Origin of the sequence: Flavobacterium chungangensis (assembly GCF_042654045.1) — a bacterium.
Lineage (GTDB): Bacteria > Bacteroidota > Bacteroidia > Flavobacteriales > Flavobacteriaceae > Flavobacterium > Flavobacterium chungangensis.
Window position 1 is genome coordinate 57672 of record NZ_JBHSFY010000017.1, and the last position, 57671, is coordinate 115342.

54 protein-coding genes and 1 tRNA gene (1 of these 55 only partly in view) are annotated in these 57671 nt (G+C 34.4%); 30 read left to right on the plus strand and 25 right to left on the minus strand.

Annotated elements, in window-relative coordinates; all coding sequences use genetic code 11:
- Window positions 1-512: the 3' portion of a glycosyltransferase gene (locus tag ACFO3N_RS21805; RefSeq protein WP_379800974.1), read on the plus strand. It extends 508 nt beyond the left edge of the window; the window shows 512 of its 1020 coding nt (coding positions 509-1020); its start codon lies off the left edge, out of view; it ends in the stop codon at window positions 510-512.
- A gap of 32 nt (window positions 513-544) precedes the next feature.
- The gene (locus tag ACFO3N_RS21810; protein WP_095929259.1) at window positions 545-1378 is read left to right on the plus strand and encodes an OmpA/MotB family protein; all 834 of its coding nucleotides are present in this window, start codon (window positions 545-547) and stop codon (window positions 1376-1378) included.
- A 187-nt stretch (window positions 1379-1565) separates the two neighbouring features.
- On the opposite strand, the gene ACFO3N_RS21815 is transcribed toward ACFO3N_RS21810, so the two are convergent.
- The 4 genes from ACFO3N_RS21815 to ACFO3N_RS21830 form a co-directional block, all read right to left on the minus strand.
- Window positions 1566-2186 (minus strand): L-threonylcarbamoyladenylate synthase, encoded by a 621-nt coding sequence (locus ACFO3N_RS21815; RefSeq protein ID WP_379800975.1) that lies wholly within the window; start codon window positions 2184-2186, stop codon window positions 1566-1568.
- Between the two features lie 110 nt (window positions 2187-2296).
- Complete coding sequence (locus tag ACFO3N_RS21820; RefSeq protein ID WP_095929257.1) at window positions 2297-4633, minus strand: ATP-dependent helicase; 2337 nt, start codon at window positions 4631-4633, stop codon at window positions 2297-2299.
- Window positions 4634-4879: 246 nt separating this feature from the next.
- Window positions 4880-5038 (minus strand): hypothetical protein, encoded by a 159-nt coding sequence (locus ACFO3N_RS21825; protein WP_250836072.1) that lies wholly within the window; start codon window positions 5036-5038, stop codon window positions 4880-4882.
- A gap of 147 nt (window positions 5039-5185) precedes the next feature.
- Complete coding sequence (locus ACFO3N_RS21830; RefSeq protein WP_379800977.1) at window positions 5186-5953, minus strand: sulfite exporter TauE/SafE family protein; 768 nt, start codon at window positions 5951-5953, stop codon at window positions 5186-5188.
- Window positions 5954-6077: 124 nt separating this feature from the next.
- Here ACFO3N_RS21830 and ACFO3N_RS21835 point away from each other — a divergent pair, with 124 nt between their 5' ends.
- Window positions 6078-6602 (plus strand): DUF7935 family protein, encoded by a 525-nt coding sequence (locus ACFO3N_RS21835; protein WP_379800978.1) that lies wholly within the window; start codon window positions 6078-6080, stop codon window positions 6600-6602.
- A gap of 77 nt (window positions 6603-6679) precedes the next feature.
- Here ACFO3N_RS21835 and ACFO3N_RS21840 read toward each other — a convergent pair whose 3' ends face one another.
- The 3 genes from ACFO3N_RS21840 to ACFO3N_RS21850 form a co-directional block, all read right to left on the minus strand.
- Window positions 6680-7588 carry a patatin-like phospholipase family protein gene (locus ACFO3N_RS21840; protein WP_379800979.1) on the minus strand — a complete coding sequence of 303 codons (909 nt, stop codon included), beginning with the start codon at window positions 7586-7588 and terminating at the stop codon, window positions 6680-6682.
- 144 nt (window positions 7589-7732) lie between these two features.
- Window positions 7733-9796, minus strand: a complete 2064-nt coding sequence (locus tag ACFO3N_RS21845) for a M1 family metallopeptidase (RefSeq protein ID WP_379800980.1) — start codon at window positions 9794-9796, stop codon at window positions 7733-7735.
- 8 nt (window positions 9797-9804) lie between these two features.
- Entirely contained in the window at window positions 9805-10767 is a 963-nt protein-coding gene (locus ACFO3N_RS21850) for a hypothetical protein (protein ID WP_379800981.1), read from the minus strand.
- Window positions 10768-10858: 91 nt separating this feature from the next.
- Here ACFO3N_RS21850 and ACFO3N_RS21855 point away from each other — a divergent pair, with 91 nt between their 5' ends.
- Genes ACFO3N_RS21855 through ACFO3N_RS21865 form a run of 3 tightly spaced genes read left to right on the plus strand, consistent with a single transcriptional unit; the run spans window position 10859 to window position 12482 of the window.
- A complete protein-coding gene (locus tag ACFO3N_RS21855; protein WP_379801023.1) occupies window positions 10859-11596 on the plus strand; it encodes a Dph6-related ATP pyrophosphatase in 738 nt (245 codons plus the stop codon).
- Entirely contained in the window at window positions 11597-11977 is a 381-nt protein-coding gene (locus ACFO3N_RS21860; RefSeq protein WP_379800982.1) for a hypothetical protein, read from the plus strand. It abuts the gene before it with no gap.
- Window position 11978: 1 nt separating this feature from the next.
- Window positions 11979-12482 carry a hypothetical protein gene (locus ACFO3N_RS21865; RefSeq protein WP_379800983.1) on the plus strand — a complete coding sequence of 168 codons (504 nt, stop codon included), beginning with the start codon at window positions 11979-11981 and terminating at the stop codon, window positions 12480-12482.
- A 2-nt stretch (window positions 12483-12484) separates the two neighbouring features.
- Here ACFO3N_RS21865 and ACFO3N_RS21870 read toward each other — a convergent pair whose 3' ends face one another.
- The 4 genes from ACFO3N_RS21870 to ACFO3N_RS21885 form a co-directional block, all read right to left on the minus strand.
- Window positions 12485-12886, minus strand: a complete 402-nt coding sequence (locus tag ACFO3N_RS21870) for a DUF4348 domain-containing protein (protein WP_379800984.1) — start codon at window positions 12884-12886, stop codon at window positions 12485-12487.
- Entirely contained in the window at window positions 12886-13425 is a 540-nt protein-coding gene (locus ACFO3N_RS21875) for a DUF1697 domain-containing protein (RefSeq protein WP_379800985.1), read from the minus strand. Before ACFO3N_RS21875 ends, ACFO3N_RS21870 begins: the two co-directional genes overlap by 1 nt.
- Window positions 13426-13454: 29 nt before the next feature.
- Entirely contained in the window at window positions 13455-15230 is a 1776-nt protein-coding gene (locus ACFO3N_RS21880; RefSeq protein ID WP_379800986.1) for a hypothetical protein, read from the minus strand.
- Window positions 15231-15360: 130 nt separating this feature from the next.
- The gene (locus tag ACFO3N_RS21885) at window positions 15361-15786 is read right to left on the minus strand and encodes a hypothetical protein (RefSeq protein WP_379800987.1); all 426 of its coding nucleotides are present in this window, start codon (window positions 15784-15786) and stop codon (window positions 15361-15363) included.
- A gap of 241 nt (window positions 15787-16027) precedes the next feature.
- Here ACFO3N_RS21885 and recG point away from each other — a divergent pair, with 241 nt between their 5' ends.
- Window positions 16028-18136, plus strand: a complete 2109-nt coding sequence (gene recG / locus ACFO3N_RS21890) for an ATP-dependent DNA helicase RecG (RefSeq protein ID WP_379800988.1) — start codon at window positions 16028-16030, stop codon at window positions 18134-18136.
- Window positions 18137-18452: 316 nt separating this feature from the next.
- On the opposite strand, the gene ACFO3N_RS21895 is transcribed toward recG, so the two are convergent.
- From ACFO3N_RS21895 to ACFO3N_RS21910, 4 genes are all read right to left on the minus strand, one after another.
- On the minus strand, window positions 18453-19055 hold the full coding sequence (locus ACFO3N_RS21895; protein WP_379800989.1) for a PAS domain-containing protein: 603 nt from the start codon (window positions 19053-19055) through the stop codon (window positions 18453-18455).
- Window positions 19056-19112: 57 nt separating this feature from the next.
- Entirely contained in the window at window positions 19113-19457 is a 345-nt protein-coding gene (locus ACFO3N_RS21900; protein WP_095929243.1) for a hypothetical protein, read from the minus strand.
- A 67-nt stretch (window positions 19458-19524) separates the two neighbouring features.
- The gene (locus ACFO3N_RS21905; RefSeq protein ID WP_379800990.1) at window positions 19525-20379 is read right to left on the minus strand and encodes a histidine kinase; all 855 of its coding nucleotides are present in this window, start codon (window positions 20377-20379) and stop codon (window positions 19525-19527) included.
- A gap of 28 nt (window positions 20380-20407) precedes the next feature.
- Window positions 20408-21007, minus strand: coding sequence for a peroxiredoxin family protein (locus ACFO3N_RS21910; protein ID WP_320493604.1), 600 nt, complete (start codon window positions 21005-21007; stop codon window positions 20408-20410).
- 478 nt (window positions 21008-21485) lie between these two features.
- Between ACFO3N_RS21910 and ACFO3N_RS21915 the strand changes: the two genes are divergently transcribed.
- The 5 genes from ACFO3N_RS21915 to ACFO3N_RS21935 all read left to right on the plus strand — a co-directional run bounded on the left by ACFO3N_RS21915 (window position 21486) and on the right by ACFO3N_RS21935 (window position 29151).
- Window positions 21486-22544: an efflux RND transporter periplasmic adaptor subunit gene (locus tag ACFO3N_RS21915; protein WP_379800991.1), complete on the plus strand. Its 1059-nt coding sequence runs from the start codon at window positions 21486-21488 to the stop codon at window positions 22542-22544.
- A 90-nt stretch (window positions 22545-22634) separates the two neighbouring features.
- Window positions 22635-25733 (plus strand): efflux RND transporter permease subunit, encoded by a 3099-nt coding sequence (locus ACFO3N_RS21920; protein WP_379800993.1) that lies wholly within the window; start codon window positions 22635-22637, stop codon window positions 25731-25733.
- A gap of 37 nt (window positions 25734-25770) precedes the next feature.
- Window positions 25771-27081 carry a TolC family protein gene (locus ACFO3N_RS21925; protein WP_379800994.1) on the plus strand — a complete coding sequence of 437 codons (1311 nt, stop codon included), beginning with the start codon at window positions 25771-25773 and terminating at the stop codon, window positions 27079-27081.
- A 211-nt stretch (window positions 27082-27292) separates the two neighbouring features.
- On the plus strand, window positions 27293-28156 hold the full coding sequence (locus ACFO3N_RS21930) for a bestrophin family protein (protein WP_379800995.1): 864 nt from the start codon (window positions 27293-27295) through the stop codon (window positions 28154-28156).
- A gap of 71 nt (window positions 28157-28227) precedes the next feature.
- Window positions 28228-29151, plus strand: coding sequence for an AraC family transcriptional regulator (locus ACFO3N_RS21935; RefSeq protein ID WP_379800996.1), 924 nt, complete (start codon window positions 28228-28230; stop codon window positions 29149-29151).
- Between the two features lie 71 nt (window positions 29152-29222).
- On the opposite strand, the gene ACFO3N_RS21940 is transcribed toward ACFO3N_RS21935, so the two are convergent.
- Together ACFO3N_RS21940 and ACFO3N_RS21945 are read right to left on the minus strand one after the other, a co-directional pair.
- A complete protein-coding gene (locus ACFO3N_RS21940) occupies window positions 29223-29597 on the minus strand; it encodes a DUF779 domain-containing protein (protein ID WP_379800997.1) in 375 nt (124 codons plus the stop codon).
- A gap of 234 nt (window positions 29598-29831) precedes the next feature.
- Window positions 29832-31337, minus strand: a complete 1506-nt coding sequence (locus ACFO3N_RS21945; protein WP_379800998.1) for an aldehyde dehydrogenase family protein — start codon at window positions 31335-31337, stop codon at window positions 29832-29834.
- A gap of 274 nt (window positions 31338-31611) precedes the next feature.
- Between ACFO3N_RS21945 and pheT the strand changes: the two genes are divergently transcribed.
- Window positions 31612-34032, plus strand: coding sequence for a phenylalanine--tRNA ligase subunit beta (gene pheT, locus ACFO3N_RS21950; RefSeq protein ID WP_379800999.1), 2421 nt, complete (start codon window positions 31612-31614; stop codon window positions 34030-34032).
- A gap of 252 nt (window positions 34033-34284) precedes the next feature.
- Here the strand turns inward: pheT and ACFO3N_RS21955 are convergent, their stop codons facing one another.
- The gene (locus ACFO3N_RS21955) at window positions 34285-34797 is read right to left on the minus strand and encodes an adenine phosphoribosyltransferase (RefSeq protein WP_379801000.1); all 513 of its coding nucleotides are present in this window, start codon (window positions 34795-34797) and stop codon (window positions 34285-34287) included.
- 114 nt (window positions 34798-34911) lie between these two features.
- Between ACFO3N_RS21955 and ACFO3N_RS21960 the strand changes: the two genes are divergently transcribed.
- Together ACFO3N_RS21960 and ACFO3N_RS21965 are read left to right on the plus strand one after the other, a co-directional pair.
- A tRNA-Arg gene (locus tag ACFO3N_RS21960) sits at window positions 34912-34985 on the plus strand.
- A 213-nt stretch (window positions 34986-35198) separates the two neighbouring features.
- The gene (locus tag ACFO3N_RS21965) at window positions 35199-35387 is read left to right on the plus strand and encodes a hypothetical protein (RefSeq protein WP_379801001.1); all 189 of its coding nucleotides are present in this window, start codon (window positions 35199-35201) and stop codon (window positions 35385-35387) included.
- Between the two features lie 527 nt (window positions 35388-35914).
- Here the strand turns inward: ACFO3N_RS21965 and ACFO3N_RS21970 are convergent.
- Window positions 35915-36769: a hypothetical protein gene (locus tag ACFO3N_RS21970; protein ID WP_379801002.1), complete on the minus strand. Its 855-nt coding sequence runs from the start codon at window positions 36767-36769 to the stop codon at window positions 35915-35917.
- A gap of 504 nt (window positions 36770-37273) precedes the next feature.
- Here ACFO3N_RS21970 and ACFO3N_RS21975 point away from each other — a divergent pair.
- From ACFO3N_RS21975 to ACFO3N_RS21985, 3 genes are all read left to right on the plus strand, one after another.
- Window positions 37274-38113: a Hachiman antiphage defense system protein HamA gene (locus ACFO3N_RS21975; protein ID WP_379801003.1), complete on the plus strand. Its 840-nt coding sequence runs from the start codon at window positions 37274-37276 to the stop codon at window positions 38111-38113.
- Complete coding sequence (locus ACFO3N_RS21980) at window positions 38110-41487, plus strand: DEAD/DEAH box helicase (RefSeq protein ID WP_379801004.1); 3378 nt, start codon at window positions 38110-38112, stop codon at window positions 41485-41487. Before ACFO3N_RS21975 ends, ACFO3N_RS21980 begins: the two co-directional genes overlap by 4 nt.
- Before the next feature lie 937 nt (window positions 41488-42424).
- Window positions 42425-42610, plus strand: a complete 186-nt coding sequence (locus ACFO3N_RS21985; protein ID WP_111378119.1) for a hypothetical protein — start codon at window positions 42425-42427, stop codon at window positions 42608-42610.
- A gap of 145 nt (window positions 42611-42755) precedes the next feature.
- Here the strand turns inward: ACFO3N_RS21985 and ACFO3N_RS21990 are convergent, their stop codons facing one another.
- Window positions 42756-43691: a hypothetical protein gene (locus ACFO3N_RS21990; protein ID WP_111378120.1), complete on the minus strand. Its 936-nt coding sequence runs from the start codon at window positions 43689-43691 to the stop codon at window positions 42756-42758.
- Between the two features lie 278 nt (window positions 43692-43969).
- On the opposite strand from ACFO3N_RS21990, the gene ACFO3N_RS21995 reads away from it, so the two are divergent.
- From ACFO3N_RS21995 to ACFO3N_RS22050, 12 genes are all read left to right on the plus strand, one after another.
- Window positions 43970-44302, plus strand: coding sequence for an ArsR/SmtB family transcription factor (locus ACFO3N_RS21995; protein ID WP_111378121.1), 333 nt, complete (start codon window positions 43970-43972; stop codon window positions 44300-44302).
- Entirely contained in the window at window positions 44293-44799 is a 507-nt protein-coding gene (locus ACFO3N_RS22000; RefSeq protein WP_111378122.1) for a GNAT family N-acetyltransferase, read from the plus strand. The genes ACFO3N_RS21995 and ACFO3N_RS22000 overlap by 10 nt, the downstream gene beginning before the upstream one ends.
- Window positions 44800-44831: 32 nt before the next feature.
- A complete protein-coding gene (locus tag ACFO3N_RS22005; RefSeq protein ID WP_379801005.1) occupies window positions 44832-45305 on the plus strand; it encodes a DUF6428 family protein in 474 nt (157 codons plus the stop codon).
- A 42-nt stretch (window positions 45306-45347) separates the two neighbouring features.
- Complete coding sequence (locus ACFO3N_RS22010) at window positions 45348-45962, plus strand: arsenate-mycothiol transferase ArsC (RefSeq protein WP_379801006.1); 615 nt, start codon at window positions 45348-45350, stop codon at window positions 45960-45962.
- A 1-nt stretch (window position 45963) separates the two neighbouring features.
- The gene (gene arsB, locus ACFO3N_RS22015; protein WP_111378125.1) at window positions 45964-47043 is read left to right on the plus strand and encodes an ACR3 family arsenite efflux transporter; all 1080 of its coding nucleotides are present in this window, start codon (window positions 45964-45966) and stop codon (window positions 47041-47043) included.
- A gap of 23 nt (window positions 47044-47066) precedes the next feature.
- Complete coding sequence (locus ACFO3N_RS22020) at window positions 47067-47642, plus strand: Crp/Fnr family transcriptional regulator (protein ID WP_111378126.1); 576 nt, start codon at window positions 47067-47069, stop codon at window positions 47640-47642.
- A gap of 68 nt (window positions 47643-47710) precedes the next feature.
- Entirely contained in the window at window positions 47711-48274 is a 564-nt protein-coding gene (locus tag ACFO3N_RS22025; protein ID WP_111378127.1) for a hypothetical protein, read from the plus strand.
- Between the two features lie 33 nt (window positions 48275-48307).
- Window positions 48308-48871, plus strand: a complete 564-nt coding sequence (gene sigZ / locus ACFO3N_RS22030) for an RNA polymerase sigma factor SigZ (protein WP_379801007.1) — start codon at window positions 48308-48310, stop codon at window positions 48869-48871.
- Between the two features lie 127 nt (window positions 48872-48998).
- The gene (locus tag ACFO3N_RS22035) at window positions 48999-49172 is read left to right on the plus strand and encodes a hypothetical protein (RefSeq protein WP_162615489.1); all 174 of its coding nucleotides are present in this window, start codon (window positions 48999-49001) and stop codon (window positions 49170-49172) included.
- 133 nt (window positions 49173-49305) lie between these two features.
- A complete protein-coding gene (locus tag ACFO3N_RS22040; protein ID WP_379801008.1) occupies window positions 49306-49662 on the plus strand; it encodes an ArsR/SmtB family transcription factor in 357 nt (118 codons plus the stop codon).
- Entirely contained in the window at window positions 49659-50258 is a 600-nt protein-coding gene (gene merTP, locus ACFO3N_RS22045) for a mercuric transport protein MerTP (RefSeq protein WP_111378129.1), read from the plus strand. The genes ACFO3N_RS22040 and merTP overlap by 4 nt, the downstream gene beginning before the upstream one ends.
- Window positions 50255-50461: a GDCCVxC domain-containing (seleno)protein gene (locus ACFO3N_RS22050; protein WP_379801009.1), complete on the plus strand. Its 207-nt coding sequence runs from the start codon at window positions 50255-50257 to the stop codon at window positions 50459-50461. Before merTP ends, ACFO3N_RS22050 begins: the two co-directional genes overlap by 4 nt.
- Before the next feature lie 853 nt (window positions 50462-51314).
- Here ACFO3N_RS22050 and ACFO3N_RS22055 read toward each other — a convergent pair.
- The 5 genes from ACFO3N_RS22055 to ACFO3N_RS22075 all read right to left on the minus strand — a co-directional run bounded on the left by ACFO3N_RS22055 (window position 51315) and on the right by ACFO3N_RS22075 (window position 57490).
- Window positions 51315-52412, minus strand: a complete 1098-nt coding sequence (locus tag ACFO3N_RS22055; protein WP_132991104.1) for a TlpA family protein disulfide reductase — start codon at window positions 52410-52412, stop codon at window positions 51315-51317.
- A 71-nt stretch (window positions 52413-52483) separates the two neighbouring features.
- Window positions 52484-53776: a leucine-rich repeat domain-containing protein gene (locus ACFO3N_RS22060; protein WP_379801010.1), complete on the minus strand. Its 1293-nt coding sequence runs from the start codon at window positions 53774-53776 to the stop codon at window positions 52484-52486.
- Window positions 53777-53815: 39 nt separating this feature from the next.
- Entirely contained in the window at window positions 53816-54262 is a 447-nt protein-coding gene (locus ACFO3N_RS22065) for a hypothetical protein (RefSeq protein ID WP_132991106.1), read from the minus strand.
- Between the two features lie 493 nt (window positions 54263-54755).
- On the minus strand, window positions 54756-56249 hold the full coding sequence (locus ACFO3N_RS22070) for a DUF1254 domain-containing protein (protein ID WP_379801011.1): 1494 nt from the start codon (window positions 56247-56249) through the stop codon (window positions 54756-54758).
- 575 nt (window positions 56250-56824) lie between these two features.
- Window positions 56825-57490, minus strand: coding sequence for an IS6 family transposase (locus ACFO3N_RS22075; RefSeq protein WP_278021729.1), 666 nt, complete (start codon window positions 57488-57490; stop codon window positions 56825-56827).
- Window positions 57491-57671 lie beyond the last annotated feature (181 nt).

A 57671-nucleotide genomic window follows, 5' to 3' on the forward strand; every position in this document is an offset into this window, starting at 1 on the left:
CTTGTTTCTTTATTAGAAAGAAGGTTTTTCATGAATTGGGAGGTTTTGATGAAAGCTTCTTTGCGCATCAGGAAGAAATTGATTTATGCTGGCGAGCTGCAAATGAAGGGCATATTATAAAATACAATTACCAATCTGTTGTTTATCATGTTGGTGGTGCAACTTTACAACAAGGAAATCCTAAAAAAACGTATTTGAATTTTAGAAATTCATTACTAATGCTGGTTAAAAATCTGCCTTCAAAAGGATTGTTTTTTGTGATTTTTTTCAGAATGGTATTAGATGGTATTGCCGGTATCCGTTTTCTTACACAAGGTAAATTCGGGAACACTTTTGCTATTTTAAAGGCCCATTTTTCTTTTTATTGCTTATCTTTAAAATATCTTAAAAAACGAAAAGATTTTCAAATACAGCAATACTATTCGGTGAAAAGCATCGTTTTCCTTTATTATATCAAGAAATTGACCTTATTTAAAGAAATCTTTAACAGTATTCAAAATATTAAAAACTAAATTTGTAATCAAGTCTAATTAAAATTAAATTTATGAGAAAAATAGTTATCGCACTATCAGTATTAATGGCCCTAACATCTTGTGTTTCTAAAAAGAAATATGCAGAGTTAGAAGCTAAAAACAAAGAGACTCAAGATTTGTTAAACTCTTGTACTGTAAAATTAAACACGTGCTTAGAAGAAAAAGCTGGATTAGCTGCTACAGCTGAAAGCTACAAACAACATAATCAAGATTTAATCAACAGCTCTAAAGATTTAACTATCTTAACTACTAAAGGTGCTGAAAACCTTGAAAAATCTCTTGAAAGTTTAAAAGAAAAAGATTTGAAAATCTCTAGACTTCAAGACGCTTTAACTAAAAAAGACAGTGTTACTTTAGCATTAGTTACAAGCTTGAAAGGTGCAGTTGGAATCAATGATCCAGACATCGAAATCAATGTTGAAAAAGGAGTTGTATTTATCTCTATCGCTGATAAATTATTATTCAAAAGCGGAAGCTACGACGTAAGTGATAAAGCTAAATCTGTTTTGGCTAAAGTTGCTAAAGTTGTAAACGACAAACCAGATTTCGAATGTATGGTTGAAGGACACACTGATGACGTTCCTTACAAAAGCAACGGAATTATCTTAGACAACTGGGATTTAAGTGTTAAACGTTCTACTTCAATTGTACGTGTATTAACAAACGATCTTGGTGTGAACCCAGCTAAATTAATTGCTGCAGGTAGAAGTTCTTATGTACCATTAGTTGCAAATGATTCTGCTGAGAACAAAGCTCGTAACAGAAGAACTCGTATTGTTGTTATGCCAAAAATCGATCAATTCTATGATATGATTGAAAAAGAAATGAAGAAACAACAAAAATAATTAGAGTTTCACATACTTTATAATACAGAAAAAGCAGGTCATTAGACCTGCTTTTATGTATCCTTAATTTTTTTAATAACCAATTAAATATAAATCAAGAATAGCATTATTTTTAAGTAACTAACTAAATTTTAACATAATAAAGTTACTCATAATTTCTCTACTTTTATACTTTTAGTGTATTTTTTTACAAAATATCAATATCTCCCTTACCTTCCCTTACGATAACTGGCTCATGTTCAGAAAGATCAATAATTGTAGAACCTACGTTATCTCCATAGCCACCATCGATTACCATATCTACAAGATGCTGCCATTTTTCGAAAATTAATTCTGGATCGGTAGTATATTCTATTACATCATCTTCATCTCGAATCGAAGTTGAAACAACCGGATTTCCTAACTGGCGAACAATCTCTAATATAATATTATTATCAGGTACACGAATACCAACTGTAGTTTTCTTTTTAAACTCTTTTGGCAAACTATTATTTCCAGGTAAAATAAAAGTATATGGTCCTGGCAAAGCTCTCTTTAAAATCTTAAAAGTTGAAGTATCAATCTGTCTTACATAATCTGACAAATTACTCAAATCGTGACAAATAAATGAAAAGTTCGCCTTCTCTAATTTTACGCCTTTTATTCTAGCAATTTTTTCTAACGCTCTCGAATTGGTAATATCACAGCCTAAACCATAAACAGTATCAGTTGGATAAATTACCAAACCACCATTCTGAAGCACTTTTACCACTTTTGCAATAGCCGCTTCACTAGGTTTATCTGGGTATATTTTTATAAATTCGGCCATTTTTCTTTTTTGTTAGTTTTTGTTTCAGGTTTAAAGTTTCAAGTTATGCAGTTATTCTCAAATTCAAGCAACCTGAAACTTGAAACTTTAAACCTGAAACAAAAATATTATTATCCTACGACATCTAATTTAGCAAATCTTAACAACAATTTCTTAATTCCTCCTACTTCAAATTTAATTTCTGCTTTTCTATCTGGCCCAACACCTTCTAGATTCATCACTTCTCCTTTTCCAAAACGTTCGTGCATTACCACATTTCCAACAGTTAGTTTACTGTCAAATAAATTCGAATTTCCGTTACTTGGCGCATTTCCTGAAACCGGTTTTAGTTTTCTAATATTCAAATCAGGCTTCGGATTGTTGTCTGTAATATGTTTTGGTGGAGTTCCTCCTACCGGTTTTGCCAATCGCAATTTTGATTTATCTACATCTCCAAAAATATCGCCATCAATTGGAGACTTATAACGATAATTTGTTTCGGCTGGAGTTAAATATTCCAAAAACTGACCGTCAATTTCTTCAATAAAACGAGAAGGTTCACTATCCGTTAGTTTTCCCCAACGGTAACGAGACTGAGCATAAGTCAAATACGCTTGATGTTCTGCACGGGTTAACGCTACGTAGAACAATCGGCGCTCTTCCTCCAATTCACTTCTTGTACTCATACTCATAGCACTTGGAAACAAATCTTCTTCCATACCCACCACAAATACATGCGGAAACTCCAGTCCTTTTGCTAAGTGAATCGTCATCAAAGCAACACGATCATCATCGTTTGTATCTTTATCCAAATCGGTTGCCAAAGCTACATCTTCCATAAACTCAGAAAGCGCACCTCTTGCTCCGTCAATTTCTCTTTGTCCTTCCGTAAAATCTTTAATACCGTTTAAAAGTTCTTCGATATTCTGAATTTTAGCCATCCCTTCAGGAGTAGCATCTTTCTTCAATTCCTGAACCAATCCGGTTTTCTTTGCAACGTGGTCTGTAATATAAAAAGCATCTTGATTCTGATCGATAACCTGAAAACTCTGAATCATAGTAACAAAATCCTTCAATTTGTTCTTTGTACCAGCATTCAATTTCAAATCGATTTTATCAATGTTTACCATTACTTCCCAAATCGAACGTTTGTAATGATTGGCCGCAATAGTTAATTTTTCGACTGTTGTATCTCCAATTCCACGTGCTGGATAATTGATTACACGAACCAAAGCTTCTTCGTCTTTCGGATTTAGAACCAGACGCAAATAACATAAAACGTCTTTAATCTCTTTACGTTGGTAGAAAGACAAACCTCCATAAATTCTATACGGAATATCACGTTTTCTCAAAGCATCCTCCATTGCACGCGACTGAGCGTTGGTACGATACAAAATTGCAAAAGCACCATTATGCAATTGATTTTGCATTTTCTGTTCGAAAATCGTACTTGCAACAAAACGACCTTCTTCTGCATCAGTCAAACTTCTGTGAACTTTAATTTTTGGTCCAAATTCGTTTGCTGTCCAAACTACTTTATCTAATTTGGTTTTATTGTGTTCCATCACGGTATTTGCCGCTTCTACAATGTTTCTTGTTGAACGGTAATTCTGCTCTAAACGAAACATAATTACACCTTCGTAATCTTTTTGGAAATTCAGAATGTTATTGATATTCGCACCACGGAAAGCATAAATACTTTGAGCATCATCTCCAACCACACAAATATTCTGAAATCTGTCTGATAAAGCCCTAACAATCAAATATTGAGAGTGATTCGTATCTTGGTACTCATCAACCAAAATATAACGAAAACGATCTTGGTATTTAGCTAAAACTTCAGGAAAACGAGTCAATAATTCATTGGTTTTCAACAACAAATCATCAAAATCCATTGCACCAGCCTTAAAACAGCGATCAACATACTGCTGATAAATCTCTCCCAATCTTGGTCTTTTGGCCATTGCATCTGCTTCAACCAGTTCTGGATTGTTAAAATAAGCTTTAACCGTAATTAAACTATTTTTATAATTAGATATACGTCCTAAAACCTGTTTTGGTTTGTAAACATCACGATCTAGCTGCATTTCTTTAATAATAGAAGAAATCAATCTAGCCGAATCCTGAGAGTCATAAATGGTAAAGTTTGAAGGATACCCCAAGTGATCCGATTCGGCACGCAAAATACGAGCAAAAATAGAGTGGAAAGTTCCCATCCAAAGGTTTTTTGCTTCGCTCGCTCCCACGATATCCGAGATCCTGTGTTTCATCTCGCGGGCTGCTTTATTGGTAAAAGTAAGCGACAAAATATTGAAGGCATCAATACCTTGAGCCATCAAATACGCAATTCTAATTGTTAAAACACGTGTTTTTCCCGAACCTGCACCAGCAATAATAATCATTGGCCCGTCTTTCTTTAAAACAGGCGCTCTCTGCGCTTCGTTGAGCTGGTCAATATATTTCTGCATGTAATTTTCTCCTTTTATGCAAAAATAAGAATTAAAAAAGAAAGTTCCTAAGATGCTTTTGGAAGGTTCTAAGTTGCTAAGTTTCTAAGATGATAAGTTTTTTTTGAAGCCAAACAAAAGGCATTTTATTAGACATGGTTTCCCGCTTTCGGCTATATCTCTCCGCTCCGCTACGAGGATACCGCCTCAATCGGGGCTAGAAAACAGACAATTGGTTTTCTTTAAATATTTTGAGAAAACTTGGAATTAGATATTATATTTATTTTTTAATTTTTCTTTAAAATCAGAAAAAGAAATAACTCTTCCAGCTTTAATATCATCCATACTTTTTTGAAGTTCTTTATTTAAATCTTCATCGGGAACATCGTTAAAAAAAACTTCGGCATCTTCTATAATTTCATCCATTTTCTTATGTTTTCTAATTTTTAATTGCCTCCAATTATTATGCCATACAGTTTTGAATAGCCGTTGGTTAAAACCAACGGCTATTCAAAAAAAAAAACTCAGTATCTCAGATTCTTAGAATCTTAGCAACTTAGAATCTTAGAATCCTTATTTAAAAAACACATCATAAGCAAATCGGATCAAAGTACCTACAACCACAATCAAAAAGAAAATTCTAATAAATCCGTTGCCTTTGTTAATGGCTAGTTTTGCTCCGAGCCAACCTCCAAGTCCATTGCTAATTGCCATTGGAATTGCAATTGCCCAAATGATTTTTCCTTTAATCATAAATAGGCAAATCGAACCGAAATTGGTTGCTAAATTTACCATTTTAGCATTCGCAGAAGCGTGAAGAAAGTCGAATCCTAAAAGCGCAATAAAGGCTACAACAAAGAAACTTCCTGTTCCTGGCCCAATGAATCCGTCGTAAAATCCAACAATTATACTAATAACAACAGCATAAAATATTTGGGTTGTTGCCGAATGGTCTTTAGCAACATGCTGCCCGAAATTTTTCTTGGCGTAAGTATATACAAATAACAACGATAAAACCACTAACAAAAGCGGTTTCATAAAATCATTGCTGACCAATGTTAAAATTGTAGAGCCTAAAAATGCTGACGGAACCGCCAAACACATCATAATAATTAAAAGTTTCCACTGAATGACTACTTTCTTCAAATATTGAAAAGCCGCAAAAGCAGTTCCGCTAAATGCTGGAATTTTCAAGGTTCCAACTACAGTCGAAACAGGAAGATTTGGTAATAAAACTAATCCCATTGGGGTTTGGATTAATCCGCCGCCGCCTACAATTGCATCAATAAATCCTGCAGCAAACGCCGCCAAACAAAGAAAAAGTATTAAGTATGAATCCATTAAAAATATATTTTGGTCTCAATAAAAAACAAGTTGCAAAAGTACATCTTCCTTTTTGTTTATTACCATAAATTTAAAGTTGATTTTTGATCAAAAAGTATATTTTTGCTTAAAAATTATTCAAATGGATTACAACAAAATAATAGAACTTGCGAGTTATACTTTACCAGCCTTAGTTACAGGAGTTGTAGCTTATCGTTTTTTTGAGTTACATATTAAAAACAATGACAGAAAACGTGCTTTTTTATTAAATAAACAAGCACACAAAGAATCATTACCCTTACGTTTACAAGCTTACGAGCGTATGACTTTGTTTTTGGAACGTATTAACTTGACAAAATTGTTAATCAGAATTTCTCCTATTTCTCAAAACAAACATGATTACGAAAATTATGTAATTGACCAAATCGAACAGGAATTTGAGCACAATTTAACACAACAGATTTATATGTCAGAAGAATGTTGGACAATCATTATAACTGCAAAAAATGCAACAATCCAAATTATTCGTAAAGCTGCAATGAGCGATAAAGTTGAAAATGCTGATAAACTTCGTGAAGTAATCTTAAATGATTTATTAGAAAAACAATCTCCAAGTAATGCCGCTTTGAGTTTCATTAAAAGTGAAGTTGCAGACCTTTGGTACTAAAAATATTTTAGATTGTAGATTATAGATTTTAGATTGATTTTTCTAAATCTGAACTCTTAAATCTACAATCTTAAATCTTAAATAAATATCTTATTGTCGCTCATAACCTCAGACTTATTCTGAGCATATTCGTAGCCTTGCTCCCACCATTCTTTCATTACCTCTTTATTAAAAATCAAGGCATTATCTGTTAATTTTATGGGAGTGTAATATAAATTTAGCTTTACATTCTTATTGTTTGCCATAAGTTTTCCTATAGCAATATCATGTTTTTCCACTTGATCTAAAGCAATTCGGAACAAATCGATCATTAATGAAAACGGATTTTTACCTATTACTGTTTTCGTTGTATTTACTTCTGTTTCAAGCACAATTACATCTATTTCTGTAGCTCCTCTGTTAATTGCTTCACGTATTGGAACTAAGCTCGAAAATCCGCCATCCCCATATTCACAGTTGTTTTTTTCAACCAAACTCATAAAAGGAACATAATTGCTCGATATCCAAGACCACTCACAAAATTCTTCATAAGTACAGTCTTTTACCGATTTATACTCTGATTCGTTTTTAGTAAAATTGGTTACCGTAACAATAACGTCGGTTTTTAGTTTTTTAAGTTTATTGAAATCTGAAAGAGAAAAATTATTCTGAATATACTTTTTCAACCCTTTACTTTCTCCAAAAGTTCTTTTTCCTTTAAAAAACTGACGTAGTACATTAAAGTGATTAATTGTTACAATGTCAACGCCATCTTTATTTTTTACCACAAACGGACAAATATTAAAAATGCTTGACATGGTAACATTAGTGTATACAGAATGTATTTTTTTGATATGTCCGAGAGCTAAATGCGGAATCAATAAACTTCCGGTAGAAGTTCCTATAAACAAATCGTATTCATGTCTTTTTTCTTCTATTAAATACTGGGCAACACCGCCGGCAAAAGCGCCTTTACTACCACCACCTGAAATAACCAATGCTCTCATAAATTGTAATGTAGGTTTTGTTTTTGGATTTTATTTAAGCTGAAAGAATATAGAATATAGAACAAAGAAAAAAGACTTCTACTCAATCTATTTTTCTATTCTCTATTCTCTATTCTCTATTCTCTATTCTCTATTCTCTATTCTCTAAAGCTCTTTCAACAAACGATTCAATTGGAATTGCTCATCGGGTGTCAAATTAGGTAAAATTCTATTAAATGAAGCACGCATTTCAGGATTTTTTAACAGAAGTCTAATTGTGTCTCTTCCAAATTTCGAAAATTGCCACATATGGTGTGTAGTAGCGCCAACTAAATTACTCAAAACCTGATCGTTAATAATTTTAAAAGCGATTAGTTTTTCTAAAGCATTTTGTCTTGTTGTTGCTTCATATTTTGTTGATGAAAACGCAATCAACTCATTTACCAAAGAATCTGGATCATTACTGTAGTTTGGTGTTGACAAAGCAAGAGAAAGCCACAAAGTCCTAAGATTATAATCATTAAAACCAATCCAATTTTTAGATTTATCCAAATATTCTATTCTATGATTGGGAAAATTTCTCCACAGCCAATAAAGTGCTATTTCTTGTGTCTGATAGGATTTATCATCTAAAAGTGTTTCGTAATTTGCTCTAAAATCTCCTGGAATTTTGGTTAAAGATCCAGCCAGATTTTGACGGACTTTAATATTATTGGTTTGCATTGCTAAAAGCAAAAGTGACTTTTTATCTTCGTATTTTTCATTTTCCAACTGATCAACAACCGCTTCTTTTACAGATTGGTAAACATCTGATTCCAAAACGTTTTTCAAGATATCTGTTTTCTCTCCTAAAGGCGCTTTTTTTAATTTATCGATTTCTAATCTTTTTTGAATTGCTTTGTTTTTACTTAATAAAGCATTTGCAGTTGGCGTATCAAAAGCAGTTGATTTCAGCCAAGTTTTTTGAAATTTATCCAAATCGAAATCAGATACTTTTTTTATCTCGTCGAAAAAATTCTGTGTGTTTACAGTTTGATAAGCGTACTTATTTAAATAACTTTTGATTGCTTTTTTAAAAGCTTTATCTCCAATAGATTCATGCAAAACGAATAGCGCCCAAGCTCCTTTTTCGTAAAATGTCAGCGAACTTGCTTTTGGATTTAAAACTGGAATAGTATCGGTGCGAGAAGCAAATTTTATCTGCTGTGCGGTATCGTATAACTTAGAATAAAAGTAATCTTCTCCATAAATATCTTTTTCAGCAAGCAAGGCAAAGTATGTCGCAAATCCTTCTTGAAGCCAATGGTGTGTGCTGCTTTCGGCTGTAATTAAATCTCCAAACCAATGATGTGCCAATTCATGCGCATCTACATTGGTATAATTTCGATCGCAAAAGCCTGTTGAATCTACTACATAACGAGTCGCAAAAAGAGTTGAAGTCGTATTTTCCATTCCTGCATACAAAAAGTCTCTAACAGGGATCTGTCTATTAATCTTCCAAGGATATTTTACGCCAATTTCTTTTTCTAGGAAATCAAAAATGCGTTTTGAATAACGATAAGTGGGTTCAAAACGATCTGCATCTTTAGGCTCGTAATAATATTCTAAAGGTATTCTGCTTTTAGATTTAAATTCTCTTTTATCATATTTTCCAATCGCCAGCATTAGCAAATACGAACTCATTGGCTTCTCCATCTGATATTGCCAGTGATTTAGATTTCCGTTAGCTGTTTTTTCTTTTAAAACTCCGTTTGAAACTACTTGATAGTCTTTATCATAAGTAATGCCTAGATTAAAAATCAATTTTTCATTCACATCGTCAAAACTCGGAAACCAATTGCTCGTGTATCTTCCCTGCCCTTGTGTCCAGATTTGCACTTCTTCGTTTTCCATATCAACAAAATACAAGGCTTGTTTTGGTTTTGTTGAATAATTAAAAGTTAGCCGATTTTCTCCTTTTTTAAATGGAAAAACCAATTTTAATTGTTTAGTTGTATTAATGAAAATGATTTCTTTCTCGTTGATTTTCACATTCGAGAATTCCATGTTTTTAGCGTCAAGCGAAATCGTATCACAATCCTTTAAAACCTCAAATTGAAAATCGACAGCACCTGAAACTGTTTTTTCTTTTGGATTCAAAGACAATTGTCCTGAAACAGATTTAAAATCGGCGTATTTCGTTTGCTGTGCAAAAAGAAAACTGGTGAATAATAAAAAAATGTATTTCATTGAAAATTTTATTTTAAAGAATCTGTTTCCCAAGATCTTGGATTGTTTTTAATATAATCGTAAATCTTTTCAAACCTCTTATAATTTCTAACAATATGATCGTGATAATTAGCCTGCCAGATTGATTCTGAACCGCTTATTTGTTTAGTAGTAATTGATTTAAAAATGGCTACAAATGATGAAATTGAATTTGATTTACGAGAAAGTTTAGATAATAATTGATTTTGAATTTGATTGTCATCGAAACCATTTTTTGAATCAGATTGGCTCTGTAGAGGCGCACTGCTGTGCGTCTCACGCCCGTATGTCGACAAAGATATGTCCGAAATTTTGTTTTCTGTTGTGGATATACTGGACGTAGACGCACTGCAGTGCGTCTCTACGATATGCGTTTCGGATAGAGAATCGGAATCAGATTGGCTCTGTAGAGGCGCACTGCTGTGCGTCTCACGCCCGTATGTCGACAAAGAAATATCCGTTGTGGATATGCTGGACGGAGACGCACTGCGATGCGTCTCTACGATATGCGTTTCGGATAGAAAATCGGAATTAGATTGGCTCTGTAGAGGCGCACTGCTGTGCGTCTCACGCCCGCATGTCAACAAAGAAATATCCGTTGTGGATATGCTGGACATAGGCGCACTGCTATGCGTCTCTACGATATTCTGGGTGTTTTCCATATTAATAGAAACATCTGTATTTTGAATTTCGATTAATAAATGAATATGATTTGGCATAATAACCCAATTATGAAAAAACCAATTTTTTCGAATCTTTATTGATTTCAATAACTCATTTTCAACAATCTTTCCATTTTCATTTAAAATCATTTTTTCTTCTTCGACACTGCCAAAAATACATTTTCTATCTTTTGTAACTATAGTTATAAAATAAACTGCTTCACTAGAATAATCCCAGTTTTGCAGTCGGTGCGAATCTATTTTGAATTTTTCTTTAAATAATGGTGTCATTTGGCATGTAAAATCCCAAAGTTACAAAAGGTTTCCTTTACAAATAGAATGAAATTTGTAAGTTTACCATATAAAACCGCAAATCGTGTCTATACCTCAAAAAGCCTTATTTAACTGGAGCAGCGGTAAAGATTCTGCTCTAGCCTTATACAAAACACTTCAAAATACTGATTTTCAGATAGAATGTTTATTGACAAGTGTAAATCAGCAATATCAACGCATTTCGATGCACGGAATTCGCGTTGAACTATTGCAGGAACAAGCCCAAAGCATCGGAATTCCGTTAAAAATTCTTGAAGTTCCAGAAATGCCAACTATGGAAGTTTATGAAAAAGTGATGACTGAAGTCTTAACCGAATTAAAAGAAAACGGAATAACACATTCTATTTTTGGAGATATTTTTTTGGAAGATTTGCGTCAATATCGCGAAAATCAGTTGGCCAAAATTGGCTTAAAATGTGTTTTTCCAATCTGGAAAATTCCAACTCAAGATTTAATTCAGGAGTTTATTGCATTGGGATTCAAAACAATTGTCGTTTGTGTAAACGAAAAATATTTAGACAAAAGTTTTGTTGGCAGAATTATCGATCAGGATTTTATAAATGACTTGCCTAAAAATGTAGATGTTTGTGGTGAAAATGGTGAATTTCATACTTTTACTTTCGACGGACCAATATTTTCTAAACCAATTGATTTTGAAATTGGCGAAATTGTTTATCGAAAATATGAAAAACCAGAAAAGAAAGATTCGTCAAACACAGCTTGCGATACCAATGATGAAACTGCTTTTGATTTTGGATTTTGGTATTGTGATTTAATTAAAAAATAAATGAAGTTTTTTTATAAATTTATATTTCTAGTTCTTATTTCTTTCTCTTTGCAAAGTTGTTTGGTTAACAGATGCAAAAGGCCTCAAATTACCGGCTATATTTACGATGCAGAAACGAAACAACCTATAGGAAATTGTATTGTTGGAGAGACTTTAAGTCAAGCAAACGGTTACTTTTCGTTAGTAGAAAAGCGCTATCGCCAATTTACATTTTTTGGTTTCGAAGCACCAACTTTAGCTGTAAATGAAGCGATTAAAAAAGAAGGTTACGAATCTCAAAACATTCAATTTATACAGCCTTTTGGCGGTGGAATGAAAAAAGGAGCTTTTCATAATGCAGACACTATTTACATCAAGAAGACTATTTTAAAAACAAACTAATATGGCTTTAAAAGAAAATGATGAAGTGCAAAAAGTACTACTCTTTTTGAATGAAATTGGTATTGAAATTATTGAAAAAGAGCTTGAAGAAACCTTTTTACCAGGCTTAGATTTAGGGCCTAATTGCATTTATATCGATTATAATAAACTATTATATCCTGGCGATATTTTACATGAGGCTGGGCATCTTGCAGTAACGATTCCTTCAGAAAGAGAATTGGTTGGTTCGACACAAATTTCTAAAGATTGGCCGACTCAAGGCGACGAAATTGCCGCTATTTTATGGTCGTATGCCGCATTGCATCATTTACAATTTCCTGCTGATTTTGTATTTCATCCAAACGGTTACAAAGGTCATTCGGATTGGTTTATTTCTAACTTCGAATCTGAAAATTATATGGGATTGCCTCTTTTGGAATGGATGGGATTGTGTCTTGGAAATGAAAAAGCCGAAAAAGAAAATAAATCTCCTTTTCCGGCTATGCAAAAATGGATTCGGGATTGATCTTAAGTAGATTGGTCAACCCAAGTTTTCAAAAACCATTTGTTATCTTTTAGTTCAAAGATGTAATCAATATAAATTCCGCTATCAAGTCCTCGTTCTTGAAGTGTGACTTTATTTTTCTTTACCACCAAGGCGCGCTTTAAATATTTCTCATCCGATTTTCTATTCAAATTAAGGGATTTATAATTTTCTTTTGGCATTGTATAATCCGCTAATTCAAAATCATCATTATTCATTTTGTATTTTAAAGGAAAAATAACTCTACTGATTTGAAATTTCTGATCTTCATTAAATTTCTTAAAAAAGACATTAAAATCTTCTGGAGCTGTTTTGGTATTCTGAGCATAAACTACAGCATTTAAACTCATTGCAAAAACAAAAACTATAAAAAAGTACTTTTTCATTATTCTTCATACATTTTAAGCAAGTTCGTAACGGTATTCCAGTTTCGAATTGTTGCTGTTACATTTAATTTTTTCTCGATATATTTTTGATCAAAACGTGTTTTTCCAGCACCAACGGCATATTTAATAAAAATCCTGTTTTCATCGATACTTGCTTCGTCTGGTTTAAACTGACTGATTTTCAAATCGTTTATACTTTCCTTTTTTAAATTCATTGAAACAAAAGCCACATAAAGCTTTTTGGTATCAATATCTTTCTCTTTTAAAAACGGATTATTGGCAAAACAAGATTCTAAGTTCTCTTTGGTAATCATCACAACAGGAACTTCGTGTCCAAAAACTTTAAATATTTCCTGTTTGATTATAAAACCAACTTTAGAGGCTTCTTCTTCGCTGTCTACAAAGACATTTCCAGATTGCAGATACGTTCGAACATTTTTAAAACCAATATTTTCCAGCATTGCTTTCAAAGCTTCCATTTTCATCATGTTATGCCCAGAAACGTTGATTCCGCGTAAAAGCGCTAAATGTGTTTTCATTTTTTCTAATTTAGGTCAAAGATAAAAAACTATTCGTCATCATCTTCTTCACTGATTTCAATATCAAATTTCACTAAGAAATCATTGAACTTCTGCTTGTACTTTCTTTTCGCTTGTGCTACAATTTCGTCTGCTTCTTCATTAGATTCTATTGCATCAAAACCAAACTGTTCTTTAACCCATTCTTGAAACTCTTCTTTATTCTCGCTTTCTTCATAGTATTCTTCATCTTTATAAAAATAAGCAGAATCAAAGTCTACAGAAATTTCAGTGTCTAATGTCAGCAACTGAATTAGTTTACGAGTGCTTTCTGCCACAACGTGAACTCCACCTTCGTCACCAAAAACAACAATCGGGCAATTATTCAAATCTTTGTCAATAAGCCAATACGCATATGAACTTCCAGATCCGTTTGCGCCTGCAAATTCGATAAAGCTATTGTAAAACTCTTCTTCTTCAGACCATGTTTTTATTCCTGTTTTCTCTTCAGTTATAGTAAGTCCAAAACATTCCGAATAAGATTCTACTCCATGTTCTTGCTCGAATTCATATAATTTCACTAAATCTTCAGGTAATTTATAGCTGCCAAATTGAACTGCAAATTCTTCTAATGAAAAACTGCCATCGTACTCTGAATATTCTGTTTCATTATCTTCGTCATCTTCTTCTTCAGATTCTGGAGCCATCAACATTTCAAATGTTTTCATGACAGCATTTTTTACGCAGAAAAACTCAATTCCGGGAGCATTTTCGTCATTCATCCATTGGTATTTTGGATCTCCGTTTTCATCAAGATATTCCAGAATAATCATAATTTCTTCATCTTCATGACACCACAAAGCGCGCATTCGGATATTAAAACCATTTGAAATTTCTTCAGAAATCTGGCTGTATTTTTTTCCTTCATAATCAAAAGGAATAAACAAATAAGTGGTTCCAGAAATATGTCTAACAATTTTTCCGTTTTCTTTCAATTCTTCATTTTCAGACAAAACTTCCACCATATTGATAAACTGATTACGGAAATCTGCATACGAATACTGCTCTTTTTTATCGTAATCTAAGATTGAAAGTCCTTCTTTAAAAATATCTAAATAGTTATTGCCCAATATTTCGTTGCCATAACTTGAAAGCTCTACAAAAGCATCGTCTACAATATCCGACAGTTTGTGTGTTGAAGGCAGATAATTCTCGACAGTTATAATAGATCCGTCAGTGTCTTGCACATTGCTGCAAATTAAAACGTCGGGTCTGCCCGAACTTATGATCGCCTGAACATCTGTAAAACGTTCAAAATGAAAGAGCATATCATCTGTATAAACCAGCCAAGCTATAAGATCACCTTTTACAAAAAGTTCTCCGTGATTATATTCTCCTGCAAGCGTATCGCACTGTAAGCCTCCGCCCAAATAATGAACGCTTCCAAACAAATTGATATTGACTGTTGTTGTCTTTCCTAAAACAATTAAAGCCGGAGAATTATCCGTATCATAAGAACTGATGAGCTTTGCAACTGTTAGATTTCCCTTGAAAATAAACCCTAAAATAAAAATATCCGGATATTCTTCGGTACTAAAATCCATCTCAAACAAGTCCATTTCTACATCATCTTCTGCTAATAGAAATATCGGATTTTCTTCGTAATCAGGAAAACGCCAAGTATCTTCAAAAACATTATAAATTTTCTGATTCTTGAAATCGGTAAGATCTCCAATAATATTGTGGGCTTCGTGTCGGTTAATTACCTTGAATGTAATACCAGAAAACACCATAGTTTCAAAAGGAACTTTTTCTTCTTTAATCATAATTTGAGGCTTATAATTTAAATGTTTTAACAAATCTAATAATCTTTTTTATTAAAATTATACTGACGATAAAAATAAAAAACTCTGTTAGTTTCCCAACAGAGTTTTACAGCTTTTACTTATTTCAATTTTAATTTGCTTTCTTAAATACAAAACTGCCGTCACATGCGCGAGCATCATCTAGCAAATGTCCTGACTTGTCCAGAGTAAAACTTTCTATCAAACTGCCTGTACAGTTTGAAATGAATGAATTCTCCTTTTTCTCTTTATAAGTTAATACAAAACGAGTTAGATTTTCTTTGCTTATAATCTCAAAAGTTCCTGTAAGTGTTACATCAATATTTTCATAAACTCTCCTTTTTGAAAATGTATTGTCTTTATTAAATTCATAAGAATACTGTTTTGAAGAAGGGTCGTTTGAAAACTTAGCCTCGGTATATTGTATCCACTTCCCGTAATAATCTGTAACGGCTGTATCTGCCTTGTCGCTTAAATCGTCGTTAGAACAAGAAATTAAAGAAACAAACATTGCAATCAAAAGTCCAATTTTTTTCATTTTTATAGTTTTTAATGAGTTAATTATTATTAAGATTTTACTTTCTTAAAACAGTTGCGTCTAAACATTGCAACTTAACGATAAGTTAATATTCAAACACTTGAAAACAACAAATCATTTTTAAAATTCCCAATTAAAATCTATCTTCGCTTTTTAAAGAGAAAAGAAAATAGAAGAAAGAAAAAAGACAAGAGCTTTATCTTTTTTCTTTCTTCTTGGCTCTACAAAATCTAATCTTCGAATGTCTAATAATCTTCTAGAAACTCCAATTGAATACTTAAAAGGTGTTGGTCCGAGCCGTGGCCAGCTGCTTCGTAAGGAATTGGGCATTCATAAATATGGAGATTTAGTCAATCTTTTTCCGAATCGATATATTGACAGAACACGTTATTACAAGATTAACGAATTGCAGAATACGGGTTCTGAAGTTCAGATTATTGGCAAAATAATCAACATTAAAACCGTTGAATTTGCCAAAAACAAAAAACGTCTTGTGGCAAGTTTTGTTGATGATACGGGACAAATTGACTTAAATTGGTTTCAAGGTCATAAATGGATTCGCGAAAGCTTAAAAATTAACGAACCTTTGGTTATTTTTGGAAAATGTTCATTGTATGGAAGCCAGTTTAGTATGGCACATCCCGAAATTGAATTATTAAGCGAACACGAAAGAAGTTTACGTTCGGCTATGCAGCCCGTTTATCCTTCAACAGAAGCTTTGGCTAATAAAGGAATTTCGAACCGTACCATTAATAAATTGATGGAACAGCTTTTCTTGGAAACACAGGCGTTGTTTACAGAAACTTTTCCGCCGTTTTTAATTGAAGAATTAAAACTGATTCCGAAACGCGCTGCATTATTCAACATTCATTTCCCAAAGAGTGCTGAAATTTTAGCGAAAGCGCAATTCCGACTAAAATTTGAAGAATTGTTCTTTATTCAGCTGCAATTAATTACAAAGAATCTCATTCGAAAACATAAAATAAAAGGACATCCATTTGACAAAGTGGGAGAACTTTTTAATGAATTTTATAAAAATCATTTGCCTTTTAATTTAACGAATGCTCAAAAAAGAGTTATCAAAGAAATTAGGACAGATATGGGCAGTAATGCTCAAATGAATCGTTTGCTTCAAGGTGACGTGGGTTCTGGAAAAACGATTGTGGCTTTTATGAGTATGCTTTTGGCAATTGATAACGGTTTTCAGGCTTGTTTGATGGCTCCAACAGAAATCTTGGCCAATCAGCATTTTTTGGGTTTATCTGAATTTGCTAAAACCCTAAATATCAATATTCGAATTTTAACAGGTTCTACTAAAACTGCTGAAAGAAAAATTATTCATGAAGAACTAGAAAGTGGAGAACTTAAAATTCTAATTGGAACTCATGCTTTATTGGAAGATAAAGTGCAATTTCAGAATTTAGGCTTAGCCGTAATTGATGAGCAGCATCGTTTTGGTGTAGAGCAAAGATCTAAATTATGGAAGAAAAACGATATTCCGCCACACGTTTTAGTCATGACAGCTACTCCTATTCCGAGAACGCTGGCCATGAGTTTATATGGCGATTTGGATATTTCGGTTATTGATGAATTACCTCCTGGAAGAAAACCAATTCAGACTGTACATCGTTATGATACAAATCGTTTGAAAGTTTGGAAATTTCTTCGTGATGAAATTGCAAAAGGAAGACAAATCTACATTGTTTACCCGCTTATTCAGGAGTCTGAAAAAATGGATTATAAGGATTTAATGGACGGTTATGAAAGTATTTCTCGCGATTTTCCGCTTCCGCAATATTCTATTTCTATTCTTCACGGAAAAATGAAGCCAGCTGATAAAGATTCTGAAATGAAGCGTTTCTCTGAAGGAAAAACCAATATCATGGTGGCAACAACTGTAATTGAGGTTGGTGTAAACGTGCCAAATGCGAGTGTAATGATCATAGAAAGCGCAGAACGATTTGGGCTTTCGCAATTGCATCAGCTCCGCGGGCGTGTTGGGCGTGGTGCCGAACAGAGTTATTGCATCTTAATGACGGGACATAAATTAAGCTCTGACAGCAAAACTAGAATGGAAACCATGGTGCAAACCAACGATGGTTTTGAAATTGCCGAAGTTGACTTAAAACTTCGTGGTCCTGGAGATTTAATGGGAACACAACAAAGTGGCGTTTTAAACCTTCAAATTGCTGATATTGTAAAAGATAGAGATATTTTATCTCTGGCAAGAAATTATGCTATGAAAATCTTAAAAGAAGATTCTGCTCTTCAAAAACCAGAACACGCTGTTTTAAGAAACATCTTTATAGAATTAACCAAGAAAAAGAATATTTGGAATTATATAAGTTAGAAAGCTTCTAAGTTGCTAAGATTCTAAGAATCTGAGATGCTGAGATTCTAAGATACTAATTTATAAAGGTTTATACTCTAGCCCTTATATTCAACATTAAAAAAGTCCAAAGATTTTAAACTTAAAATCTTTGGACTTCAAAACTTAGCGTCTTAGTAGCTTAGAAACTTAGTATCTCAGCATCTTAGTATCTTTGCAACTTTAAAAAAAAACTCCATTGCGTCCTTTATTTTCATTCATGTGATTTAGTTTTGCTGGGGGACAAATTTAAGGGGTGAATATTTTTATCGGACACAATGAAGTATATAGTTAGTATTTATTTTTTTGCTTCATTTTTCTTTTCAAAAAGACCGCTAAACAAACCTTTGCTGATTTTATTTTTATCATCCTTTCCGGTTGCAATCATGTGATCGATATATTCCATGTACGTTTTCTTCCTCTCTTCTAGAAAACCTACAAGATATTCTTCAGAAGCATGCATACCGCTAGTTTCCTCAATTTGTAAAAGTTTCTTATACAAGGGTTCAATAAATTTTACAATAATATCGTTTGGAACCGATTTTCGAGTGCAGAAGAAGCCTACAATTTCACCATCTGTATCTGCCACAATTTTAAAATCGGTTACAACCCAGTAATAACGACCGGTTTTTGCCATGTTTTTTATAATGACATGAATGTTTTCACTAGATTTTATACTATCCCACAAGAATTTAAAAATTACTTTTGGCATATCGGGATGACGTACAATATTATGAGGCTGGCCAACAAGTTCAAATTCATCATAACCAGAAACATCTATAAAGTCTTCATTGGCATATAAAATGGTTCCTTTTTTATCTGTTTTACTAAGCAACACTTTATTCTTATTCCAGTCCACTTCTCTATCCGAAGCTGTTGGACGGTGTAATCTGGTATCCATAACTCTTACATTTAAATTAATTTACAATTCAATTCGCATAAAATGAATCCATAAACCTTAATTCGACTCGATTTCTAAGACAAGTAGAATGTTTCTGATTTTACGAAAAACTGTTTCCAATTCATTTTCAAGCCATTCTGGAATTTCATTATTAACAGCAAGATTAAGCTGTCTAATATCATTCATAATCTGAATTAGCTTTTTATATTGAAAATCAAGATCGTAAACATGCGAACTCGTTCGGTAATTTTTAAAAATCTCCTTTACCTCTATTTCAAAATCAGATTGAATCCCCATTTTTTCAATCGAATCTAATGTTATGCTTTCATTCAAAAAATCTTCAATTATTCTTTTAAGACTATGCAGCGTAGGCACTGCAGTGGGTAAATCATGCTTAAACATACAACAGGTTTAAAAAATATTAATATTGTTTTCTTTGGGACTTGATTATAATTCTAGTTTTAAAAAACTAGTTTCTATTGGTTGTTGATTTTACATGAATATCATTGACTAAATCATCAATTTTTTTGGCACTTTCTCTCATCATTTCAAGATAACTAAGCAGCTTGTCATTATCTGTATGTCCCTTTGAAACATCAATTAATTTTAAAACTGAATTTACTGGTAGTTTTAAATCTAAAGTCGTTCTATGAATAAAATCATTATAATCTTTTGTAGCTGACATTGAGCTGTATTTTGCTGAAGCCAATTTCATGTTTTCCAACTCATACTCGTCTGAAATTTTAGAGATATGATTTTCGCTATGTTCCTTAAAATAATATGCCCAATAGCCGTTCATAAAGAAAACCACTGCGGCCAAAACGGTATGAATAATTAATGTTTCGACATCAAAATTTACTTGCGAAAAATACACCTGAAGGCCGTTGGCATCATTATAAATATAGTTTTGCAGGTACGCCAATCCAGCATGATGGAGAACAACCAATAAAGTTAGCGGAATTTGAAGCTTCCAATTCTGATAAATAATCAAAATGGTACTGGCAATGAATACGGTAAAATGCATTTCGAACATTCCATGCATTTGATAAATGTACTGCGCCATAAAAATAGCCAGAACGACAGATAAAACGTATTGGTAAAATTTGGAATTTTTCATGAAAAATTTTGCCGAATAATAAAGCAAAAGATTCAATGTACCGACGCCAACGCCAATTTCAAAAGTATCGTATTTAAAAGAAAGTCCAATACCCAGAAGAAAATATACTGCAAGTACATAATTAATAATTGTATCTGATTTTTGTGTCATTGTAGACATAAAACTGTGCAGATAATCTTGTTCGTTTAAGCTAGCTTTTGTTTTCATAGGTTTAGATTTAGGTTTTTGGAAAAAGTTATTTAGTACATTTTGGTAACGAACATCCGTATGCCTTAAGAGCTAAAGCATTAAAAGAAGGTTTCTCTTTTTGGTTAAGAAGAGAATCAATCGCCATTTGAGCATAATTGCTTTTGGTGTCTGTACAATATCTGGTTTTATTGTAATTCCCTCTATAATATAAATTATGTGACTGATCTAGTAAAACTGCCTGCGGAGTAGAGAAAACACCACATTTTTTGGCTATTGCTTCATCAAAATATACAGGAATCTCAGCACCAAACTTTTCCTGAATTTCATCAATCGTAAAACTCTTCTGTTTGTTTAACACCACAATTTTAAAATTGACCTGATCTCCGTATTTTTTAATTAAGTCGCTAACATGCGGGACATTAAACCGCGAACAGGGACATTCGGGATTATAAAAATGGATAAATATGGGTTTGTTGTCAAATGCACAGCACGGACCAAGTTCAATTTTTGAACCCATTGCAATCGCATGATAATTTTTAGGAATAGGTGTTGGAAGACTGTATTGGAACTCATTCTGCCAAAACAGATAACCAATTGAAAGAAGCAAAAATGTAAACCATAAGCTTAGAAGTAATTTTTTCTTCATAAATTATTTTTTTTAATATCATTCAACAACAAACAATAAACACTTGTTAATATAATTATTCATTATATATAATCAAAAACCAAAAAAAACAACTTCTACATACGTATTTTAACACAAAAATCAAACACAACCGTTAGCATTCATGTTAAAATCTTTCATTTTGTTTAACATATCAATGTTACAAATAAAATCGATAAAGTGCAAAAAAAATCAGACAAATTGCAAAAAAAAATCTTCTATACTAGAAACGATAAGCGCTTATCTAAGTCTTAGAACGTAATTTTACCCTCAGCATCTCTACTTTCTTCAAAAAAAATTACACTTAAATTAAACCTTTTTGCCTGCCTGTAGTCTAAATGCAAACCTTTGTACCTACAAATGTTAAATAAACGCTAACAGCTTTCGATTTCGCACCAAAAAGTTAAATTTGTAAGCTTACTAAAAACAAAAAACTAAATTCTATACTCACCTCATTTTTATGAAACTAAAACATCTCATTTACACCCTTTTAATTGTTGCAATTGGTGGCTTTATCACCTACAGAATTATTTCGAACAAGGGCAAAAACGATGAATCTAAAAATTTCAATGATAAAAAAGCTCCAACAACTGTTAATGGAATTGTAATAAAGACGGCTACTTTTGACAATAATTTAGCATTATCAGGATCTATTGAAGCAAACGAACAAGTAGAAATTCATAGTGAGGTTTCAGGAATTGTTGAAGGAATATTTTTTAACGAAGGCAGCAATGTAACAAAAGGACAAGTGCTTCTTAAAGTAAATGATATCGAATTAAAAGCACAGCTAAGACAAGCTCTAACTAGAGAAGATTTGGCTGCTGAGAACGCAAGAAGAGCAAAATTATTACTGCAAAAAGAAGCCATCAGTCAAGAAGAAGCAGATGTCGCAAAAGCAGATCTTGCTTCTGCTCAAGCGCAAAGCCAATTAATTAGAGCGCAAATTTCTAAAACTTCTGTTAGAGCACCTTTTTCAGGAAAAATTGGTTTACGTAATATTTCTCCAGGAACATACATTACACCAACTGTTTTAGTGGCAAAATTAGTCAACACAAGTAAGCTAAAAATCACTTTTTCTATTCCAGAAAAATATGCTGCCGAAGTAAAATCTGGATCTGTAATCGATTTTAGAGTTTCTGGATCTGACAAAACGTATAATGCAAAAATCTATGCTATCGAACCAGAAGTTGCTGTTGCTACACGTACACTTCAGATTCGTGCGCTTGCTGATAATAATGACGGAAAACTTTTTCCTGGGACTTTTGCAGACATCAAATTGCCTTTAAATATTATCAAAGACGCGATAGTTGTTCCTTCTCAAGCAATTATTCCAATTCAAGACGGTAAAAAAGTATTTGTTGCCAACAACGGGCAAGCAAAAGAAGTAATGGTTGATGCGACAACAAGAACAGATTCTTCAATTTTAATTTTATCAGGATTAAAACCTGGAGACACTTTAATTACAAGCGGTGTTATGTCATTAAAAAACGAAGCTCCTATCAAAGTTAAAGTAAAATAATTATGAGTTATGAGTTTTGGGTTATGAGTTAAAAGCTAAATCTTACTAATCAAAAATCTAAAATCCGAACTCTACAATCTAAAATCAAACATGAGTTTATCAACTACAAGTATAAAAAGACCTGTCTTAACAATAGTACTGAATCTGTTAATTATACTATTCGGTTTTATTGGTTATACGTTTCTAGGTGTCAGAGAGTTTCCATCTATTGATCCTGCGCAGGTTTCCATTCGTACCAATTACACTGGTGCCAATTCTGATATTATTGAATCGCAAATTACAGAACCTCTTGAAAAAGCCGTAAATGCGATTGATGGAATTCGAAATATTACTTCATCCAGCAACCAAGGAAGCAGTACCATTACAATCGAGTTTAATTTAGATAAAGATTTAGAGGAAGCGGCTAATGATGTTCGAGACAAGGTATCGCAAGCCATTAGAAATCTTCCACAAGATATAGATGCCCCTCCAGTTGTTTCTAAAGCCGATGCAGATAGCGAATCTATTATTTCGATGACGGTTCAAAGTGACAGCAGAAGCTCTTTAGAATTAAGCGATTATGCCGAAAATGTTATTTCTCAGCGTTTGGAAACTATTCCAGGCGTAAGTGGCGTGCAAATTTGGGGGCAAAAACGCTATGCAATGCGTTTATGGATAGATCCTGTAAAACTAAATGCTTATAAGTGTACAGTTGCCGATGTGAGAAACGCATTAAATGCTCAGAACGTCGAACTGCCATCTGGTAAATTAACAGGAAACAATACTGAATTAACCGTAAAAACAGTTGGAAATCTTTCTAAACCAGAAGAATTCAACAATATTATCATTCGCACAGATGGCGATAAAATCGTAAGGCTTAGTGATGTAGGCGGTGCCGAATTAGGTCCAGAGAATATAGAGACTTCCTTGATGTCTTCTGGGCTTCCAATGATTGGAATGGCTATTGTTCCAATGCCAGGAGCCAATTATCTGGATATTTCAGCTGAATTTTACAAAAAATTTGAAGCCTTAAAAAAAGATTTACCTAAAGACATTAAACTTAATATTGCGCTTGATAACACGCAATTTGTAAAGAAATCTGTATTGGAGGTTGCCGAAACTTTAGGAATATCAATCGTTCTGGTAATTATTATTATTTATTTATTTTTTAGAGACTGGGCAATTGCTTTCAGGCCATTAATTGACATTCCTGTATCGTTAATTGCTACATTCTTCATTATGTGGCTTTTTGGTTTCTCAATAAATGTATTAACACTTCTTGCTATTGTGCTTGCAACAGGACTTGTTGTGGATGACGGAATTGTTGTAACTGAAAATATTTTCAAAAAGGTCGAAGAAGGAATGTCTCCTATCGAAGCAGCTATTAAAGGTTCTAATGAAATCTTTTACGCTGTTATATCCATTTCTGTCACTTTAGCAGCGGTATTTTTGCCAGTAATTTTCTTAGAAGGTTTTGTTGGCCGACTCTTTAGAGAATTTGGAGTTGTAATTGGAGCTGCAGTATTGATTTCAGCCTTTGTCTCCTTGACTTTAACACCAATGTTAAATGCCTATTTAATGAAAGGCGGCGAACAGAAGAAATCAAAATTCTATATTAAAACTGAGCCCTTTTTTGAAAAAATGAACAGCAGTTATGCTGAATCACTGACAAAATTCATGGACAAAAAATGGATCAGCTTTCCTATTTTAATTACTTGTTTTGGAATTATATATTTATTCTTTACGATTCTTCCAAAAGAAACAGCACCTTATGATGACAGAAGTTCTGTTACCATGCGTATGACCACGCCAGAAGGCTCTTCTTACGATTATACTTATCGTTTTATGCAAGAAATTTCAAAACTTGTTGACGATTCAATCCCAGAAAAAAAAGTTAGTTTAGTAATTACTGCTGGAGGATCTGGAGGTTCTGCAACGAACTCAGGTTTTGTGAGACTGTCATTAAAAGAACCAGACGAAAGAACCAGATCTCAAAAAGAAATTGCAGACAAATTAAGCAAATGGACAAAAAGATATCCTGATGCTAAAATAGCAGTAATTCAACAGCCTACAATTGCCGTTAACAGACGTGGCGGTTTACCAATACAATATATTATTCAGGCTCCAAACTTTGATAAGTTGAGAGAAAAAATCCCTGTTTTTATGAATGAAGTAGGTAAAAGTGATGTGTTTTCGACAACAGATGTAAACTTAAAATTTAACAAGCCTGAAATCAACGTTACCATTGACCGTGCAAAAGCAGAAAGTTTAGGAATTTCTATTCTTGATATTGCACAGACTTTACAGCTTTCTTTAAGCGGACAGCGTTTTGGCTATTTTATTAAAAACGGAAAACAATATCAAGTAATTGGACAATTTGACCAAAAAGACAGATCGAAACCTTTGGATTTGACTTCTATGTTTGTGAAAAACAAAAATGGCGAATTGATTCAGATGGATAACGTTGTAAACGTATACGAACAAAGTAATCCGCCGCAATTGTATCATAATAATAGATACATGTCTGCAACAGTTTCTGCTGGATTAGCGCCAGGAAAAAGTATGGGAGACGGAATTGAAGAAATGGATCGTATTAAAGCAAAAGTTTTAGATGAAAGCTTCACTACAGATTTAGCTGGAGAATCACGAGATTTCGTAGAAAGTAGCTCTAATACTTCTTTCGCTTTCGGATTGGCTTTATTGTTAATCTTCTTGATTCTTGCGGCACAATTTGAAAGTTTCATTGATCCATTCATTATCATTTTGACGGTTCCAATGGCGGTTGCAGGAGCTTTATTCTCGTTATGGCTCTTCAATCAAACATGGAACATTTTCAGTCAGATTGGTACTGTAATGCTGATTGGTCTGGTAACCAAAAACGGTATTTTGATCGTAGAATTTGCCAATCAGTTGCGAGAACAAGGCAAACCTAAATTAGAAGCTATTTTAGAAGCTTCAGAAGCACGTTTACGTCCAATTTTAATGACGAGTTTGGCTATTGCATTGGGAGCACTTCCTATTGCAATGTCTCTTGGAGCTGCGTCTACGAGTAGAATTGGTATGGGAGTTGTAATTGTGGGAGGAACTATTTTCTCATTGGCTTTAACGCTTTTTGTAATTCCTGCCATTTATTTTATGTGGTCAAGAGCAAGAAAGCATTATCCAGAATTTGATCATATTGACGAATACGAAAGAGAAAGCATTAAATAAAAACCAGAAATATACTTTCTGGTTAAAGAAAACGAATATGAATATCAAAAAAATATATTGTACAGTACTTATCCTGCTTTTTTGTGCAATTCAGACAAAGGCACAGGAAGTTCTTACTATTGAACAAGCTATGACCATAGCTTTGGAAAATAATTTTGAGATTAAAATTGCTAAAAATAATTCCAAAATAACCGAAACAAATGTAACAATTGGTAATGCAGGAATGTTGCCGACTGCAACCGCAAATATTACAGACAATAATAATCTTACGAATTCAACACAAGTACGTCAAGATGGTACATCAACTACATTGAACAATGCTAAAAACAATAGTTTAAATTATGGCGTTAGTTTAGGCTGGACCGTTTTTGACGGAATGAAAATGTTTGCCAAACTAGATCAGTTGAAAGAACTTCAGAAACTTGGCGACGCAGAACTTAAAAGAACTATTTTAGTCAAAATTGCTCAGGTAAATTCGGCTTATTATGATTTAGTTCAAATGCAACAGCAATTGTCGGCATTAGACACTACAATCGTAATTTCGAACCAGCGTTTGACTTTGGCTAAAAATCGTTTCAGCATAGGAAAAGCTTCAAAACTGGAAGTATTAAATGCACAGGTTGATTTAAACTCAGATCAGGTTGCTTTATTGAGACAGAAAGAAGCGTATGCTAATGGTAAAATTTTACTGAATCAGCATTTAGCGCGCGATCCAAAAATTGATTTTAAAGTGACTGATAAAGTTACAGTTGATAATAAATTGGTCTTGGCGGATTTAATGGAATTAGCTCAAAAGCAAAATCCAGGTTTGGAAGCCGAAATTATAAACAAACGTATAGCCGAACTAGAGCTTAAACAAGTAAAAGCAGACCGCTACCCTACTTTGAGGTTAACTACGGGATACAATTTTTCTGAAAGCCAGTCGAGCTTAGGATTTACTAGCGAAACATCTTCTAAAGGTTTAAACTATGGTTTTAATGCTTCTATGAATATATTCGACGGTTTTAATCAGCATCGTAATGAAAAAGTTGCCAAATTACAGATCGAAAACTCACAGCTTGCTATAGAACAGCAAAACATAACGTTAAACACACAGTTGAGCACTGCTTTTCAAACCTATTTAACCAATTTAGAATTAATTGATTTAGAAGAAGATAACGAAGCAATCGCAAGACAGAATTTAGAAATCACTTTAGACAAATTTAAAATTGGAACTATTACAACGCTAGATTTTAGAACGGCCCAACTTAATTATGTCAATGCAAAAGTGCGTTACAGCAACGCGCAATACGAAGCAAAATTATCTGAAATTGCTTTAAAAGAATTAGCAGGAAATATTAATTTTTAATTCACTTTTAAAAATCAAATATTATCTGCCCAATCTGCTAAATCTACGAGCTATTTTTCTCTCGCAGATTTAGCAGATTTTTTTTAATTTCAGCAAAATTTACATAACGTTTTTACGAAAACATTCTGTTTATTCTTGGTGCTGAATATTTTTATAATTTACTTCCAACAGAATATTTTTTTACTTTAAATTTGTTACAAAACAAGTTTCAATGATTACATACAATACCAAAGATTGGTTTACTTTTATTTTTCATTTTCATAAGTCAGATACAGTTCGAAAACTGTTCACGATTATGATTGCAATTGGAATTTATGCCTCAGCTGTCTGTTATCTTGAACTTCATTATTTTAAAGTGACCAAAAACGATTACATCCACAATATTCCAATCATGCATGGAATGCTTGGATTTGTCATCTCACTTTTGCTTGTTTTTAGAACCAATACCGCTTATGACAGATGGTGGGAAGGCCGAAAACTTTGGGGCAGACTTGTAAACAACAGCCGTAATCTTGCTATAAAACTATCCGCAATTTTAAAAGACGAAAATGATAGAAAGTTTTTTAGAAAATACATTCCGATGTATGCAGATATACTTCATCACCATTTAAAAGATGAAGATACAGGCAAAATGCTATTTGATGATGTCGAACTGGAAATTGACCAGCATAAACACAAGCCAAATCAATTAAAGAGAATCATGTATCATAAAATCAATGATTTGTATGATGCAAAAAAAATATCGGGAGAACAACTCATTACTCTAAATGAAGAATTAGTTGCTTTTACAGACATTTGCGGAGCGTGCGAACGTATTAAAAACACTCCTATTCCCTACTCTTACAGTGCTTTTATAAAGAAATTCATCTTCTTTTATACTATGACGCTTCCTTTTGGATATTCTGTTAGTTTAGGTTATCTAGTTGCTCCTGTTGTTGTTTTTATTTTTTATGTTTTGGCAAGTTTAGAACTTATAGCTGAAGAAATTGAAGATCCGTTTGGAAATGATGAGAACGACCTTCCAACAAAAAAAATATCGGAAAACATCAGAAAACATGTGGAAGAATTGATATAATTAAACGTTAAATCCGCAGTTTATATTCTTATTTTCATTAAATTTAAAGTCTTCACCAAAAAATAAATTTAATGAACAATCAACGATTTTTAGTCAATCCGCTCCAATTATCGCAAGAAAAATCATTAAAAACTCTTGTAGAAAATAGAACTATTTACAATTTGAATCATTGTGAATTGAATCTATTTGAAACCTACGAATCGACTCAAAAAGTTCCATTAAAATTTAATGATTTGGTGGTGACCAGCATGCTTCGCGGTAAAAAAATCATGCATCTTTTTGATGACCCTGAATTTGTATATCTTCCAGGCGAAACTGTGATTGTTCCTTCGAATGTAGAAATGAAAATTGATTTTCCTGAAGCTTCAAAAAACAATCCGACGCAATGTTTAGCATTGGCTATCGATCAGGATAAAATTGCTGAAATTTTAAATTTCTTAAATCAGCAATATCCAAAAGAAGGCAGTAATATGTATTGGCAGCTCAATTACCAGAATTATTTCTTTTACAATAATATCGAAATGGCTGCTACCATAAACAAACTCATCAAAGAATGTATGAGTACTTCGATTACCAAAGACATTTTTGCCGATTTGACTTTAAAAGAATTACTAATTAGGATTATTCAAACTCAGACCGTAAAATCTCTTGACGAAGGAAAACCTTTTGAAGATAACAATCCGATTAAAGAAGTTACTGAGTATATTAAGCAAAATTTAAAAGAGAATATCAATTTGAAATCGCTGAGCGAAAAAGCTTGTATGAGCACCACTTCTTTCTATCGTTTCTTTAAACGCGAACTCGGAATGAGTCCGATTGAATATATTTTAAATGAAAAAATAAAATGCGCTAAAAATCTATTAAGAAACCCAACGCTTCAAATTAACGAAGTTTGTTATTTAGCAGGGTTTGAAGATGCGAATTACTTCATTAGATTATTCAAAAAATATGAAGGAATCACTCCGAAACAGTATCAGTTACTATATATTAATTAGAGATGCTAAGATGCTAAGATTCTGAGATTCTAAGTTTTTAAACTTGAAACCTGAAACTTAAAACAAAAAAACTATTCAATCCTAAATACTGGTTCCAAATCCTTCTCTTCTTCGGGAGTAAAAATTCTATATTCTATTTGAAAAGTTTTCTTTAATGGAGTTTCTAACGAAAAACCTCCTACTCCAAAGGCATCAATTACGGTTAAAGTAAAGTGAGCATGTTTCCAATATTCAAATAAATCTTTGTCTACCCAAAATTCAACATCTTCAACAGTACCAATACATACATCTCCAGTTCGCTGGCAATAGCCTCCTTTTTCAAAACACTGTGGCTGTGTGCCTTCACAACAACCACCTGCTTGATAAAACATCAAATCACCGTGTTTTTCTTTTAGAATATTTATCAGTTCAACTGCTTTTTCTGTGGCATCAATTCGTTTAATCATCTTTTTATCATTAAAATTTAAAAAGCAGTAAACTCTATGAAGAAATTTACTGCTTTGACATAACCAACTATTTATGTTTTACTTTCAATCAAACAGTAATTCGATTATATTGAATATTTTCAAATCAAAATTGCCTGGAGTGAGCTCGCTTAATGTCATTAAATTTTCATTTAACGCCCCATACATTCCGCTAACTTTTTCCTAAGAATACTCCAGGATTTTGATAGTTAGCCTTTAGAAAAATCCTAGTTTCTTTTTGTCATAAGAAATCAGCATGTTTTTAGTTTGACGGTATTGGCTCAACATCATTTTATGGTTTTCACGACCAATTCCAGATTGTTTGCAACCACCAAACGGAGCACCAGCTGGGTAAGAATGGTATTGATTAATCCATACACGACCAGACTGAATTGCTCTTGGAACCTGATAAATTTCATGCGCATCACGAGTCCAAACTCCTGCACCTAAACCGTACATCGTATCATTTGCAATTTCGATGGCTTCTTCTGTAGTTTTAAAAGTCGTAACCGCCAAAACTGGCCCGAAAATCTCTTCTTGAAAGATTCTCATTTTGTTATGACCTTTAAATAAAGTTGGTTTAATGTAATAACCGCCTTCTAATTCTCCTCCTAATTTATTTTCATCTCCTCCCGTTAAAACCTCTGCTCCTTCTTCTTTTCCTAATTTAATGTAAGACATGATTTTTTCCTTCTGAACAATCGAAGTCTGAGCCCCAATCATAGTCGATTTATCCAACGGATTTCCCGCTATAATCGCTTCAGTTCTTTCGATAACTTTTTTGATAAACTTGTCGTAAATATCTTCGTGAATTAATAATCTAGAAGGACAAGTACAGATTTCACCTTGATTTAAAGCAAATAATACAGCACCTTCTACGGCTTTGTCAAAGAAATCATCATCATGATCTGCTACCGACGGGAAGAAAATATTTGGAGATTTTCCACCCAATTCTAAAGTAACCGGAATAATATTTTCTGTAGCATATTGCATTACTAAACGTCCTGTTGTAGTAGAACCCGTAAATGCTGCCTTTGAAACTTTTTTATTGGTTACCAACGGACGTCCTAATTCGGCACCAAAACCGTTTACTATGTTTAAAACTCCTGGAGGAAGAATATCTCCAATTAATTCCATTAAAACCATAATCGAAATTGGCGTACTTTCTGCTGGTTTTAAAACAATTGTGTTTCCTGCCGCAAGTGCTGGAGCAATTTTCCAAACTGCCATTAAAATCGGGAAATTCCACGGAATAATCTGCGCCACAACACCAAGAGGTTCGCTTAATGCAATAGAAACAGTTTGCGAATCTAATTCTGCTATCGAACTTTCTTCAGCACGAATTACGCCTGCAAAATATCTAAAATGGTCAATGGCTAAGGGAATATCGGCAGCAAGTGTCTCACGAACTGGTTTTCCGTTGTCTACCGTTTCAACTGCTGCAATATATTCTAAATTGTCTTCAATTTTTTGTGCAATCTTATTTAGTAAAATACTCCTTTCGGTTACCGAAGTTTTTCCCCAAGTTTTAAATGCTTCATAAGCAGTATCTACAGCCAATTCGAGATCTTCTTTCCCAGAATGTGCTGCTTTTGTAAATACTTTTCCATCAATTGGAGAAACAACATCAAAGTATTCTCCTTTAATTGGGGCTACAAATTTTCCACCAATATAGTTATCGTATTTTGCCTTAAATTCAGGTCTTTTTACTGCGGTACTCATAATATTCTTTTTTTGATTCACTTCAAATTTAGTTTCATAAAAAGAAACAGAATAGCACTTTTCGTTCATCTTGTAGCACAAAAATTACACATTCGTTTTTTTTAGACTTTTATAATAATCATTTAGCAAAATTTTAATCTATAAATTGCTAAATAATTAGTAGACAGCATTTTTCGGTCATTTAAAAACAAATAGAAAAAACTACTCAATTTTTTCTTACTCCAACGCGCAATCCTTATATTTGTAACCTCATACAAAGAATTAAAGAACTACAATGAAAATATCTTACAACTGGTTAAAACAATTTATTAAAACTGATTGGACATCTGAGCAGACTTCTGAATTACTAACAGATTTAGGTTTAGAAGTTGAAGTTGTTGAAAAATACGAATCAATTAAAGGAGGTTTGGCAGGCGTTGTTGTTGGACACGTTCTAACTTGCGAAAAACATCCTGATGCTGATAGATTGAAAGTTACTACAGTTGATGTTGGTTTAGAAGCTCCTGTACAAATTGTATGCGGCGCTGCAAATGTGGCTGCAGGACAAAAAGTACCTGTTGCAACAATCGGAACCGTTTTATACGATAAAGATGGTGCAGAATTTACCATCAAAAAAGGAAAAATACGCGGACAGGAAAGCCACGGAATGATCTGTGCTGAAGATGAATTAGGTTTAGGAAATAGCCATGACGGAATTATGGTTTTGTCCGAAGATTTGGTTCCAGGAACTCCTGCTTCTGAAGTTTTTCAAATTGCAAATGATGAAGTTTTCGAAATCGGATTAACACCAAACCGTGCCGATGCAATGAGCCATTATGGAACTGCTCGTGATTTAAGAGCAGGAATGCTACAACGTGGTGTAAACGTAGAATTGATTACGCCTTCTGTAAGCAATTTTAGAGTTGACATGCGTACGCTTAAAATTGACGTAAATGTTGAGGACAATCATTTAGCACCAAGATATTGCGGTGTAACTATTTCTGGAATTTCAGTACACGAATCTCCAAGCTGGCTACAAGACCGTTTAAAAGCTATTGGTCTAACTCCAAAAAATAATATTGTTGACGTTACTAATTATGTTCTACATGAATTAGGACAACCTTTACACGCTTTTGACGCCGCCAAAATCAATGGAAAAATTATTGTAAAGACCGTTGCTGAAGGAACTAAATTTGTTACTCTTGATGATATTGAAAGAACACTTCATAAAGAAGATTTAATGATTTGCGACGAAAAAGGTCCGCTTTGTATTGCTGGGGTTTTCGGAGGAAAAAAATCTGGAGTTTCTGAAGGAACTACTTCTATATTCTTAGAAAGTGCTTATTTTGATCCTGTAAGCATTCGTAAAACAGCAAAAAGACATCAATTAAGTACAGATGCTTCTTTTAGATTTGAAAGAGGAATTGACCCAACGATTACAGAATACGCTTTAAAACGTGCGGCGCTTCTAATTCAGGAAGTTGCGGGCGGAAAAATCACTTCTGATGTTGTAGAAGTTTATCCTAAAAAGGTTGAAGATTTTTCTGTTTTGTTGAATTTTAGCCATGTTTCTAAAATTATTGGACAAGAAATTCCAAAAGATACGATCAAAAAAATCTTGGTTTCTTTAGACATTAAAGTAAATAGCGTTTCTGATACCGGTTTAGGTTTAACGATTCCTGCATATCGTGTAGACGTTCAGCGCGAAATTGATGTAATTGAAGAAATTTTGAGAGTTTACGGTTATAATAACATTAACTTCTCTAAGAAATTTAATGCTACAGTAGCAAATTCGCCAAGAACAGAAGATTACAAAGTCCAAAACGTAATTGCTTCTCAGTTGAATTCGCAAGGTTTCCATGAAATGATGGCTAATTCATTGACGACTGCAGCTTACGCGAAATTATCAGCTTCATTAAAAGAAGAACACAATGTATCGATGTTGAATCCGTTGAGCAGTGATTTGGCTACACTTCGCCAATCTTTATTGTTTTCTGGATTAGAAGCGGTTTCATATAACATTAATAGAAAAAATTCAGATTTAAAATTATTTGAATTCGGAAAAACATATCACAAGTATTTAAACGGTTATGAGGAACATAAACACCTTTCTTTATTGATCTCTGGAAACAGAAACAAAGAAAGTTGGACAAATCCGCAAAAAACAACAGATTTCTTCTTGTTGAAAGGATATGTAAAAGCAATTCTATCTCGTTTAGGAATTGAAAAGATTTCTAATGCCCCAGTTCAATCGGATATTTATTCTGAGGGAACTGCAATTACTTACAACAACGATATTTTGGTTGAAATGGGTGTTGTTAAAAAACCTATTTTGAAGCATTTTGGTATTAAGCAAGACGTTTATTACGCAGATTTTAACTGGGATTTGGTTTTAAAAATCATTACAGGAAAAATTAAGTATACTGAAATTCCTAAATATCCAGAAGTTCGTAGAGATTTGGCTTTATTAATCGATGAAAAAACGACTTATGAAAGCATTTTCAATTTGGCAAAACAAACAGAAAAAGCGCTTTTAAAAGATATCAATCTATTTGATGTTTATCAAGGAAATAAATTACCAGAAGGAAAAAAATCATACGCATTGAGTTTTACTATTCAAGACAATACTAAAACATTAACCGATGCTCAAATCGACAAAATCATGTCTAAATTACAGCAGACTTTCGAAACTGAACTTGGTGCAAGTTTAAGATAATTTCTTTCTTACTTTTAAAATAAAAAACCCGACAAAATGAATTGTCGGGTTTTTTATTTTGTTTCAAGTTTCAAGTTTCAGGTTTCAAGTTTCAGCACGTTTAAAATTATGTTAAGCCAAACAGGGTGCTTTGTTTGGCTTTTATCTTCTTTTTAAAGCTGAACATGATTTTACTATTTTCTTGCCTTAAACGCGTAACAAAAGACGAAATTAGACTTAACCCTTTACTGCACGAGATTTTTTTCGTTTCTATTAATATGTTAGCGCAGCAAAAACGGGATACTCTTTTATTTTTTCTCTTCCGTTTAGAAAAGTCAGCTCCATTAAGAAATTACATTGTACAATTTCGCCACCTAATTGCTCTACCAATTCACAAACTGCTTTTGCTGTTCCACCAGTCGCTAACACATCGTCGTGAATTAAAACTCGATCTCCTTTTTTAATAGCATCGGTATGCATTTCTAAACTATCAGAGCCGTATTCCAATTCGTAAGAAGCAGAAATGGTATCAAACGGAAGTTTTTTTGGTTTTCTTACGGGAACAAATCCGGCATTTAACTCTTGCGCCAATAACATTCCGAAGAAAAAACCACGAGATTCAGCGCCAACGACCTTGTCAATTTTTTGTCCATTTAAAGAATCGAGCAAAATTTTAAGGCAATTTGTTCGCGCTTCTGGATTAATTAGCAAAGGTGTGATATCTTTAAATAAAATTCCTTCTTTTGGAAAACCCTGAATATCACGTATATAATTTTCGAACTGCATTTTTTTTTAATTTTATGTTATTTTTTCCTTGTTTATCTCACATTTATGTCTATCTTTGCATCCGCAATAAGCAATCAACAAAGCTACAAAAAAATAGCTAATTGATAACAAAAAGGCCTCGTGGCGCAACTGAATAGCGCATCTGATTACGGCTCAGAAGGTTACTGGTTTGAATCCAGTCGAGGTCACTACTAAAAAAACGTTAAAACTTAGGTTTTAGCGTTTTTTTTATGCTTTTAATACGTTTTTAATACGTTTTAACTTACTTAAATAGACGGTTTAGACATCCTGTCGAGATGACTACTCAGGATTTAAACCAAACTTAACATACTGATTTACAAACATAAAGACATTTAACTTATCTTTATATTAAGAATAATTTAACACTAAAAAACTAAATTATGAATTATAGAGACGAGCAACAAAAGGGAAAAATTTCTCCAGAAAAAGCACAGAAAACGCTTAAGAAGGAAGGAATAAATGTAACAGTTGAGCTAGCAGAAGAAATATTGTACTTTCTCCGACTGATAGCGAATATTAGTATTGTAAAATTTATCGAGAAGAACAAAACGACTGAAAAAAATAAATGAATGTAGATATGTTGCGTTGAAAAAAAATGAAGAAATTTTTAAGCTTTACAAAATTCACAACAAACGCTGTAGCAAAGAAGTCCTTAAACGAAAATAGCAAAATTCATCATCAAGACAATATTTAACATTTAAGAATGCTGTATCATTTCATCGTTGTAAAATCTTTACCGCATATCTTCGATCATTAATTATTGCTTAAATGAAACAAAATTTGGCTTTTCCTGAATTGTCTTTTTAAGATTATAGCTCCGATAGCAGTGGAAATCCTTTTGTGCTGGTGTTCGGCGCAAAAGATTGGAACGGATAGCGGGAAGAGCTCCTAAAAAACATTAAGACAAAATAACAGAAAGCAGTTCACAGAACCAAAGAAAGCCAGCTCTGCCTTAAACTGAACTATCTTTTTAAATCCTGCAAAATTCCCAAATTGTTTTCAACTGATGTTAAATGTAAAATAATGAAATACCATTCAAAATGTTCTATTGAAGGGACAACACATTGAAATTGAAAGAACTATTTCAGGGGTCTTTTCAATTAGACTCCTTTAATATTTTCTTCAGGCTCTTTTTAATTTCTCGGCCGTCATATGTCGCAAAATTTAAGTTAGTGCTAATCTTATGCAGTTTTTTTAAATTCATATTTGCCAGCAATAGGATATTTAATTTCATTTGAAGCCGTTCTTTTTTATTGTCAATCAGATAAGGAAGTCGTATAAATAAAACTTCATAATTCATATAAAGGGCCAAAAGATACAGAAAGGGCAGTATAAGAAATGTGTAGACAACCGGAAGAAATAAACTCTTTAAATTTTCAGCGGTGATCAGACTTTTATAATCGATTAGAGTTTTATAAAATACATAGATAAAAATAAGGATTCCAAGTCCGGCAAACAGACTTTTTAAACAGCTGGCCGTCTTCAGATGGTCAGCATTGGATCTTGAAGAATTTTCTGCCACAATCTGCATTAGACCTATAAAAGTCATAACTGGAATTATAAACATCTCTACACCAAAACTGAAAGTGTAAAAATTAGTGATAAACTCCAGAGGTATGACTGCTTTTAAGTTATCAATTATTATTGGTATGAAATAAGAACCTTCCTTTGCTTTATTCATATTAAAAAACAAAATGGTGGCTGAAGTCAAAGACCATAATATAGTATCTTTAAGCAGCCCCATATTCCAGACACCAGCCACATAGAAAGCAAAGGTTATTGCCCCTATATAGCAAAACATTCCCCATAAAGGAATTTGAATCTTACGATCAAAAAACTTTATTAAAATATCAAAAACGCCTTTAAATTTTACGATTAAAAGAGCAGTAATAATAAATATGGAACTCCATATCAGTATCGCAGTTTCTCTGGTTGAGAATATTTCAAACATAATTTTTAATTAAATAAAAGAATAATAAGTATCTATATTTGCAGCTATCGGGATGTTAATTCTGCGTACTGTCCCTACAGTTCCAAAAGTAATCTTAAGCATTAAATTAAAGGCAGGTATTTATACTCATTCATCGCGCCCAATTTTAAAATGTTTATTCGAAAATTGCTTCGGTCACTAATTCCTGTCCGATCAAATTCTAATTTAAAACTGGCAAATACCAAATAGAAGCTTTGTTTTAAGAAAACTGCAACCACAAAAAAGGTTGTTGCATTAGCATCATACAAAGAGCATTATCAACACTTTATCAATAGCAAAAGATTCTCAATTGGTTTAAAATCTATTAAAAAAGTGCAATAAATATTATTAAATATTCCCAAAAATCATTATGTTCGCTTTAAGAGAAGTTGGTAATCCTTAGAAGTTCCAAATGCTAAAAAAGGATGAAAAAATTCCTTCTATATATTTTCACACATAAATAGCTTTATTCAAGATTCCAAAAATATGTCCTTACATGAAGATTTAATAGGGGCGCATCCATCTGCGCCAAACCAATTTGCAAGATGGATGGACAGCTCAGACATTGAGCCGACAGATGCCAGATGCCACCGCGCGCTTACCAGTAAACTAGCCGCCGATGAACCAGCGCTGATTGAATGGCTCGCTGAAAAACTTATCCATCATCACTACGATCAGATCAGGATCGACAGGCTAAAACAGAAATATCGTGAAGCCGGATTTCCGGATTATGCCGAGCAGAACAGAAACCTTCCAAGGGCCGATAAAACCAAAAAAGGAAACGCCACCGAAATACTTCTTATCGAATACATCAAGAGCTGCCAGGGCAAACCTTTGGTACACGCCTTCAAACTTCGTTATAATCCCAACGTCGATCAGTCTGTCAAAGGCGATGATACACTGCTGGTGGACATCCTTACCGATGCAGCTGGGACGCAAAGGCTGAAAATATTCCTGGGAGAAGCAAAATTCAGGAAACTGCCAGCAAAAAAAGTTATTACAGATATTACCCAATCGTTGGGAAAAGACAAACTTCCGCTGTCTTTTTCCTATATGATCAGTGAGCTGAGCAGGGATGCTGCCACAAAACCTACAGCTGACCTGCTTGACAATTTTCTGATAAGCGAAATAAAATCAAGGGGAGACATCATTTATACGGGACTTCTGCTCAGCAACACCGATACCTTTAATGTTGTGGAAAGGCACCTGACCGCAGACAATCCCGAAATGATTTTTATATCGGCTGGCATTGATAATCCCCAAACCCTAATTGACCAGGCCTTCCTAAGGGCCGAAGCAATGCTTGCTAATCCAGAAACACTATGACAAATGAAGTAATCAGGGAGAAACTTTCCAGGATCGAGAAGGATGAAACCATACAAAATCTAATGGCGCAGGCAAATGCCCGCTATATTTTATTCAATACCTCAGAAGACAGGAAAAACTTTCCGCCCTATACCATCAACGATGACAGCCTGAACATACTGGCGCTGTATTATCTTAATTTTGGGTGTTCCTTTGCAGAAAATGAAAACTTCTCCGAAGCAATAGAACCATTGGAAAAAGGAGCTTCTCTGCTTGAATTCGTACACAGTGCGGAATCTAATAAGGCCAGTACAAGCAATTACTACGGACTGGTTGCCTCCCTGTCCTATTACGTCAGTTTTCAATACTCCAAATCCTTTATCCTGATCAAAAAATTCAGCTCGGATTCCGTTATTGCAGAATTGATACATTTATTCCTGCTCAGGGAATTTGCAGCCCTGAAAAGCAGGATAAGCACCATGCTTATTGATGAAACCTACCAGGATTCCTATATAGCAGAAAATCTTCAGCAAGGACAGGCACAGCAGAAAATTTATGAAATAATCATAGCAAAATCCCTGGATGCTTTTCTCAATTATTTTTACAGCGGCGATAGAGAACTTCTTGAAAAAGCAAAGTCAATGCTTCGAAACCTCAAGGAAATAACAGAGCTTGAATCTGATCCCGGAATCTGGTGGGTGGTCAGACTGCTTCTGCTGATCTCAGAAGGCTTCGGACAGGCATCCCTTTGGAATTCACTCTCTCCCTATTTCGATTTGGATAATCCACAGGTCAGGGGGTACATAAAATCTCTGGTATACATGCAGCCCAGGGGAATTTATGAACTTTTTGTCACACAGAGAAGATCCATGGAAAAGGTGCTTAACAATCAAAACGGATGTATTGTCAGCATACCTACCAGCAGCGGGAAAACCAGAATCGCCGAATTGGCCATACTGGACTGCCTGATGGAAGACCCTGACAATAAAGTCTTATACATTGCTCCTTTCCGTTCCCTTGCTTTTGAGGTCGAAAATTCACTTGCGCCGATTCTTGAAAATGCCAGCATATCGGTTTCGCACCTTTATGGTGGCAGTCTGTACAGCAAACTTGATGAAAAAGTAATCGAAGATTCCGATGTCATAATCGCCACACCGGAAAAGGCAAAGGCCATACTGCGCGGAAACCAGGACCTCATTGACAGCATAGCACTTATTATCATTGATGAAGGCCATCTGCTGGGACTGGATAAAAGAAACGTCGTAAACGAAATGTTCTACGAAGAGCTTCGTTTTTATATGGATCAGAACGGAGGCAAGTTCCTGCTCCTCTCAGCAGTGCTGCCCAATTCAGAGGACTTGGCCCTATGGCTAACGAAATCGGATCAGACTATTTACAAGGATAAATGGCGTCCTTCGGACGAAAGGCTGGGAATATTGGAATGGAGCGGCCGCCTTGTTAATCTGAACTGGATCAGCAAGGATGAAGAAAGGGCATCATTTAACAGGCGTTTTATTGTAGCTGAAGAGCTGCCGCTCAAAAAAAGGGAACGGATAGTTAAAACCAATCCTGCAAACAGGAACGAAGCTGTAGCAGCAACTGCATACAAATTCAGGACATTTGGCTCGGTACTTATATTTGTCGGTCGTAAAAACTCTGTATTTGTAATGGCAAAAGCCTATTTAAAAAGCCTTGGAGGCAATGCCACCGACCATGTATGGAAAAATACGGCGGACTGGAGGGCATTCGAGCTGGCTTGCATGGAAACTTATGGAGACGCCGCTAATTCCTGGCTGAATTTTGCACGTAAGGGCATACTCTGCCACAATGCCGATCTGCATGCCGATGTAAGACTGCCCCTGGAAAGGCTTATGAGAGCCGATAAGCCCCTGGTGATCATAGCAACATCAACTTTGGGACAAGGCGTCAACTTAGGGGTTTCAACGGTAATTTTTTCTACCCTGCATCAGGCCCGCTCTGATATTTCTTCCAGAGATTTCTGGAATATCGCCGGAAGAGCCGGAAGGGCTTATGTAGACCATGAAGGAAAAATACTTGTGGCCATGGAAACTGCAGGCAAATCACAGAGAGCAGTTGCCGCTGAAGCGCGCGCAATCAGGAAAAAATATTTTGACAAGGAGAAAATCGACCATGCCAAAAGCGGTATTATGCTGCTTATTAAAGAACTTATAGAACTAGCTGATGATAATGCTATTGATTTTGATCTGCTCCTGGAGCTAATTGCAGAGAACAGAACAGATGAAATCGGCAGCCAGGCACAGGAAATCGATGCCAAACTGGACTGGATCGATGATACGCTCCTTACTCTGCAAACCCTGAATAACCCTACAGGGGAAATCGATCTTTCCTGGTCTGAATCCTTTTTTGCAGGATCACTGGCCAGTATACAAGCTGAAAATGAAAGATCAATTTCTGCAGATGAAGTCTCTGACTTTTTAAGGGCACGGATAAAAGGAATTGTTCAAAAGGTTGGCGAAGACCGCAGACAATGGAACATGATAGCACGCTCGGGGCTGCCACTCAATACAGACCTGCTGATAGAAGAAAAGCTCGATACCATAATTGGTCTTGTGCAGGGCACTTTTTTTGATGATTTTTCCCTTGTCCAGACTAAAATTGATCTACTGGCATCCTTGGAAACCGTGCTACAGGACTTGCCTGTTCTGGTTGAAAATGGCAGCACCATACAGAGCGACTCAAAAGATGAGATAAGAAGCAGATGGCTCAGCGGAGTCTCACTTTCGGAAATTCTACCCCTAGAGAATGCCACAACAATCATTACCAAATTATACACCTTTAACCTTCCGTGGATTTTAAATGGTATTGCAAAGAAAATGCGGCTAATGGAATTGGACGATGAGGCAGAGATAATAGAAGAGCTTTCCATACTTCTCGAAGCAGGCCTGCCATCACTTAAAGCGGTAAAAATCTATCAAGCGGGAATAAGGTCACGTTCTGCGGCCAATGAATTGGGAGAAGAGTTTCAAGATGATGACTGGAACAAAAGTGTATACAGCTACAAAAGGGATCTTATATCCAATGCGGAGGATTATAAATTCCTTGCTGCCGCAAATACAGTAGAGTGGCTTGAATTGCTTGCAAGCGCTGCTACACGTAAAGATATTAAAGTCAAAAAAGTGCCATCGTTCACTTTTGGTGAAATACATATACAAACCTCCACGTTTATAGCAAGGCACATAAACGGCATGCAGTACTTAATAAGTCCTGATCTTCAGGTTATGGAACATATTACCAATGATGTAATTGATTTTACGACGGTAAACGATGTAGCGGGAATCGAATTTATATATGATGATTTTGAAGGACAATGGAATATGCATGTACATAATCCCTATGTTCATTTAATTGACTAACACTGTATTATCACAAATGAAATTACTGTCCATTTTACAAAATGGACAGTATTCATTTCTCTTCATACCTTCCATAAAATGCATCGAAATTTGCAGATAATACGATCTCATTTAGATTTTTTAACTGCCTGAAAATAAAAAATTAATTTACTACCTCTTTGTGTTCCAGGCCTTCTAGCTTTTGAATGGCCGCTGCCAATAATTTTGCGTGCCTGCCTAAATTGAATTTTCTAATTCTGGGTGCGTTTTCAGCATCTTCACTAATTCTTTCCAAAATCTCACCTAAAGCTTTTTATCTAATGCATAAACTTCAGAAATGCTTGCATTTGAAATGATTCTTTCTGGAAAGTAGCGCTTTTCAATAAAACTGAAAAAAGATTCAAGGCCGGCACTTTTTAAATGTAGCAGCGTTTCAGATAGCTTCTCAGAGAAATAAATCAATTTTTAGCTCTGATGGAACAACAATCAATTAATTCATGGCGACAATGAAAGACAATTCTAACTTAACTTAGAACATTCTTTTAAAATCCTCCATAAATTTTGTAAATTTATATATTAGTTCAATGCGATGAATCAATTGAGTTTTTATAATTTTTGAATCAATCCCCAACAGGACATCTAAACCAAATTAACGAAGCCAATGGAAGACAGACCACTACATATAGAAAGCCAATTTCTTTAAATCATCCAAAAATGATGTTGTAATTTGTCCTGTCCCCGTCACTACTAAAAAAACGTTAAAACCTATGTTTTAACGTTTTTTTTTATGCTTTTTACCATGTTTTAACACGTTTTAACTTACTTTAGTAGACGGTTTAGACATCCTGTTGAGGTGACTACTCAGGATTTAAACCAAACTTAACACACTGATTTACAGTTACAAAAACATTTAACTTATCTTTACATTAAGAATAATTTAACATAAGAAAACTAAATTATGAATTATAGAGATGAGCAATACAAGGGGAAAATTTCTCCGGAAAAGGCACAAAGAATGCTTAAAAAAGAAGGAATGAATGTAACAGTTGAGCTTGCCGAAGAAATATTATATTTTCTTCGGAAGGTGGCTAATATACAAATACAACATTTTTTAGAAAAAAATGATAAAAAGAAAAAGGGATGATTACAAAACTATAAATCATATCTTTTTGTATCTTAAAAAGTTAAAACAGATTTATAAAATCAGAAAAAAGCCTGAAAGCGGAAAAACCGAAGTTCCTTCGGTTTTTCCGCTTATAATCCTTCTGACCTTAAAATTATCCATCACCTTATTCTATCTTCATTCCATGATTGTTGTTGTCTTTCAGGAACTGCTTTAGCTCAGGGTGCATTCCCGAAACTTTATTATCGATGTATTCCTGTATAAAAGGAGCGATTTCGTACTGGCAGTCCTCCGGAGGGTCCATTCCCATATCAAGATAGTCTTCAATATCCCCAGAACACAATAGGGCGGATTCCACCATCGAAATCGTAATTAGAAAAAAGGTTAATATATACGAAATCCTTGTATTGACATTTCCAAGATAAATATCCAACTGTGCATTGCTTGATCGTATCAGATTATGCTGGGAGAACTGCCTTCCATTATTGTGGACATAATTATTAAGCTTCCCTGTCAAAACCTTCCAGTAGCCCTGAAGGTTATAACCTGTCAGCACCTCCTTGATATTCTCATTCTGTTCAAGGACATTCATGTAATTCTTAAAACTTAATTTTCCCCTCACTCCCGCAGGGGCTTCCACAACTTTGTTGGTCAGCCATGCCTCGACAGCCTTTTCGTCATCGGTCATTACCTGATTAAATTCCAAAGATGAAAAACCTTCCACAAACGCCTCCAGATCATCCATTTTGAAATTATCAAGGGAATCTTGGGTAAAAGGTTTTCTTTGGTTCACAACCGCCAGCGTATAAACATAAAGCAGCAGGTCATCCCTTAATCTTCTTACTAAAGTATTGGCATCGGCAAAACTCCCAATGGAACAGCACAATTTGATGCTTCTTAGCGTCTGTACCGAATTCTCAATTACATGGCCACTGACATTTAGAAGCTCTTTATCGGTTATCAATGAAATTATTCTTCCGCTGAAGCTCAATAGATTTGAGAAATTTTCAAGAAAATCAGCATTGCTGTCATACTCTTTTTCAAATTTTTTAAAAGCCTCCGTTTCAATCATGGGAAGCTCGCCTTGATAATGAATTTTCATTTTTAAAGTTGTTTTTGATTAGTATAAATCCCACCAAAGAATAACACCTGCTTTCCGATTACCCTAAATAGAGTTCGGTACGCTAAAAAGCGTCTTACCCTGTATGCCAAGTAATTATCAAATTTAGGTATTATTTTGATTCAAAGATATTCAGCAGCTGCGCAGTGATTTTGCGCAGTAAGTCAAAATAAAAAATAAACACATTTAAGAAAATTTTCATATTCAAATTTGCTTTAATTAAATTTTATATCGTAATATTGCAATATAAATATAAAACGATGGGGGCAACAAAAACAGATCACTTTACAGAAAGCCAGAATGAGCTGGCTGTTCTAGCCAAAGCGTTAGGCCATCCTGCGCGTATCGCTATTATGGAATATTTATTAAAAGTGGATGCCTGCATCTGCGGAGATATTGTAAACGAACTTCCCCTTTCACAGCCGACAGTTTCACAACACTTGAAGGAATTGAAAAATGCAGGGCTGATAAAAGGAAACATTGAAGGAAATTCCATCTGCTATTGCATCAATGAACCTGGACTTGAAAAGATAAAAGGTTTCTTTCAGCACATATCAGATCATTTGGCAAAGAAGAGAAGCGAATGCTGTTAATCTATAAAAATATGGAAATCAGAAAACTTTCAGACAAACACTGGGATCAGGTAAAAATAATCTACCAAAAAGGAATAGATACCGGCAATGCCACTTTCCAGACCAGCGCCCCTTCATGGGAAGACTGGGATCAGTCACATCTTAAGTCTTGCCGAGTTGTGATGCAGGAAGATGGTAATGTAATTGGTTGGGCTGCCCTTACCCCTGTTTCTTCACGCTGCGTTTATGCAGGCGTTGCAGAAGTGAGCGTATATGTGGATCCAGCACATTCAGGAAAAGGAGTCGGGCTTACCCTTTTAAATGAACTTGTCCGACAGAGCGAAACAGAAGGAATCTGGACGCTTCAGGCAGGAATCTTTCCTGAGAACACGGCAAGTCTCCGTATCCATGAAAAAGCAGGTTTCAGGATACTTGGAACAAGGGAGAAAATCGGAAAACAAAATGGTATCTGGAGAGATACTGCGCTTCTTGAAAGAAGAAGCTCCGTTATTAATTAATAAAAATATAGTTTAACTAAATATAAAAAATTATGAAACTTTCAGAAATTAAAGAAGTGCTTAAAACAGTAGAAGCTGTAAATTTTGAACTGCCGGACGGCACATTTGTACCGGAATATTTTCACGTAACTGAAGTAGGCTTGGTTACCAAAAACTTCATCGACTGCGGAGGAACAGTAAGAAAAGAAACAGTTGTAAACTTCCAGCTTTGGGATGCCAATGACTACGAGCACAGGCTTAAACCTCAGAAACTGATCCACATCATTGAGCTTTCAGAAAAAGTATTGGGAATTGAAGACCATGAAATTGAAGTGGAGTACCAGAACACTACTATCGGCAAATACGATTTGGATTTTAACGGTAAAAACTTCACTCTACTTAACAAACAGACAGCCTGCCTTACTCAGGAGCAGTGCGGTATTCCATCAGACAAGCCTAAAGTAAAATTATCTCAGTTAAATACTGACAATGCTAATTCATGCACTCCGGGCGGAGGATGCTGCTAATCAATAAACAGATAATCAATAACCCTTTACAGCCAAAAAAGTATGTTATATCCACAAATTGAGAATACCGTCAAATCATTTGATTTTAAGCAGATCTCCGAAGATCGCAAAGCAGTACTGCAGCCATTAATCGACTTCATTCAGACTAAAGTGGACAGTAATCTGGAAACCAGACTAAACCTAATCTGCACGCATAATTCCAGAAGAAGCCACTTATCGCAGGTTTGGGCGCAGACTGCGGCTGCCTATTACGGCATCAAAAACGTATCATGCTATTCAGGAGGAACAGAGGCTACCGCCCTTTTCCCAATGGCAGCGGAGACTTTGAAGGGTTCAGGATTCAACATCAAAACGCTTTCAGAGGGATCAAACCCGGTTTATTCCATAAAATATTCAGCGGATGAGCTTCCAGTCGTAGGCTTTTCCAAAACCTATGATGATGATTTCAATCCTGAAAGCGGATTTGCCGCAATAATGACCTGCTCGCAGGCTGACGGCGGATGCCCGTTTATAGCAGGCGCAGAGAAAAGAATTCCGATTACCTTTGAAGATCCAAAAATTTCTGACGGAACGCCTCAGCAGAAAGAAACTTACCTGGAGCGCAGCCTGCAGATTGGAACTGAAATGTTTTACGTATTCTCACAAATAAAAAAATAAAATGTCAGCAAATAACTGTGCACCAGTCGTCGGACGCAAAAAGTTAAGCTTCCTTGACCGCTTCTTGACCCTTTGGATTTTCCTTGCCATGGCTATAGGAGTGGCAGTAGGATACTTTATTCCTTCAAGCGGAGATTTCATCAATTCTTTCTCCAGCGGAACAACAAACATTCCATTGGCAATAGGGCTTATCCTGATGATGTATCCGCCTCTGGCAAAAGTAAAATACGAACAGATGGGACAGGTTTTCAAAAACACTAAAGTCTTGGGCGCATCTTTATTCCTGAATTGGATTGTAGGACCTGTCTTAATGTTTTTATTGGCGCTACTGTTTTTGAACGGATATCCTGAATACATGATTGGGGTGATCCTGATCGGTCTGGCACGTTGTATCGCAATGGTAGTGGTATGGAACGATCTTGCCGATGGAAACCGTGAATATGCAGCAGGACTTATCGCCCTTAACAGTATTTTTCAGGTACTCCTTTACAGTGTATACGCTTACATTTTCATAACCATCCTTCCTCCCTATTTTGGATATGATGGTTTTGAAGTCAATATCAGCATTGCGCAGATTGCCGAGAGCGTCGGTATCTATCTAGGTATTCCTTTTGCTCTGGGAATCATAAGCCGTTATGCTTTGATAGCCCTAAAAGGTTCTGAATGGTTCGAAACTAAGTATGTGCCTTTTATCTCGCCGATTACTCTTATTTCATTGCTCTTTACAATTATTGTAATGTTCAGCCTGAAAGGGGAACTTATTGTTCAGATCCCTATGGACGTAGTGCGTATTGCAATACCGCTTGTCATATACTTTACTTTGATGTTTGTCATCAGTTTCTTTATCGGCAAATATTTTGGAGCTGACTATTCAAAGGCAACATCTATAGCATTTACAGCCACCGGCAATAATTTTGAACTTGCTATTGCCGTAGCAATCGGCGTGTTTGGAATAAACAGCGGTCAGGCTTTCGCAGGAGTTATTGGTCCTCTGGTAGAAGTGCCTGCTCTTATCGCATTAGTTAACCTTGCATTCTGGTTCAGAAAAAGATTTTATTTAAATCAGGCTTCGAGTCAATAAATGAATCTAAAAACAGGATATGAATGGAAAGCTTTAATTTGTTTTTAAAGAGCATTGCTCCTATCAGCGATCAGGAATTTGAAAATTACAGTCCGTATTTCAAAATAAGGACATTAGCCCGAAACAGTTATTTTGCTCAAATTGGTAAAATCTCACATGAAGCGGCTTTTATTAAAAAGGGGCTGCTGAGAACTTACTATATAAATGAAAAATCCGAAGAAGTGACTTCGTGCTTCTGTTCAGAAAATAATTTGACAACTTCCTACAAGAGCTTTATTTCACAGCAGCCTTCGGAACTTTCCATTCAGGCCGTAGAAGATACTGAACTTATAACAATCAGTTACAATGACCTGCAGATTCTCTATCAAAAAAGTCCTCTTTGGCAGAATATCGGAAGGACAATTGCCGAGCGGCAGTACATGGTAATGGAACAGTATGCAAGTGTTTTGTGCAATGAAAGCGCAAAGGAAAAATACATGCGTATGCTTAAGGAACAGCCCGCAGTTGTAAACAAGGCTTCAGTAAATGATATTGCAAGCTATCTAGGGATAACCCGCAGGACTTTGAGCAGAATAAGAAATGAGATAGCACAAAAATAGAGGACATTTGTCCTTAGTTTTAATTATGCTTCCCCATAGTTTTGCTTTTATAATCAATTAAAAATAAAATGGAAACAGCAATTATCATTTCATCCTTCTTTCTTGTTCTTTTTGCGGTCTTGGCCTTATATGATGGCTTCTATCTGCATATTTTCAAATACCAGCTTCACAATCGGGAAGAAAGTAAAACCGAGCACATTACCCATACATTCAGAGCTGTTTTCTTTCCGGCAATCCTTTATTTTTTATTCTTGAAACAAAATAATCATACGGCTTTTGTAATAGGCTTAACCATTGTCCTTTTAGACATACTGGTGCTTGGGTATGACGCTTTTATAGAAAAGGACAGCAGGCAGTTTATGGGAGGGCTTCCTCGCTGGGAATATATTGTTCATTTATTCGTAAATGGGTTTCATTTTGCGTCAATTGCGGTTTACCTCTCCATCAGACTTACTTTTCAAAATGGGGAAATAATGATTTCTAATACCAATCAATCTCCAGGCTACTTTAATTTGTTAATTGTAAATCTTTTACCGGGAGCTATCGTAATGGCGATTCTTCATGTTTTCTTATGCATGCCAAAAACAGCCCCTATCTGGAATAATTTCAGAGGCAAAATCAATTGTTGTTAATCCCGCTTTCTTCAAAAGCAGAACAAAAAAACTATGAGTTTGGAAATAAATACTATTCACAATCAGTTTTATATCATTTTGGGCAAATATATTAAGGCACGTATAAATGATACGGGCGATGCATCTGATGTTTTGCAGGAAGTTTTTATTAAGATAAACGAGAATTTAGGATCACTGACTGAAGAAAGTAAATTAAAAAGCTGGATTTTCACGATCACAAGAAATTCCATTATTGACTATTACCGAAAAAATTCCAATCATAAGAAATCAGAACTGACCGAATGTATGATGCAAAAAATAATGCATGAAACAGATTTTGATACTTCAGAAAGTCTGGACTGTTGTCTAATGAAATTCATTGAGCGGCTGCCGGAAGACTATCGGGATATTATCATGGATAGCGAAATCCATGGAATTAAACAGAAAAACTTAACAGAAAAATACAGCCTTGCCTACGCTTCCATACGATCTAGAGTGCAGAGAGGCAGATCCAAATTAAAGGAAATGCTTCTGGATTGCTGCAGTATTGAATTAGACCGCCGTGGAAATGTTATGAATGTTACGTCTAAAAAATCATGCAGCGGAGGAAAATGCTGATATCACCAAATCATTTTTGGAAACTTCATATATAAAAATTCAGGCTGTTAGAAAAAAAATCATCAAAGTCTGCATCATTTTTAGATTAGTACGTCTTAAGTAGTATTAATCATTAAAAATTAAAATTATGAAAAACAAAATGTACCTTACTCTTGCAGCATTGGTATTGTCTGCTGGAAGTATCTTCGCTTATGCGAACTTATCAAAAACTGATGCAAAGAAAAACTGCACTGAAAAATGTTCTACGCATTGCTGTAATGACGATTCGGGAACTTGTTCTCCGAAAGATTGCAAAAAGTAATATTTCACGTTACTACTTAAAAGACAACTCAAAAAGTTGTCTTTTTTTATGCGCAGGAATCATTCATAAATTTAATTCAAATGTTTTGTATTTTAGCATTTGCTTAAATAAGCAAATGATATATATTTGCATTATGGAAGATATAACTTGTATACGACAACAGGCAGATATAAAACAAATAGTCCGCTGTAAAGACAGAGTGCTAGAACTCAATGACTCTTTTGATTATTTATCCAATGGGCTTGAATTGGCTGTTAATAATGTGAGATTAAGAATTCTCTTTTTACTTTATGAAGAAAAACAGCTCTGTGTATGTGACATAAGTGATATTCTTGACATGAGTATTTCTTCAATTTCGCAGCATTTACGAAAACTAAAAGACAGAAAACTTATTGAAACTAAACGGGAAGCGCAAACCATTTTTTATTCATTGGCAAACGAATATGAAAAAATGCTAAAACCTTTCTTCGAAATTTTAGAAAAAATATGAAAACAGAGAATAAAATAATTGGAGCTGGATTTTTTACAGCAATAGCTGCTTCATTGTGCTGTATTACTCCCATATTAGCACTCGTTGCCGGAACAAGCGGGATTGCATCTGCTTTTTCATGGCTTGAGCCAATGAGACCTTATTTCATCGGCCTGACTGTTTTAATTATTGTTTTCTCTTGGTATCAAAAGCTGAAAACTAAAAAGCAGTTAGACTGTAACTGCGATACACAAGAAAAATCAAAATTCGTTAATTCTAAAATGTTTTTAGTAATTATCACCCTATTTGCAGCCCTTTTGCTTTCGTTTCCTTACTATTCAAATATTTTTTATTCAAATACAGAAAAGAAAATCTTAGTCTCCAATAAAACCAGCAGCCAAAAAGCTGAGTTTACAATTAGCGGAATGACTTGTGCCAGCTGTGAAAAACATGTGAATCACGAAGTGAATAAATTGATTGGAATAATAAATTCAAATGTAAATTATACTAATGGTAACGCAATTGTAGAATTTGATAATTCCAAAACTAGTATTAATGAAATTGAAAAAGCAATAAATTCAACAGGCTATACAGTAACTAACAAAAAATTAAAATGAAAATCGTTCTACAATCAATAATAACCTGCCCCCTTTGCTCCCACAGTAAAGAAGAAACTATGCCAACTGATTCATGCCAATTTTTTTACGAATGTGAGAACTGCAAACAAACTCTTAAACCAAATCAAGGTGATTGCTGTGTATATTGCAGTTATGGAACTGTGCCATGTCCACCAATTCAGCAAGATAAAAAATGTTGCTAAATTGAATAATTTCTAATGGACAATAGATTATCATGCACAAATTTTGATTAGAAAATTTTAAGAATAATAATTTAAATTTACTGATGACATTTTTTTTTCACTCTCTTCAACTTAAATCTATAAGTTATTATGAAAGAAATCACATCTATTACTGAATTAACGATTTTTAACATTTAACCCTTACGATACATACAAACCGTTTCTCAACAAACTTTTAAAATAATTATCTTACAAATTCACTTGAAAATAAGCTAATTTCTTTAAATCGTTCATAGAATGATTTGTAAATTGTGAACTAAACGTCACCACATAGCCAAATAGCACCAATTGAAGACAATTGGTGCTATTTTTTTATTGTTTTTAATCAAATTATCAACCTATCTACGATGCATTTTATATTAAGGCATCAGAACTAAAAATAAAACCAAGCGGCCAATGCGATACCATGTAATTGTGCAAGTATCGCTTGCACAATTGAAAAATCAGTGCAAGGCTCAGAAAGGTTCTGCCGTATCTTCTATTTCAAAAAGAAAACCTCTACTTTCAGGAGAATAACTTGTCGAATCAGCATTGAATTGCCAATGATTTTTTAATGCAACAATTGGGTTGGACTATCAGTTCTCAAAAGAAGAAACAGGACTTCATAGCGGCCCTAGCCCCGATAGCAGTGAAAATCCTTTTGTGTCGGGGTTTGGCACAAAAGATTGAAAGGTATAGCGGGAAGAGCTCCTAAAAAACATTTAAGCATACCTACACTAATTTAAATAGCATTTCAATAGCTCCAATCTTCGATTACTGCTTGCTGCTTAATCAGGCAAAAAAACAATTAATTCCAGTTTTTAATTTCCTATATCTATTTGGAAAGATTCAATTCGTTTTTCAAGAAACTTTCAATTTCAAAAAATAGATGGCAGCTATCCGGCATTAATGATTTTCCTTCTGTGTCAAGTAATAGAAATTCTGGAGCGTAATCAGTATAATAGTTTTCTGCGACGGTTTTTTTACTGTTTGGAAGTCCTGACAAATTATACCAAGTCATTTTTTCTTCTTCAACTGCTTGTTTCCATTTTTGAAAATCAGTGTCAATACTTAAATAAACGATGCTGACTTTATCTCCATATTGCTGTTCTATATTTTTTGAAAATTTGATCTCATACCTGCAAGACTCGCAATCACTTGACCAGAAAACAACTAGCACGTATTTTTTGCCATTTAAAACCGATTTAAAATCATGTGCAACCCCATTCACATCAAACCAATTAAAGCTTGTTGCAAATTCACCTTTTTGCAGCATTTTTATTTTACTTAGGTATTTTTTTATGGCAGCATAACTTCCAGAATGTTTCAATTCATCAGAAAACAATTCGATCATGCTAGCGATATCATCCGTTTGCAAACTTCCTCTTTGAAAATAAACGGCCTGCAATACACTGTAACTATCAGGATGTTTTTTAATAAAATCTTTATTTACATAGTGATAATTTAAATCATGTGTATTCAACCAACTGTACAACTTGTGCTCTTTTAAACCTATAGAGGAAACTTGAACATAAGGCATTCCAAGCCACTCGGGATAGGTACAACTGAGTTTTATATCCTCGTTTCCAACTAAAAACTCTCCATCATAGCCATACTCCTCAGAAAGCGCTGCGTCTTTGACTGCAAGATCAGTTATTTCTTCATTATTTTTTAACAGCACAATAGTTGTCATTCTTGTTTCCGGTACAGAAAAATGATACTCAAATTTCCCTCCTATAGCCTTTATGGTATCAATTGTCTCGACAGAATCTCCAAATTCTGCATAGCCTGTCATTTTTATTACGACATGATCAAAATAATTTTTAATTGGAGAAAGGTCAGCCGTTATTTTTCCTTCTCTCTTATTTGCAAATGACTTAAAAGAAAAAAAAGGCAATATTAAAATTAGTATTACTATATTTTTAATTTTCATAATATATTTATTGTGACAAAGTGTTAATTCAAAAACTAAAAAATTCGTAAATTTCTTACTTAATAAGTTATTTATTTACAATTTGAGCTATAATTAGCGATTCCATCTTTCCGCCAGTTAAAATGAGGAACTATATTTTTGTCCGTTTGAATACATTTAAGGTTGGGATTAAAATAGGCATGAAAATTCAGGTTTTGATTGTTTCCATTACTAATATTCAAACTCGTAAGTGAATTTGAGTTGCAATAGAGCGCATATATTTTCGGGTTTTGCGAAATATCCAAACTAACCAACTGATTGTTTGAACAAGTCAAACTGAGCAATAATGGATTTTGGCTTACATCAAGGGCAACCAACTTGTTGCTATAACAAACCAATTCGTTTAATGGAGCGTTGGATACATTTAATTTAACCAGCTGATTTTTATAGCAGCTCAAGTACGTTAAATTTATATTTTTTGAGACATCAAGAGAGTTCAGTTTATTTTCGTCTAAATACGCTTTATTCAAAGCAATATTTTTGCTTAAATCCAAGTTGGTCAATGGCGTATTCATACAAACTAAATAACTCAAATAAATATTATGTGTTAGATCTAACTTGTTCAATGGATTATTACTACAAGAAAAATTCGACAAATAAAGATTTGCCGAAAGATCTATATCTGTTATTTGATTTTCAGAACATCCGAATGACATCAAATTAATATTATGTGATAAATCTAATGTCTTTAACTGATTGGTATTGCAGTAAAAATTAGCTAAAACTATATTTCTGCTTATATCTAAGGAAATTAATTTATTTTTTCCGCATCGCAATTCACGCAAACTTATATTTTTAGAAACATCTAGTTCATCTAATTGATTTCTCTCACAACTTAAAGATGTCAATTTCACACTTTGCTTTAAATCTAATGCAGTTATCCTGTTATTTGAACAATTCAAAGATATCAGAGCTTCATTTCTGCTAATATTCAATATGGTTAATTTGTTTTCTTCACAATTCAAAGTGGTTAATGCCAAATTATCAGATAAATCCAACTTGGTTAGCTTATTTTCTAAACAAATTAGTTTCTTTAATGAAACAAAATCTTCTATACCAGTTAAATCTTTTATATCAAGATTTCTAAGATGAAGTTCCGTTACTTTTGCAATATCAGCAGTAAGAACTTTTCCGTCTGGTACACCATGATCATAACCAGAATCCCTTAAAGCATTTTCAAAATTAATATCAGGAATTAATGTGTATTTATTTGCGTCTTGAGCTAAGATTGTATGAAAAAAAGGCAAAATAATAAATGAGAATACAGTAAAATAAATTCGCTGTTTTTTATTTTTTTTTGATGAATAGCTATTTGTAATTAACACCCTCTATTTTTTTAATTAGTTCTTTTTGTTTTACATCCTTTATTTCTTTTTTACTAAACTTAATAAATAAGAAATCCTATCCGTATAATATTTGGCATTTTTTTGATAAAAGATTCTGGCATCGGGTTTTAAAGCAGGATCATTATCCCACACAAATTTACCAGGATGCTTCACTTGAAACTCCTTCATGGTCTTAGCAAAATAATAATATGTTGTCTCTTTCCATTCTGCTTGTTTTCTTTCAAATGTTGCTCTTTCTTCTTCAGTTTTATTTCCATAAACAATTTCTGAAACAGCATTAAAAACTTCTGTCTCCCAGAACTGAAGTTCATGATAGTATTCTTTTCTGCAATTTAACTCTTCCTTACTATTGGTTATAATGCATTCATTAAGTTCTTTTTCAGCGGTTGGCAAAGGATCCGTAATGTTTTGGCTAAAACAAGTTGTCAATGTTAAAATAAAAAATAAAATAAATTTTGAAGTCATTATTACAGTCAGTTTTTTAATAAATTTTGGTTTTGCAATTATAATAAAAACGAAGTTAGGAATTTTATCAACTGACAAAGAATCACTAATTGCTTTTTCTCTTAAATTAAGTCTACTGAGATAATTGTAACCATTTGTTTTTTTGCCCAATTATACTTGATTTCTTTTTGCTATAAATTTTCCATGTGTCTATTTTTAAATAAACAATTATCTTAGAATATTTATCTACGAATTATTTTGGAATTAAACAGATTTTTACATCAATCCCCAACAGGACATCTAAACCAAATTTACATAGCCAATGGAAGACAGACCACTACATATAGAAAGCCAATTTCTTCAAATCATCCAAAAATGATGTTGTAATTTGTCCTGTCCCCGTCACAACGCCAAATGGCGCCAATTGAAGACAATTGGCGCCATTTTTTATTTATTTTTACTATATAATCAACTTAAAATAATTTTTTCCTTTACTTTCTCTTTTTGACTGAAATTAAATTTTTACTACAGACGGAGGCGTCCATTGATTTTTAATAACGGACTGCTTTGGGCCGTAGCATCTGAAATATAAACAGAAATCATCTGCAGGGCTTGGCAGCCAATTGGCTTTTTTGTCCCCTTCCGGCTCCGCATGCTGCACATACAATGTAAGGGAACCATCGACATTGTACTTTAAATCCCGGTTTTTGGTTCCAACCGAATAGCGTTTTATGACATTGGGATAGAAAAAGTGATGCTCGTCATAAAGTGTAAGAGACCAGAAGCCGTCTACAGGCGGAAGGTTACCTTTTGCAAATGTCAGGGTATACTGTTTAGAACCATTCAGTCGAGATCCTTTTGAATCGAGATCCTGATAAAAATACTTTGTTTCTTTACCTGCATTCACCAGTATATTGGATTTTGCTATGGCTGTACGGGTGAAATAATCCGTTCCAAAAGCAGCACAGTTATCGGCAGTAGTCCAGTTCCCTGGAAGAGGTATTCCCCAGTTGCGAAATTGCAGTAATGGATCAACCAGTTCTTTGTCCGCTTTATGGGCTTCATCAATCATCGCTTTTTTCAATGCAGGATCTTTCTTTGCTGCTTCGATCACCGACAGTACCTGTGCGTAACGAGCTTCCTCGCCGGGCAATGGAGGAGCATCTTTCAATACAATAGGAAGCTGATCGAAAAAGGTATCTGGAAAGACCCATTTCGTTTCTTCAGATCCGCCATCTTTTGTCGGCGAACCTAAGGATGGAAGCCTACTCCAGTCCTGCTGTTTCATTTTTCCGTCAAATTTATCCAGAGCATAGACATCAATAGAATTAATTATGGCCTGGACTGCATTTTTATCTGAGGGCGTATCATCCTGAAAAACTCTAGGTACAATAAAGGCTGTGCCTGTTTTGCTGTAAAATACTTTAGTGATTCCTTTAGGCACCTCTCCTTTCCAGTTAGGCCCCGCCAGCATGTAAAACCCTGGTTTTGTACCATACATCTTCCCAAGCTGGGCAAAAGCATCTGTGCGAAGATCCACCACCTGATATACCCAGAAACGCTTGCCAAAATCCGGAACCTGTATCACGACGGGAGTCTCATCAAGAGCGGCAATAGCAGCTCCGTAAACCACATCCTGATTTGGACAGGCAACCCAGCGCTGTTCAGGCTTAATATAATCATGCAACATTGCCAAAGAATTTAATGGCGCAAATGGCAGTACGCCATTCATAAGACCTACTTTTGGTGACTGCTTGAACGCAAGACGTCTGTTGTAAATGTTTTCCATTGGCCAAGCCCAGAAATAGGCATCTCTTGCGACCTGTCTTGCATAAGATTCTGTAATCTTTACATTTACATCGGGGCCATTCGGTACTGAATCCGAAAATTTGCCTGAAACATCACCATCAGTTTCTGCAGAAGAGAATGTTCCATTTTTATCACTTTTATTCTTATTGCAGGCTGTCATTGCAAGAAGTACAATGATTAAAATCAATTTGTTTTTCATCTTTTAAAATTTAAAAAATAACTATAGCTTATTTAATTTTTTCTACGTCATTTAGTTTCCACCTCTGATCATACAGCTTTGGAGTTGGGCCTTAAAAGCGGGCTAAAATTTTAAATTTCCCTTTAGGGTCCGTTGGAATTCAATTTGATTCGCCGGATTCAGGTGCAGTTGATTTTAGCAAAAGCATCAACCGCTAGTTGAAAATGTACTGCCAGCATGCACCAAATGGCAGATTCTATTCCTCGTTGATACAAAATCTGTTCCTGAATATTAGCGTGCTTAAAATCTGAAATTGCCGAAACCTTACATAATCTACTAAAAAATAAACAATTTCAAATTATTATACAGTTTAAAGCTACAATATTTTTTTTAAAATACATTCACTTTTATGCACAAGTATAAAAATCAACAACATTAACTAGAGCTTCTCGTCCAAGTATCGTTTTTGCTTATGTCAAGTCATGGCAATTTTTGCTCTGGACTTGGTACTATCATGCCACAAAATGTTAATGAGAATATTAAAGGTTCTGTCGCATCTGTCAGAATCAAATATAAAAATTGAAGTAATTTAAAAGTTAGCCCGCCAATTTACAGAATGATTTAAACATAGTTATCCCTGGTCTAACCATTTGATTCTTTCTCAGCATATGCACAACTTCAATTCCGCTCAATGTTCGTCTTGCCGATTCAAAACTTTTAAAGCCTAACCCATTTTGTATCCTCCATTTTATAAATCGATGGTCCTGTTCGACAATATTGTTGAGATATTTACACTGCCGGATTTTAATCTTTGTGAATGAACGTTTGTTATAGACTTTGATAGCGGCAGTATTAGAACCGCTTTTATCAATGTTTACTACTCTTGGTCTGTAGTTATTACTAATTGCTTTAATTAGAAATGACTGCGCACTCATTCTTTGTCTTTTTCTGGTCAAAAGAAAATCAACCGTATTGCCTAATTTATCTACTGCCCTATATAAATAACACCAAATACCTTTTACTTTGATGTAGGTCTCATCCAATCTCCAACTCTCCCCCACTCTGCCTTTTCTCTTCTTCATTTCTGCCTCAAGCAAAGGTGCAAACTTGTAAACCCAACGCTGAATCGTCGCATGATCCACAATGACTCCTCTAATCTTCATTAGTTCTTCAACATCACGGTAACTAAGTGTAAATCTTAGCTTGAAATATACTGCCTGAAGAATTATGTATTTTGGATAACAATGACCTTTAGTATTCATCTTTTGATCGGTTTAAAATTCTAAAGATAAAAGTTATTCCCAGATGCGACAGAACCAATGAAATTATGGCGTACAAAATTAATGCTCACAGGATCTCATTTTACAAACCTTTTTAAACTGCAAGATATTGAAAACAGCATTATATCAGTACAATACCCCCAGCTGTAAAATAGTCCGCAGG

What these genes read in the sequence shown, in the direction of transcription:
- ACFO3N_RS21845 (WP_379800980.1), bottom strand. Translation starts at nt 9,796, where the DNA reads ATGAAATACATTTTTTTATTATTCACCAGTTTTCTTTTTGCACAGCAA.
- ACFO3N_RS22035 (WP_162615489.1), top strand. Translation starts at nt 48,999, where the DNA reads ATGAAAAACAAAATGTACCTTACTCTTGCAGCATTGGTATTGTCTGCT.
- merTP (WP_111378129.1), top strand. Translation starts at nt 49,659, where the DNA reads ATGAAAACAGAGAATAAAATAATTGGAGCTGGATTTTTTACAGCAATA.
- ACFO3N_RS22065 (WP_132991106.1), bottom strand. Translation starts at nt 54,262, where the DNA reads ATGACTTCAAAATTTATTTTATTTTTTATTTTAACATTGACAACTTGT.
- ACFO3N_RS21905 (WP_379800990.1), bottom strand. Translation starts at nt 20,379, where the DNA reads ATGAAAACAAAAGCTAGCTTAAACGAACAAGATTATCTGCACAGTTTT.
- ACFO3N_RS21915 (WP_379800991.1), top strand. Translation starts at nt 21,486, where the DNA reads ATGAAACTAAAACATCTCATTTACACCCTTTTAATTGTTGCAATTGGT.
- ACFO3N_RS21825 (WP_250836072.1), bottom strand. Translation starts at nt 5,038, where the DNA reads ATGGATGAAATTATAGAAGATGCCGAAGTTTTTTTTAACGATGTTCCC.
- ACFO3N_RS21815 (WP_379800975.1), bottom strand. Translation starts at nt 2,186, where the DNA reads ATGGCCGAATTTATAAAAATATACCCAGATAAACCTAGTGAAGCGGCT.
- ACFO3N_RS22005 (WP_379801005.1), top strand. Translation starts at nt 44,832, where the DNA reads ATGAAACTTTCAGAAATTAAAGAAGTGCTTAAAACAGTAGAAGCTGTA.
- ACFO3N_RS22025 (WP_111378127.1), top strand. Translation starts at nt 47,711, where the DNA reads ATGGAAACAGCAATTATCATTTCATCCTTCTTTCTTGTTCTTTTTGCG.
- ACFO3N_RS21870 (WP_379800984.1), bottom strand. Translation starts at nt 12,886, where the DNA reads ATGAAAAAGTACTTTTTTATAGTTTTTGTTTTTGCAATGAGTTTAAAT.
- ACFO3N_RS21970 (WP_379801002.1), bottom strand. Translation starts at nt 36,769, where the DNA reads ATGTTTGAAATATTCTCAACCAGAGAAACTGCGATACTGATATGGAGT.
- ACFO3N_RS21865 (WP_379800983.1), top strand. Translation starts at nt 11,979, where the DNA reads ATGGCTTTAAAAGAAAATGATGAAGTGCAAAAAGTACTACTCTTTTTG.
- ACFO3N_RS21940 (WP_379800997.1), bottom strand. Translation starts at nt 29,597, where the DNA reads ATGATTAAACGAATTGATGCCACAGAAAAAGCAGTTGAACTGATAAAT.
- ACFO3N_RS21930 (WP_379800995.1), top strand. Translation starts at nt 27,293, where the DNA reads ATGATTACATACAATACCAAAGATTGGTTTACTTTTATTTTTCATTTT.
- ACFO3N_RS21885 (WP_379800987.1), bottom strand. Translation starts at nt 15,786, where the DNA reads ATGAAAAAAATTGGACTTTTGATTGCAATGTTTGTTTCTTTAATTTCT.
- ACFO3N_RS21860 (WP_379800982.1), top strand. Translation starts at nt 11,597, where the DNA reads ATGAAGTTTTTTTATAAATTTATATTTCTAGTTCTTATTTCTTTCTCT.
- ACFO3N_RS21990 (WP_111378120.1), bottom strand. Translation starts at nt 43,691, where the DNA reads ATGAAAATTCATTATCAAGGCGAGCTTCCCATGATTGAAACGGAGGCT.
- ACFO3N_RS21810 (WP_095929259.1), top strand. Translation starts at nt 545, where the DNA reads ATGAGAAAAATAGTTATCGCACTATCAGTATTAATGGCCCTAACATCT.
- ACFO3N_RS22020 (WP_111378126.1), top strand. Translation starts at nt 47,067, where the DNA reads ATGGAAAGCTTTAATTTGTTTTTAAAGAGCATTGCTCCTATCAGCGAT.
- ACFO3N_RS22010 (WP_379801006.1), top strand. Translation starts at nt 45,348, where the DNA reads ATGTTATATCCACAAATTGAGAATACCGTCAAATCATTTGATTTTAAG.
- ACFO3N_RS22050 (WP_379801009.1), top strand. Translation starts at nt 50,255, where the DNA reads ATGAAAATCGTTCTACAATCAATAATAACCTGCCCCCTTTGCTCCCAC.
- ACFO3N_RS21955 (WP_379801000.1), bottom strand. Translation starts at nt 34,797, where the DNA reads ATGCAGTTCGAAAATTATATACGTGATATTCAGGGTTTTCCAAAAGAA.
- ACFO3N_RS21835 (WP_379800978.1), top strand. Translation starts at nt 6,078, where the DNA reads ATGGATTACAACAAAATAATAGAACTTGCGAGTTATACTTTACCAGCC.
- ACFO3N_RS21820 (WP_095929257.1), bottom strand. Translation starts at nt 4,633, where the DNA reads ATGCAGAAATATATTGACCAGCTCAACGAAGCGCAGAGAGCGCCTGTT.
- ACFO3N_RS22040 (WP_379801008.1), top strand. Translation starts at nt 49,306, where the DNA reads ATGGAAGATATAACTTGTATACGACAACAGGCAGATATAAAACAAATA.
- pheT (WP_379800999.1), top strand. Translation starts at nt 31,612, where the DNA reads ATGAAAATATCTTACAACTGGTTAAAACAATTTATTAAAACTGATTGG.
- ACFO3N_RS21975 (WP_379801003.1), top strand. Translation starts at nt 37,274, where the DNA reads ATGTCCTTACATGAAGATTTAATAGGGGCGCATCCATCTGCGCCAAAC.
- ACFO3N_RS21985 (WP_111378119.1), top strand. Translation starts at nt 42,425, where the DNA reads ATGAATTATAGAGATGAGCAATACAAGGGGAAAATTTCTCCGGAAAAG.
- ACFO3N_RS21995 (WP_111378121.1), top strand. Translation starts at nt 43,970, where the DNA reads ATGGGGGCAACAAAAACAGATCACTTTACAGAAAGCCAGAATGAGCTG.
- recG (WP_379800988.1), top strand. Translation starts at nt 16,028, where the DNA reads ATGTCTAATAATCTTCTAGAAACTCCAATTGAATACTTAAAAGGTGTT.
- ACFO3N_RS21900 (WP_095929243.1), bottom strand. Translation starts at nt 19,457, where the DNA reads ATGTTTAAGCATGATTTACCCACTGCAGTGCCTACGCTGCATAGTCTT.
- ACFO3N_RS21840 (WP_379800979.1), bottom strand. Translation starts at nt 7,588, where the DNA reads ATGAGAGCATTGGTTATTTCAGGTGGTGGTAGTAAAGGCGCTTTTGCC.
- ACFO3N_RS21830 (WP_379800977.1), bottom strand. Translation starts at nt 5,953, where the DNA reads ATGGATTCATACTTAATACTTTTTCTTTGTTTGGCGGCGTTTGCTGCA.
- ACFO3N_RS21965 (WP_379801001.1), top strand. Translation starts at nt 35,199, where the DNA reads ATGAATTATAGAGACGAGCAACAAAAGGGAAAAATTTCTCCAGAAAAA.
- ACFO3N_RS21875 (WP_379800985.1), bottom strand. Translation starts at nt 13,425, where the DNA reads ATGAAAACACATTTAGCGCTTTTACGCGGAATCAACGTTTCTGGGCAT.
- ACFO3N_RS22000 (WP_111378122.1), top strand. Translation starts at nt 44,293, where the DNA reads ATGCTGTTAATCTATAAAAATATGGAAATCAGAAAACTTTCAGACAAA.
- ACFO3N_RS21895 (WP_379800989.1), bottom strand. Translation starts at nt 19,055, where the DNA reads ATGGATACCAGATTACACCGTCCAACAGCTTCGGATAGAGAAGTGGAC.
- ACFO3N_RS21920 (WP_379800993.1), top strand. Translation starts at nt 22,635, where the DNA reads ATGAGTTTATCAACTACAAGTATAAAAAGACCTGTCTTAACAATAGTA.
- ACFO3N_RS21880 (WP_379800986.1), bottom strand. Translation starts at nt 15,230, where the DNA reads ATGATTAAAGAAGAAAAAGTTCCTTTTGAAACTATGGTGTTTTCTGGT.
- ACFO3N_RS21910 (WP_320493604.1), bottom strand. Translation starts at nt 21,007, where the DNA reads ATGAAGAAAAAATTACTTCTAAGCTTATGGTTTACATTTTTGCTTCTT.
- ACFO3N_RS21945 (WP_379800998.1), bottom strand. Translation starts at nt 31,337, where the DNA reads ATGAGTACCGCAGTAAAAAGACCTGAATTTAAGGCAAAATACGATAAC.
- ACFO3N_RS21980 (WP_379801004.1), top strand. Translation starts at nt 38,110, where the DNA reads ATGACAAATGAAGTAATCAGGGAGAAACTTTCCAGGATCGAGAAGGAT.
- ACFO3N_RS21925 (WP_379800994.1), top strand. Translation starts at nt 25,771, where the DNA reads ATGAATATCAAAAAAATATATTGTACAGTACTTATCCTGCTTTTTTGT.
- ACFO3N_RS22070 (WP_379801011.1), bottom strand. Translation starts at nt 56,249, where the DNA reads ATGAAAAACAAATTGATTTTAATCATTGTACTTCTTGCAATGACAGCC.
- ACFO3N_RS22055 (WP_132991104.1), bottom strand. Translation starts at nt 52,412, where the DNA reads ATGAAAATTAAAAATATAGTAATACTAATTTTAATATTGCCTTTTTTT.
- arsB (WP_111378125.1), top strand. Translation starts at nt 45,964, where the DNA reads ATGTCAGCAAATAACTGTGCACCAGTCGTCGGACGCAAAAAGTTAAGC.
- ACFO3N_RS22075 (WP_278021729.1), bottom strand. Translation starts at nt 57,490, where the DNA reads ATGAATACTAAAGGTCATTGTTATCCAAAATACATAATTCTTCAGGCA.
- sigZ (WP_379801007.1), top strand. Translation starts at nt 48,308, where the DNA reads ATGAGTTTGGAAATAAATACTATTCACAATCAGTTTTATATCATTTTG.
- ACFO3N_RS21935 (WP_379800996.1), top strand. Translation starts at nt 28,228, where the DNA reads ATGAACAATCAACGATTTTTAGTCAATCCGCTCCAATTATCGCAAGAA.
- ACFO3N_RS21850 (WP_379800981.1), bottom strand. Translation starts at nt 10,767, where the DNA reads ATGACACCATTATTTAAAGAAAAATTCAAAATAGATTCGCACCGACTG.